49 protein-coding genes and 2 pseudogenes (2 of these 51 cut by a window edge) are annotated in these 57,671 nt (G+C 60.6%); 17 read left to right on the top strand and 34 right to left on the bottom strand.

Annotation, left to right across the window (positions count from 1 at the left end; genetic code table 11):
* From ATN84_RS20360 to ATN84_RS27570, 20 genes are all read right to left on the bottom strand, one after another.
* On the bottom strand, positions 1-926 hold the 5' portion of the coding sequence (locus ATN84_RS20360; RefSeq protein WP_068884096.1) for an ABC transporter permease. It extends 124 nt beyond the left edge of the window; 926 of the gene's 1,050 nt are visible here — the first part of the coding sequence; the start codon lies at positions 924-926; the stop codon falls past the left edge of the window.
* Complete coding sequence (locus ATN84_RS20355; RefSeq protein WP_068884095.1) at positions 916-2,436, bottom strand: ABC transporter ATP-binding protein; 1,521 nt, start codon at positions 2,434-2,436, stop codon at positions 916-918. The genes ATN84_RS20360 and ATN84_RS20355 overlap by 11 nt, the downstream gene beginning before the upstream one ends.
* On the bottom strand, positions 2,433-3,830 hold the full coding sequence (locus ATN84_RS20350) for an amidase (RefSeq protein ID WP_068884094.1): 1,398 nt from the start codon (positions 3,828-3,830) through the stop codon (positions 2,433-2,435). Before ATN84_RS20350 ends, ATN84_RS20355 begins: the two co-directional genes overlap by 4 nt.
* A gap of 10 nt (positions 3,831-3,840) precedes the next feature.
* Positions 3,841-4,830 carry a BMP family protein gene (locus tag ATN84_RS20345; RefSeq protein ID WP_068884092.1) on the bottom strand — a complete coding sequence of 330 codons (990 nt, stop codon included), beginning with the start codon at positions 4,828-4,830 and terminating at the stop codon, positions 3,841-3,843.
* 291 nt (positions 4,831-5,121) lie between these two features.
* A complete protein-coding gene (locus ATN84_RS20340) occupies positions 5,122-5,640 on the bottom strand; it encodes an OsmC family protein (protein ID WP_068884422.1) in 519 nt (172 codons plus the stop codon).
* Between the two features lie 133 nt (positions 5,641-5,773).
* Positions 5,774-6,037, bottom strand: a complete 264-nt coding sequence (locus ATN84_RS27040; protein ID WP_153020318.1) for a hypothetical protein — start codon at positions 6,035-6,037, stop codon at positions 5,774-5,776.
* Positions 6,038-6,120: 83 nt separating this feature from the next.
* Complete coding sequence (locus tag ATN84_RS20335) at positions 6,121-6,831, bottom strand: TfuA-like protein (protein ID WP_068884091.1); 711 nt, start codon at positions 6,829-6,831, stop codon at positions 6,121-6,123.
* Positions 6,828-8,045 carry a YcaO-like family protein gene (locus tag ATN84_RS20330; RefSeq protein WP_068884090.1) on the bottom strand — a complete coding sequence of 406 codons (1,218 nt, stop codon included), beginning with the start codon at positions 8,043-8,045 and terminating at the stop codon, positions 6,828-6,830. The genes ATN84_RS20335 and ATN84_RS20330 overlap by 4 nt, the downstream gene beginning before the upstream one ends.
* A 37-nt stretch (positions 8,046-8,082) precedes the next feature.
* Positions 8,083-8,298 (bottom strand): hypothetical protein, encoded by a 216-nt coding sequence (locus ATN84_RS20325; RefSeq protein ID WP_068884088.1) that lies wholly within the window; start codon positions 8,296-8,298, stop codon positions 8,083-8,085.
* A gap of 21 nt (positions 8,299-8,319) precedes the next feature.
* Positions 8,320-10,266, bottom strand: a complete 1,947-nt coding sequence (locus tag ATN84_RS20320) for an AfsR/SARP family transcriptional regulator (RefSeq protein ID WP_068884086.1) — start codon at positions 10,264-10,266, stop codon at positions 8,320-8,322.
* An 82-nt stretch (positions 10,267-10,348) separates the two neighbouring features.
* Complete coding sequence (locus ATN84_RS20315) at positions 10,349-10,813, bottom strand: helix-turn-helix domain-containing protein (protein WP_068884084.1); 465 nt, start codon at positions 10,811-10,813, stop codon at positions 10,349-10,351.
* A 260-nt stretch (positions 10,814-11,073) separates the two neighbouring features.
* Entirely contained in the window at positions 11,074-11,517 is a 444-nt protein-coding gene (locus ATN84_RS20310) for a DUF1801 domain-containing protein (protein ID WP_068884082.1), read from the bottom strand.
* A gap of 101 nt (positions 11,518-11,618) precedes the next feature.
* Entirely contained in the window at positions 11,619-12,086 is a 468-nt protein-coding gene (locus ATN84_RS20305; protein ID WP_082766404.1) for a DUF1801 domain-containing protein, read from the bottom strand.
* A 5-nt stretch (positions 12,087-12,091) separates the two neighbouring features.
* Entirely contained in the window at positions 12,092-12,307 is a 216-nt protein-coding gene (locus ATN84_RS20300; protein WP_068884081.1) for a hypothetical protein, read from the bottom strand.
* A 54-nt stretch (positions 12,308-12,361) separates the two neighbouring features.
* Positions 12,362-12,772 (bottom strand): SRPBCC family protein, encoded by a 411-nt coding sequence (locus tag ATN84_RS20295; RefSeq protein WP_068884079.1) that lies wholly within the window; start codon positions 12,770-12,772, stop codon positions 12,362-12,364.
* Positions 12,769-13,092 carry an ArsR/SmtB family transcription factor gene (locus ATN84_RS26355; protein WP_082766419.1) on the bottom strand — a complete coding sequence of 108 codons (324 nt, stop codon included), beginning with the start codon at positions 13,090-13,092 and terminating at the stop codon, positions 12,769-12,771. Before ATN84_RS26355 ends, ATN84_RS20295 begins: the two co-directional genes overlap by 4 nt.
* Before the next feature lie 463 nt (positions 13,093-13,555).
* Positions 13,556-14,338: a M20/M25/M40 family metallo-hydrolase gene (locus ATN84_RS20285; RefSeq protein ID WP_425287431.1), complete on the bottom strand. Its 783-nt coding sequence runs from the start codon at positions 14,336-14,338 to the stop codon at positions 13,556-13,558.
* 14 nt (positions 14,339-14,352) lie between these two features.
* Positions 14,353-14,712 carry a zinc-binding metallopeptidase family protein gene (locus ATN84_RS28170; RefSeq protein WP_425287430.1) on the bottom strand — a complete coding sequence of 120 codons (360 nt, stop codon included), beginning with the start codon at positions 14,710-14,712 and terminating at the stop codon, positions 14,353-14,355.
* 27 nt (positions 14,713-14,739) lie between these two features.
* A complete protein-coding gene (locus tag ATN84_RS20280; RefSeq protein ID WP_082766403.1) occupies positions 14,740-15,642 on the bottom strand; it encodes a LysR family transcriptional regulator in 903 nt (300 codons plus the stop codon).
* A 49-nt stretch (positions 15,643-15,691) separates the two neighbouring features.
* Positions 15,692-15,877: a hypothetical protein gene (locus tag ATN84_RS27570; protein WP_201026419.1), complete on the bottom strand. Its 186-nt coding sequence runs from the start codon at positions 15,875-15,877 to the stop codon at positions 15,692-15,694.
* On the opposite strand from ATN84_RS27570, the gene ATN84_RS20275 reads away from it, so the two are divergent.
* From ATN84_RS20275 to ATN84_RS20250, 6 genes are all read left to right on the top strand, one after another.
* Positions 15,867-17,342: an ABC transporter substrate-binding protein gene (locus ATN84_RS20275; RefSeq protein WP_244491148.1), complete on the top strand. Its 1,476-nt coding sequence runs from the start codon at positions 15,867-15,869 to the stop codon at positions 17,340-17,342. The two genes, ATN84_RS27570 and ATN84_RS20275, sit on opposite strands and share 11 nt — an antisense overlap.
* 73 nt (positions 17,343-17,415) lie before the next feature.
* Complete coding sequence (locus ATN84_RS20270) at positions 17,416-18,333, top strand: ABC transporter permease (protein ID WP_068884071.1); 918 nt, start codon at positions 17,416-17,418, stop codon at positions 18,331-18,333.
* 1 nt (position 18,334) lies between these two features.
* Complete coding sequence (locus ATN84_RS20265) at positions 18,335-19,228, top strand: ABC transporter permease (RefSeq protein WP_068884070.1); 894 nt, start codon at positions 18,335-18,337, stop codon at positions 19,226-19,228.
* Between the two features lie 2 nt (positions 19,229-19,230).
* Positions 19,231-20,199, top strand: a complete 969-nt coding sequence (locus ATN84_RS20260) for an ABC transporter ATP-binding protein (RefSeq protein WP_068884069.1) — start codon at positions 19,231-19,233, stop codon at positions 20,197-20,199.
* Positions 20,196-21,155, top strand: coding sequence for an ABC transporter ATP-binding protein (locus ATN84_RS20255; protein ID WP_068884068.1), 960 nt, complete (start codon positions 20,196-20,198; stop codon positions 21,153-21,155). Before ATN84_RS20260 ends, ATN84_RS20255 begins: the two co-directional genes overlap by 4 nt.
* 25 nt (positions 21,156-21,180) lie before the next feature.
* On the top strand, positions 21,181-22,569 hold the full coding sequence (locus ATN84_RS20250) for a M20 family metallopeptidase (RefSeq protein ID WP_068884067.1): 1,389 nt from the start codon (positions 21,181-21,183) through the stop codon (positions 22,567-22,569).
* A 49-nt stretch (positions 22,570-22,618) separates the two neighbouring features.
* Here ATN84_RS20250 and ATN84_RS20245 read toward each other — a convergent pair whose 3' ends face one another.
* Positions 22,619-23,512, bottom strand: coding sequence for a helix-turn-helix domain-containing protein (locus ATN84_RS20245; protein WP_153020316.1), 894 nt, complete (start codon positions 23,510-23,512; stop codon positions 22,619-22,621).
* An 86-nt stretch (positions 23,513-23,598) separates the two neighbouring features.
* Between ATN84_RS20245 and ATN84_RS20240 the strand changes: the two genes are divergently transcribed.
* The 6 genes from ATN84_RS20240 (at position 23,599) to ATN84_RS20215 (ending at position 30,781) form a co-directional block, all read left to right on the top strand.
* On the top strand, positions 23,599-24,873 hold the full coding sequence (locus ATN84_RS20240; protein ID WP_068884064.1) for an ABC transporter substrate-binding protein: 1,275 nt from the start codon (positions 23,599-23,601) through the stop codon (positions 24,871-24,873).
* A gap of 91 nt (positions 24,874-24,964) precedes the next feature.
* Positions 24,965-25,825, top strand: a complete 861-nt coding sequence (locus ATN84_RS20235) for a carbohydrate ABC transporter permease (RefSeq protein WP_068884063.1) — start codon at positions 24,965-24,967, stop codon at positions 25,823-25,825.
* Complete coding sequence (locus ATN84_RS20230) at positions 25,822-26,658, top strand: carbohydrate ABC transporter permease (RefSeq protein ID WP_068884062.1); 837 nt, start codon at positions 25,822-25,824, stop codon at positions 26,656-26,658. Before ATN84_RS20235 ends, ATN84_RS20230 begins: the two co-directional genes overlap by 4 nt.
* Positions 26,659-26,672: 14 nt before the next feature.
* On the top strand, positions 26,673-27,758 hold the full coding sequence (locus ATN84_RS20225) for an ABC transporter ATP-binding protein (RefSeq protein ID WP_068884061.1): 1,086 nt from the start codon (positions 26,673-26,675) through the stop codon (positions 27,756-27,758).
* A 43-nt stretch (positions 27,759-27,801) separates the two neighbouring features.
* Complete coding sequence (locus tag ATN84_RS20220) at positions 27,802-29,805, top strand: aldo/keto reductase (RefSeq protein WP_068884060.1); 2,004 nt, start codon at positions 27,802-27,804, stop codon at positions 29,803-29,805.
* 94 nt (positions 29,806-29,899) lie between these two features.
* Complete coding sequence (locus ATN84_RS20215; RefSeq protein ID WP_425287436.1) at positions 29,900-30,781, top strand: alpha/beta fold hydrolase; 882 nt, start codon at positions 29,900-29,902, stop codon at positions 30,779-30,781.
* A gap of 67 nt (positions 30,782-30,848) precedes the next feature.
* Here the strand turns inward: ATN84_RS20215 and ATN84_RS27035 are convergent.
* From ATN84_RS27035 to ATN84_RS20185, 9 genes and pseudogenes are all read right to left on the bottom strand, one after another.
* A pseudogene (locus ATN84_RS27035) lies at positions 30,849-31,037 on the bottom strand (sugar phosphate isomerase/epimerase); the annotation flags it as partial.
* Between the two features lie 3 nt (positions 31,038-31,040).
* A complete protein-coding gene (locus ATN84_RS27565) occupies positions 31,041-31,208 on the bottom strand; it encodes a type II toxin-antitoxin system RelE/ParE family toxin (protein WP_425287429.1) in 168 nt (55 codons plus the stop codon).
* A gap of 112 nt (positions 31,209-31,320) precedes the next feature.
* A pseudogene (locus ATN84_RS26345) lies at positions 31,321-31,574 on the bottom strand (CopG family ribbon-helix-helix protein).
* A 236-nt stretch (positions 31,575-31,810) separates the two neighbouring features.
* Entirely contained in the window at positions 31,811-32,707 is an 897-nt protein-coding gene (locus ATN84_RS20210) for a sugar phosphate isomerase/epimerase family protein (protein ID WP_068884058.1), read from the bottom strand.
* Positions 32,708-32,787: 80 nt separating this feature from the next.
* Entirely contained in the window at positions 32,788-33,726 is a 939-nt protein-coding gene (locus ATN84_RS20205; RefSeq protein WP_068884057.1) for an ABC transporter substrate-binding protein, read from the bottom strand.
* Positions 33,727-33,823: 97 nt separating this feature from the next.
* Positions 33,824-34,807 (bottom strand): ABC transporter permease subunit, encoded by a 984-nt coding sequence (locus ATN84_RS20200; RefSeq protein WP_068884055.1) that lies wholly within the window; start codon positions 34,805-34,807, stop codon positions 33,824-33,826.
* Positions 34,808-34,835: 28 nt separating this feature from the next.
* Complete coding sequence (locus tag ATN84_RS20195; protein WP_068884053.1) at positions 34,836-36,386, bottom strand: sugar ABC transporter ATP-binding protein; 1,551 nt, start codon at positions 36,384-36,386, stop codon at positions 34,836-34,838.
* Positions 36,383-37,810 carry an FGGY-family carbohydrate kinase gene (locus tag ATN84_RS20190; protein WP_244491147.1) on the bottom strand — a complete coding sequence of 476 codons (1,428 nt, stop codon included), beginning with the start codon at positions 37,808-37,810 and terminating at the stop codon, positions 36,383-36,385. Before ATN84_RS20190 ends, ATN84_RS20195 begins: the two co-directional genes overlap by 4 nt.
* Positions 37,807-38,589, bottom strand: coding sequence for a DeoR/GlpR family DNA-binding transcription regulator (locus tag ATN84_RS20185; protein ID WP_068884051.1), 783 nt, complete (start codon positions 38,587-38,589; stop codon positions 37,807-37,809). Before ATN84_RS20185 ends, ATN84_RS20190 begins: the two co-directional genes overlap by 4 nt.
* Before the next feature lie 197 nt (positions 38,590-38,786).
* Between ATN84_RS20185 and ATN84_RS20180 the strand changes: the two genes are divergently transcribed.
* From ATN84_RS20180 to ATN84_RS20160, 5 genes are all read left to right on the top strand, one after another.
* Positions 38,787-39,875: a class II aldolase/adducin family protein gene (locus ATN84_RS20180; RefSeq protein ID WP_244491146.1), complete on the top strand. Its 1,089-nt coding sequence runs from the start codon at positions 38,787-38,789 to the stop codon at positions 39,873-39,875.
* A gap of 4 nt (positions 39,876-39,879) precedes the next feature.
* Positions 39,880-41,145 (top strand): FGGY-family carbohydrate kinase, encoded by a 1,266-nt coding sequence (locus ATN84_RS20175; RefSeq protein WP_068884407.1) that lies wholly within the window; start codon positions 39,880-39,882, stop codon positions 41,143-41,145.
* Positions 41,142-41,987 carry a TIGR01459 family HAD-type hydrolase gene (locus tag ATN84_RS20170; RefSeq protein ID WP_244491145.1) on the top strand — a complete coding sequence of 282 codons (846 nt, stop codon included), beginning with the start codon at positions 41,142-41,144 and terminating at the stop codon, positions 41,985-41,987. Before ATN84_RS20175 ends, ATN84_RS20170 begins: the two co-directional genes overlap by 4 nt.
* A gap of 373 nt (positions 41,988-42,360) precedes the next feature.
* The gene (locus ATN84_RS20165) at positions 42,361-49,203 is read left to right on the top strand and encodes a DUF7507 domain-containing protein (protein ID WP_082766401.1); all 6,843 of its coding nucleotides are present in this window, start codon (positions 42,361-42,363) and stop codon (positions 49,201-49,203) included.
* Positions 49,200-52,946 (top strand): porin family protein, encoded by a 3,747-nt coding sequence (locus ATN84_RS20160; protein WP_068884047.1) that lies wholly within the window; start codon positions 49,200-49,202, stop codon positions 52,944-52,946. Before ATN84_RS20165 ends, ATN84_RS20160 begins: the two co-directional genes overlap by 4 nt.
* Before the next feature lie 64 nt (positions 52,947-53,010).
* On the opposite strand, the gene ATN84_RS20155 is transcribed toward ATN84_RS20160, so the two are convergent.
* The 4 genes from ATN84_RS20155 to ATN84_RS20140 all read right to left on the bottom strand — a co-directional run.
* Positions 53,011-53,685, bottom strand: coding sequence for an AraC family transcriptional regulator (locus ATN84_RS20155; protein WP_244491144.1), 675 nt, complete (start codon positions 53,683-53,685; stop codon positions 53,011-53,013).
* A gap of 458 nt (positions 53,686-54,143) precedes the next feature.
* Positions 54,144-56,378, bottom strand: coding sequence for a xanthine dehydrogenase family protein molybdopterin-binding subunit (locus tag ATN84_RS20150; protein ID WP_068884043.1), 2,235 nt, complete (start codon positions 56,376-56,378; stop codon positions 54,144-54,146).
* Positions 56,375-57,352 (bottom strand): FAD binding domain-containing protein, encoded by a 978-nt coding sequence (locus ATN84_RS20145; protein WP_068884042.1) that lies wholly within the window; start codon positions 57,350-57,352, stop codon positions 56,375-56,377. The genes ATN84_RS20150 and ATN84_RS20145 overlap by 4 nt, the downstream gene beginning before the upstream one ends.
* A 3-nt stretch (positions 57,353-57,355) precedes the next feature.
* Positions 57,356-57,671 carry the final stretch of a (2Fe-2S)-binding protein gene (locus tag ATN84_RS20140; RefSeq protein WP_153020314.1) on the bottom strand. It continues 332 nt past the right edge of the window, so only the last 316 of its 648 coding nucleotides appear in the window; the start codon falls outside the window, past its right edge; its stop codon occupies positions 57,356-57,358.

The raw sequence follows: 57,671 nt of genomic DNA, 5'->3' as shown, positions 1-57,671 counted from the left end.
ACGAACATGGTCGCCGCGAAAAGTGCTGCCAGCACCACGCCGAGCGGGTTGAGATTGGCAAGCATGGCGACGACAATTCCCGAATAGCCGTAGCCGGGGGACAGGTTCGTCGTCACATAACCCTGCACGCCCATCACTTCGATGGCCCCGGCAACGCCGGCAAGCCCGCCCGAGATGCAGGCAACCTTAACGAGCGTGATACCGAGTGGCACGCCGGCAAAAGCCGCCCCCGAGGGGTTGAGGCCAGCCGCGCGGGATTGCATGCCGAACGCCGTGCGCGATTGCACGAGGTGAACGAGGATCGCCAGAACGACAGCGATGATGATGCCGATATGCAAACGCGAGCGCGCAAGAAGCTTGGGCAGCATCGCGGCATCGGCGACGGATTCCGACTGCGGCCATCCGAAGGCCAGGGGGTCTTTCAGGACAGTATCGATCAGCAAAGAGACGAAAAGCAACGCGACGAAGTTCAACAGCAATGTCGTGACGACTTCGTCGACGGAGAAGCGAAGCCGCAGCCACAGAGGCACGAGCAGAAGCACCATTCCGGCCATGGCGCCGAGGACCAGCAGGAGCGGGATCTGCACCAGGGATGGCAGTCCGCCCAAAAGGTGGGCGCTGGCGCCAGCGACCGTAATCGCACCGAGATAAAACTGTCCCTCGCCGCCAATATTCCAGAGACGGGCCCGGAAGGCGACCGCCGCGGCCAGCCCCGTCAGTATCAGCGGCGCGGCGCGGGTCAGTGTCTCGGTCGCCGAAAGGCGAGAGCCGAAGGCGCCGGTCAGGATGTGCCAATAGGCTTCCGGCACCGGAGCGCCGGCAATGGCGATCAGAACACCGGCCAGCGCAAGCGCGATGAGAACCGCCAGCAAAGGCGCAGCCACAATAAGCGTTGGTGACCGATGTTCGCGTCGTTCAAAGCGCATTGACGGCCTCCGCCTTCCATTCTCCCGCCATCATCAGGCCGAGCGTGCGGGCGTCGGCTTCTTCGGCGGTGAGTGATGGCGACAATCGTCCTCCGACGATTGCCTGGACGCGATCGGCAAGTGCCATGACCTCGTCCAGATCCTCCGAGATCAGGAGAACGGCCGTCCCCTTGTTCCTGGCCTCCAGGATACGTTCGTGGACCGCGGCAACCGCTCCTTCGTCAAGGCCGCGCGCCGGTTGAGCGGCGACAAGTATGCGCGGCCGATTGATCAGGTTGCGACCCAGAATCAGCTTCTGCATGTTGCCGCCGGACAGCAGCCGGGTCCTGCTGGTGGGGGTTCCGCCGCGTACGTCGAACGCTTCGATCACTGAGCGGGCGAATTCCTGGCCGGCCTTGCGATCGACGAGCCCGTGCTTCGAAAAGGATGGCAATCGTTCCAGTATTGCGTTTTCCCAAATGGCCATTTCGCCGATTGCGCCTTCATGATTGCGGTCTTCGGGAATCCGGCCAATGCCTGCCGCGATCGCCTCGGCTACGGAGAGATCGCCGATCGCCTTGCCGAACAGCAACATTTCTCCCTCACTGCGGTGAACCGTCCCCGACAGGAGTTTAGCGAGCATGGTCTGACCGTTGCCTGAAACGCCGATGATGCCGAGCACCTCGCCGGCTCGCAGATGAAAGTTCACCGATTTCAGCCGATCGACACCGCCCGTGCGAACCGTCACGTCGATGGCCTCGAACACGACGTCGCCCGGTGCCGACGGCGTGCGGATCGGCCGTTTCACGCGATGGCCAACCATCAATTCAGCAAGTTCCGCCTTATTGGTTTCGCTGGCCTTGCGTTCGGCTACTTTCCTGCCGCCGCGCAGGACGACGATCCGGTCGGCCGCCGCCATGACCTCGTCCAGCTTGTGTGAGATGAAGATAAGCGAAAGGCCGTTTTGCGCCATTTCCTTCAAGGTGATGAAAAGGCGCTCGGCCTCGATATTGGTCAGCACCGCGGTCGGCTCGTCGAGAACGAGAATGCGGGCATCGTTATAAAGCGCCTTCAGTATCTCGACCCGCTGCTGCTCGCCGACCGTAAGATCGCCGACGCGTGCGTCCGGATCGATCCTCAATCCAAAACGCTCCGAGATCGCCGTGAGCTTGCCGCGTGCGGCGTTTACGCCTGATTTCAGTAACCATAGCGGCTCGGTACCGGTCATCACATTTTCCAGGACGGTGAGATTGGGCGCCAGGGAAAAGTGCTGGTGCACCATGCCGATGCCCGCACGGATCGCCTCGCGCGGCTTGCCCGGCGGCAATTCCTGCCCGTCGACAAGAACCTTGCCCGCGTCGGCAAGATAGTGGCCGAACAGGATATTCATCAGCGTGGTCTTGCCGGCACCGTTCTCGCCGAGGAGGGCCACGATCTCTCCCTTGGCGAGCGACATCGATATATCGTCATTGGCATGATTGGCGCCGAAGGTTTTGCTGACGCCGGAAATTTCCAGAATTGGAACCGTCATTGGAGGAGCCCTGCAACGGGGTAGCGGTGTCGCCAACGCTCTTCGCGTTCGAGACGTTCGGCGAGCTGCAGCAAAAGCCGGTCCTGTCCCATGGGGGCCATGATCTGTACCGGCAAGGGCATGCCATCGGCATCGGCGCCGAAGGCGAGCGTCAGGGCGGGGAACCCCGAGATATTGGCAAGCGAAGCAAGCGGCGCGAAGGCCGCCATGCGGTCCAGATGGAGATCGATGTCCGAATGATCGGTCGGAAACGAGCCGGTCGGCAGGGGCGCTGATGAAAGGATGGGCGTAAGAAGACAGTCGATCCCGTCGAAAATGCGCCAGAGGTCGCGGCTCACGAGAACCATTGCATTCAGGCTGGCCCAGATATCCGTGGCCGGCATTTGCCGGCCACGCTCCGCCGCGGCCTGCGTCACGCCCTCCAGCAAGCTGAGATCAAGGCCGAAGCTGGCTGCTGCTTCTACCAGGTTGACACAGATAATATCGCCAAAGACCTGCGCGCTGGCGGCTACAGGCCCGTCGAGCGCCTGCCATTCGATCGGCACGATCCGGTGGCCGTCACGCTCCAGCACGCGGCCGGCCGCTTCGACGACAGCGAGCCTCGTCGCATCGGTCGGATGCTTCGACCCGGTATCGAGAAGTACGCCAATACGCAGCTTGCGCTCTGGTGGAGGAGCCTGCTCCACTGGCGGAAACGGCCCTCGTGCCTCGCCGGACAGAGCGGTGAATGCTGCTGCCGCGTCCCGCGTGGAACGGCAGAGAACGAATTCACTCGCAATGCCGCCAAGATGATTGCCGAAATCGGGACCGGCGGGCATGGCACCGCGGCTCGGCTTCAGTCCGACAAGTCCGCAGCAGGCGGCAGGCACCCTGATCGAGCCTCCGGCGTCCGTGGCGTGCGCGATGGCGACGATACCCGCTGCCACCGCAGCGGCCGCACCGCCGGATGAGCCACCAGGGGTCAAGGCCGGGTTCAGCGGGTTACGGCAGACCGCGCCTGCCTTCGGCTCGCTTGCCAGTGAAAGACCGAATTCGGGTACGGTCGTCAGGCCGAAGACGCAAAAGCCGGATTTACGGAAACGGTGCGCCAGGTCTGAATCGACCTCGCCTCCCTGCCGGGGGAGGGCATGCGAGCCGGCGGTGGCAGGAAAACCTTGAAACGGTGCGCCGAGATCCTTGGCGAGCATCGGCACGCCGATAAACGACAATGCCGCTCGAAGCGGGTCTACATCGATGGCCTGCGCGGCCTGCATTCCTTTTTCCGCGTCGAGATAAGCGATCGCTCCGAGCGACGAGAACCGATTGCAGGCTTCGAGCGACGCCTGCATCGCCTGAACGCTGCTCAGCCGTCCGCGTCGGATCGCCTGAGCCAGCGCTGTTGCATCACCTTGCATGACAAGCGATTTACTTTGGCTCGTCCATGGTTCTCGGCACTTCGAACGCACCTGCCTTGATCTCGGCGCGCTTCGCCTCCATTGCTGCTTCGGCTTCAGCTGGAGCCACGCCCTTTACATAGACAATGTCGCTGCCACCTTCCTTCATCAATCCATAGGCGGTGTAGTCGCGCCCGGTGGGTTTTCCCGCCGCAACGTCCACCAACGCGGCATTCAAGATCGGCCGGAAGTTCCACAGGGCATTGGCGAACACGGTGTCGGGATAGCGCGGTGTGTAGTCGATCAGCGATCCCACGGATTTGATGCCGCGCTCCTTGGCGGCATCCGCCGTACCGATGCGTTCGCCGAAGAGGATATCGGCGCCGGCGTCGATCTGGGCAAGACCTGCTTCACGCGCCTTCGGCGGATCGAAGAAGGTGCCGATGAAGGTGACGAGGTGCTTTGCATCGGGGTTGACCGATTTCACGCCCGCCGCGAAGGCGTTGATCAGCATGTTGACTTCGGGGATGGGCATGGCGCCGACCGAACCGACGACATTCGATTTCGTCATCTTTCCGGCGAGCATGCCGGCCAGATAGGCGCCGTCGAAATTCCACGTGCCGAACACGCCGAAATTATCACCGGCTTCCTTGCCGCTGGAGCCCATGACGAAGGCAGTCTCGGGATAATCGGCAGCTACCTGCCGGGCCTGCTTTTCGACAGGGAACGTTTCTCCGATGACAAGCTTGGCGCCCTGTTCGGCATATTCGCTCATGGCGCGGGGGTAGTCCGTCCCCGAAACACCTTCGGAAAAGACATATTCGATCGCGCCCTCGGCCGCTGCTTCCTGCAGGGCCTTGTGGAGCACGGAGTTCCACGCATTCTCCACCGGGGAGCCGTGAATGCCCGCCACCTTTATCGGTGCGGCTGCACGTACGAAGGGTGCGAAACTGCTGCTCGCAGCCAGAGCGAGGCCGGATCCCAGGATCGCGCGCCGGGAGATCATCAAGCGATTTGTCATTTGGAAAGTTCCCCTTTTGGTTCGCTATTGTTTATGGGCCGCCCAAAAAAGTGTCAAGCAACCATTCGGGTTAAAAAGGAAGCATTTCAGATGTTCCGAAGATAGGGGTTTATCCCGTGGAGATGCGTCCGGACAGCGGCGGGCTCATACGGAAAAGGCGGGAGCCGGATAGACTTGCTTCCAGGAATTTTTCCATCTGGCATGGACCAGACTTCATACCGCGGCGCGGCTGGTTTCGCCTTTCAGAATTCTAGAAACGCGAAGATGGCTCGTGTGGTGAGCTTCGGGTCCTCAGCCTTCGATATCCCGGCGCAGCATCACTTCCACCGGTGGCCCGTTGCGGATGGTCTGGTAGACGACGCAATAGCGTTCCGTGAGCTTGAGGAGTTGATCGAGCTTCTCCTGCGGCGCATCCGTTTCCACTGCGAAGACAAGGCGGATCTGCGCGAAACCGACGGGTGCGTCCTTGGCGACGCCCAGCGTGCCGCGAAAGTCAAGGTCGCCTTCGGCCGAGACGGCGCCGGACCTGAGCGGGATCTCGAGTGCGGTTGCAACGGCTTTCAACGTAACTCCGGCGCAGGCCACGAGCGCTTCCAGAAGCATGTCGCCCGAACAGAGCTCCAGGCCAGTGCCGCCGGTTGCCGGATGCAGGCCCGCCACCGCGAGCGCGCGTCCGGTTTCCACCTTGCAGGCAATTCCTTCGCCATCGAGGGTACCATTAGCGCGAAGCGTGAAGCATGCCGCCTCGGGGTCGGACCGGTAGCGGTCCTTGATCGGCGCCTGTATGGCGCGTAACGTGGCGGCATCCATCGTCATGCTCTTCCTCGATGCGCGACTGTTCCGGGGCGGCACGTGCGCCAGGCCAACGGTGTTCGCGCCCCGACACATCTTACAATGTGCCGGGTGGGGAGGCGAGTCCTGGGCTTCTTGCGCGACGAGGATCTCAGTTGCGCAGCTTGAACTTGTCGTTGCTGTGCAGTTCCTCGAGAATGCCGCTCACGGCCATATCGAGACAATATTCGACGAAACCGGCGTTGAGGGTTTTTGCCGTACCTTGGGCAAATGTGAGAAGCCGGGCCAGGGCCATCAGCTCTCTCAATTCGTCTTCGCTCCGACCTGGGGCGAATGCCTTTGATGTATCCATTGTTTCTGTAATATCCATGTCGCGTTCCACCTTGTGAGCAGACTGGCTGATTTCGATCGCCATAAAAATAGCGCGAAGAGGCTCAATGTGCGCGTGACATGACCGTGACACACCTTGAAAGATAGGTGCTCCGGCAGATACTACCTTTAATTATCAAAGACCGTTTTCCACATGCTGGTCGAATTGAAGGACCAATCCGTCGGGGCAAATGCGCGAATATCCGGCGTCGAAGCCAGCCAGCGCATGAGTTCGAGCGCATCCAAGCGCTTCTGGTTGACCTCGCGGGCGAGGAGGAGATCGAGGATTTCCACCTTGCGCCGTGCGTCGGTCACGGCGGCACGGTCGGTGATCGCCTGATAGGTCCTGTCCTTGAAAAAGATCCGCCGCGCCGCGTTTTCGAGCGCATCCGCCTCTTCGCCGTCGATCATTCCCTCCGACGTCAGTTTTTCAAGTGTGGCGGTAACGTTCACCATCGGCACCGAAAGCGATAGGTAGCGCAGCTCGCGAGGCGCGTGCAGTTGCGCCACGTCGGCATCGTCGAGGATCTCGCCGCATTCATACCGACGGTAAATGCCGCCGATGCCCTCCATGCCGTAGGGTGAGCATTCGGCGGCGCGCAATGCGCCCATGCTGGCGGCACCGCAGATCCTCACGCCCTGGGATAGGGCATGGAGGATTTCCTTGTGCCAGACCGGCGAGACCTGCTCGAAATTGCCGTCGATGAGGCCGATGACGTTCGCTCCCTGGCGGACGATTTCGAGGATGTCGCCCTGGCAGGCCGGAGGCCGCACGATAATGTCTTCGCCCGCCAGATCGGCGGCATCGGGAAGCGTCGGTCCGACGAAGAGGATTTTCATTTGAAGCTCAAGCTTCTGGAGATGGCCCGTGGGCCGAAGCGTCGCCGCCGCTTGCCGTCGGGGTTTTCGAGTTCGGGAATGAAAATCTTGCAGACGGCGAAGGGATGTTCGCCACGCGTCAGTGGTAGGGCGATCGCGGAGGTGATGCCCGCGCTTTGCAGCCGCCCGAGCACATGGGCCAGAAGCTGTTCGAGTCCACCCGTTGCGGCTTCCCTTTTAACGTCCATGGGCTTTGGTTCGCCCTCCAGTAACCGGCGCGTCTCTTCGGGGAGCGGGCGGAGGAAGGTTTCGGGGAATATGTCGTCGCGCGCGCCGCTGATGAAGGTCAGTCGCGATTGCGCGGCTTCCGTGATGGCGCGGATGGCGGCGCGCACGGGGTGCGGATGGGCGCCATTGCCCTGGGCCACATCGACAAACCGGCATGGAGCCGCACCCGCCGCCGCCCGCGGGCCGACGATCGCCACGAAGCAGGGAATGCCGATATCGCTCGTGATATCGAAGAGCTGGATCAGAAGACCGGCGTCCTCGATCCGCGCGCAGAGATCATCGACGACCGGATCGGCGAGCGAACGCGGATCAATGCAGCAGGCAAGCCGTCCGGTGGGGGATGTGACCTTCCATAGCGTTTCGGCATCGCGCTCGATCCGCTCCAGAACCCCGTGGAAAATGGCTTCATCGAGGGTATTGCCCGATGCAAGCCCATCGGAAGACTGCCAGTAGCGGCAGTTTTCGACTGTGCGGTCGAGCAGGGCGGCGTCGAGGGGAACCCAGACCTCGCCGCCGGAGATGAGTTCCCTGCCTTGTACCCAGGACGTTTCTTCCCCGTCGCCCAAGTCCTGATGCCCTGCCGCGGTCAGGCAGATCAGCGGCTCGGCTCTCATTCCCGAAGCGAGGAGTTTTGCTCGTGTCGCGGTGACGGTATCGATCTCAGGAGCACAGGCGACAGACCGTTCCAGGGCCTCCATGGCGGCCGATACCTTGGCGTCGATATCCCTGATGCCCTTGCCCTGATTGATGACGATCGACCGCGAATTGGGAACGACGGCGTTCCATACCGGAATGCCGATGCGGTCAAGCCCGGTCACCCGGGCAAGACGCGTCACGCCCAGCGGGGCGAGATAGGGGCGGATGGTTTCGAACGTGGCTTCCGGGCTGTAGATCCTGTCCGAATAGCATCTTTCGATGGTGCCGGATGAGATGCCTTCAGCCGTCATGGAGTTGTATGCCGTCGTCTACGAAACTGGGCTTTTATCAATCCAAAATGCCGGATGCGATTGAAGAAGCAGAACTCGCCTTCACTGCAAAGTCGATGCCTTTGACAATCGTGGCTCCAGCATTTCGGAGATCAACGGCCTGTCCGAGCGAACTACCGCTCGAGGGCTGGACCGGCGTGACCGTGCCTGCATCGAAATCCACGAGCCAGAGATCAGCAGTTCCCGCCAACCCCAATACTACAACCTGCGCCATTTCGTTTTCCTTTCGTTGATTTCAAAAACCAGCCTTGAGCAAACCTTCGCGGTAATGCTCTTTCTGCCACTCATCCCTGAATGGAACGGCGGCAATCCATTTGTCGAGTGCGAAATCCGGTTGAGCCTCTCGAGTTTTGCGGACGAAGTACCGCGCTTTCTTCAGATCACCTAACATGGCCCAGCACGCGGCAGAAAGACGGTCTGCAAGCGAACGATCCTTCATCTGTGCTATATAGCTGAGCGCCTGTTCATATTGCTCTGTGGAATAACAGGCGCTGGCCGCGATCCACAGGTAATCATCGGGGCAAAGCGGGTTCAGCGAGATGCTTCGCCGTATCTTCTCCAGAGCATCCGCCGGCTGCGATGCTTGAGCAAGAGCGTCGGCGTAGCTCGCGATCACGTCGGCATAGTGCGGGCTGAGGCGTTCCGCCTGATCCAGCGTTTCGATGCTCTCCTCGAATTCATGCTGATAAAGCCGGATATTTCCCAGTTCGCGATAACCGGAGGCCAATCGTTCATCGGTGGCGATGGATTGTCTTGCAAACCGTTCCGCCATTGTCAAAAGCTCGCTGTCGCCTCGCGCCGTCAGCAGCCATTCCATGAAATACGTTCGTGCGATACCGCTCAGCGCCGGTGCGTAATCCGCTTTCACGGTTATGGCCTGGCGGAACAATTTACGCGCCCGGCGCACATTGGGCAGCTGTATCTGCTTGATATTCCGCTGGCCGAGCAGGAACAGCCGATAAGCCTGCGGGTCACTGATGAAATGTTCGCGCGCCATCCGGTTGTGCTCGACTTCCCGGGCTATGGCCTTGGCGATATGGATCGCGATTTCCCGGCGTCCAATCAGAAGCCCCTCCGGGGCAAGGCTGAAGCGATCGGCCCAGATGATCTCGTCATTGGCGAAATGGATAAGCTGCGTGTAGAGCGTCCCGCCGTAAGTTTCCGGCGAGACACGGCAGTCGAGTATGTAATCGATCGCGTGGCGCTCTATGGTGCTGGCTTTATCCGACTGGAGGCCGATCTGCGCGGCGGTATAAGGTGCTACCACCGAGACGGATCTTAGCGCGCAAAGCCCTATGGTGATGTCCTCTATGAGCGCGTGGGCGGAGGCCCTTGGATCGAGACTTCCGTCCGCGACCATCGGTGGAAGCAGGGCGAGCCTGGGGAGCGCGGCGGATATTTCCGCCCGCGTCTTCGCCAGCCTGCCAAATGAGCTGGAATATTCCGCGGGGCGGAGTCCGTCAGGGACGGCGCCGGCCTGGACGCGGGGCTGGATCGGTTGCGCTGGGACCAGCATCCTTGCGGTGGGCGTTGATGAAACTGCAGTGGTATCCTGCTGTTCCTCACCCACCTCCCTTTCCGCATCATGAGCGGTGAACAGGGCCTCGCGGGCCGGTTCGTCGAAAGGATTGTCGGCGAGAATGCGCAGCGCGACATTCCTGATCAGGCCAAATTCACGTTCTTGCCGAGCCTCGGGCAAAGCCTGGAAAAAGAGGCTGCGCAGTTCACCTGCCAACCGCTCTCGCTGTTGAATAATCCACTTTCTCGCGGGTGCGCTCTCTGGCTCCACGTTTTCGAGAAATTCGCCACCGGATAGTCGCTGGGCGATTGATCTGAGGCCGCCAAGCGAGGCATTCGGGTCCACATGCGACAAGGCCTGGAAATCACTTTCCAGCACTTTCGCATTTAATGTGATGGATTTGGGGCCGATCTCAAGGAAATGGGCGCCCAGCTCATCCTGCCTCTGCTTGATCCGGGAGAGGGATTTGCGGAGATTGACATAGGCGGTACTACGGTGCGTATCGCCCCAAAGAAATCTCGCCAGTTTCTCCCTCGGCAATTCGTGATCCGGGCTGTCGAACAAACAGCACATCGCAAGGAGGCCCTTTTGAGGGAAAGCAACCTCCTTGCCCGAAGCATCGATCAGGCGAAGTCCGCCAAATGTGACAAGTCTGAAATTCATGGGGTCTCCTGCGGGCATTTTGACAAGATGCGTCAAAAAAGGAATCCCCGAGATCAATGACTTCGTGAAAATCGAGACGTGACTATTGCCAGGACAATAGCGGATCCTTGTCGGAGTGGATCATGGTGCCGGCCGGCACGTCGGCTTCTTCGCGCTCCGCGATCGCTTTCACCAGCCCTAGGATATGGCGGCGCAATGCCGGATTCCGTATTCTCACAAAGGCTTTGTTGAGAGAAATGCCGTCTGTTGTCAGCAGACCCTTGAGGGTGTCCTGTCCGGTGCTCGGTCGGTCGCCATTTGCACCGCTCAAAAGCGAACTATCGTCCTTTTCGAAGAAGAAGCTCGGCTGCACTCCAAGTGCGTCCGAGATAGCCATGAGACGGCTCGCGCCGACCCTGTTCACGCCTCTTTCGTATTTCTGTACTTGCTGAAAGGTGATCCCCAGATGAGATGCAAGTTGCATCTGGCTCATACTGACCATCAGACGGCGTATCCGGATGCGCGACCCGACTTGGACATCGACCGGGTTGGCTTTCTTGGCACTCATTTATGGGTTCCCCTTATTTGCTTCCAGGATTCTCCTTTCAACGTAACATTCTAAATTTAGATTGTCTAAAAATCATATTTTTCTCAATATCTTCCACACCAGCCCGGGGCCGTCATCATTGGCGTCCCCGAACCCTGGGCCGAACGGCCGCTTATCGTCACCCGCGCGACAAACGCGATGGATGCCGAAAAGAGTACCCGCGGCAAAAAGCCAAGGCGATCCGCGTGCGATCGCCTTCGAGCCTGTTCTCGAAGAACAGGCTATTTCGCGGGTTTCAAGACAGGGCGTGTGGTCGCTCGTGTCGACATGTTCAGTGCCACGGCGGCATGAATGAGCGTCATTAGGGCGTCTTTATCGACCTTGTCGCCCTCATGGAAATCGATGGCGCGCCGCACATTGCCGTCGAGACTGGAATTGAAGAGGCTTGAAGGGTCCTCCAACGCGGCCCCCTTGGCGAAGGTCAGCTTCACCTTGTCCTTATATGTCTCGCCGGTGCAGATGATACCGGCATGCTCCCACACCGCAACCCCCAACGGGTTCGACGGCTTTCGCCATTTCACTTCCTCGATCACTTCGGGGTCGGCTTGTCTAATCAAGGCGCGGAGCCGGAAAAGCATCTCGCCCCGCCAGTCGTTCAGCTTGCCTATCTTCTCATCGATCAATTGGGACGGGGATTTTTCTTCGTGCACGCCGCTTTTTTCCATGATGCTCTCACTTTCCAGTGCTCAAGGCTGAATGTCGATTCAGCCTAGTTTGGCCAGTCAGACGGAAAGCAGCTTGTTTGTGAAGCTTTTTTTTACCGGCGCTACGGGATCCAGCCCGGCAGGGCGGCTGCCTGTCTGATCCAATTCGCCACCTGTTCTTCGTCGATTTGCTCGTTCTCGTAGATATGGAAATAGCGCGTGTTCTTGTCCTTGGAGTCCACGGGCGGGACAGGATTAAGCGATGCGCCGCGGAAGAAAGCGACCTTGATGTATTTCGCGAAGCAATGAAAGCTGAGGAACCAGCCCTGGCCTTCGATGCCATAGAAGGGTGAGTTCCATTTGACGGCCTTCTGCACGTCGGGGACGGTGCGCACGATAAGCGCGTCGAGGCGGCGCCCGGCCTCGCTTTTCCAGCTGGGCATCGCCGCGATATAGGCCTGCACGGGCGCGTCCCCGTCACCCTTGGCGATCTGGGGGTTGCCGCCGGAAAGGAGAACCGGCTTTGTCGGAGCCGACTGGCCGGCTTTCTTTTCGTCCTTCGCCGGTTTTCTGGGCGTGTTGGCAGCCATTATGCTCATGCCTCCTTGCTGATGCGCCACTCAGTGGCATATGGCAGCACGAACATATATAGGCCGGTGAACAGCAGCAGAAAGAGAGGGGGCAGCGGCGAGTAAACCACCCAGGCGGGAGGTTCCCCCAGTCCCATCGCAACGAAGTTGGCGATGACCGTCATCGTAAAAATAATCGACAGCCAGCGGTGAATTTGCCGTAACCATTTGTTCCAATTCATTGGATTACCCTGAAGTTTCCCAAGCTCTGCAGTTCTTTGACCGGGCCGCGCGCTTCAATCCGGCCGCGCCAACACCTGCTCAAGGGCCTCAAAGAACCTTGGCCAGCCGACCTTGGCGCCTTGATAGTAAGGTTGTTGATCCTGCCTGAAGCCTGACTGCTCCATGCGCAGGCGTGTCCCGGTGCTCGTAGGGGTGAGCGTCCACGTGACGACACTTCGGAGATCCTTGGTGTCCCACGTATAGGACAGCGTCTTGTTCGGCTCAGCCGTTTGGACTTGACAGTTAACGGAACCCCAGTCCGCGCTGAGATTGAAACGATGCTCCACGACTGGCTTGAAGTCGTTCTTCATGAGCCACGCCTCGATCAGGTGGGGTTGTGTGAGCGCACGCCAGATCTTCTCCGGTGGATGAGGCATCTCACGTTCGACGACGACGGAGAGCCTTTCGGCTGCGGTATCTGTCATTGGTCCATCCTTCTAAGCAGATCTTCGAGATCATCGAACCGGCTTTGCCAGAATCCGGCCATCTGGTTCGTCCAGTCGACCAGTGGGGCAAGCGCGTTGAGTTGGGCACTGTAATGCGTCTGACGACCTTCGTGGCGGTCGCGCACCAGCCCGGCCCGTTTCAGGACCGCCAAATGTTTTGAAACGGCGGGTTGTGAGACCCCCGCCTGGGCTGTCAAAGCCCCGACGGTCTGATCTCCATCACGACAAAGCCGTTCGAAAATGGCCCGTCGCGTCGGATCAGCGAGCGTACTGAAAAGAATATCGTGGGGCTGTGACATCATATAACTCGACAGTTATTGATTGGACTAATAACCGCCGAGATATATATGTGTCAAGTAGGAACGTGGAGCAGCGTTGCTGAATAGCCAGGAGCGACGCGAATCTACGATCAGCGGCAGACCTGACGAGGCGACAGACCATATTGGCGTTTGGCGTTTGGCGGCTTCGGACCGAACACCAATTATCTCCAATATTGGGATGGTCTGCGCCTGCAGGCGGTATCAGCTACAATGTGCCGACGGTCGATCCCTATCTTCTCGAATGCTCGACGTACGAGGGAAGCGGTTGCCGAGCCGCTTTCAACGACAGAGCTTCCGTGAAATTCGATATCGGAGAAGCCGACGACCATGCGCCAGTGGTCACCTCCTGCCTGTGCAATGTCTTGAGATTTGTGATGGAATGATCGAAGGTCATCGTCCACGGATCAGCCGCCGCAATTCGATTTCGGAAGTGACCAAGCGATCAGAGCAATTTGGGAATTGTCGCCGCAATGACGCGGGCCCGTTCGGAAAGCGACGGCACCTCTATATATTCCTCTGATGTGTGTGCTTTGCCACCCACCGGGCCGACGCCGCATATCGTCGGTGCGCCGACGCTTGCGGTAAATCCCGAATCGGCGCAACCGCCGGTGAATTCGCCTGATATCAGCAATCCGATTTCTCGTGCGGATGAAAGATATTGTTCTGTCAACGCGTCACTTTCTGCGGTCGGCACCAAGGGAAGGAATCCGCTTTTGCGCTCGGCCTTGATCGAGGTGCCGGGCGTGGTCGTGCTGCCCAGGATTGCTTCGATGCTCTCGATCAATGCGTCACGCTGCTCATTGGTCACGAAGCGGACGTCAACTTCGCCGCTCGCGTCGGGCGCGGTGGTATTGACCGATTGGCCGCCCTTGACGAGCCCGACATTGAGCGTAATACCGTCATCCACGCGTGTAAGTCCGTGCAGCGCGATGACCTTGTGAGCGAGCTCGCTGATGGCGCTGGCGCCTTCGGTAAAATTGACGCCGGAGTGTGCCGCCTTGCCTGTTATGTCGAACCGATAGGTGAAACCGCCCTTGCGGCCGGTGACGACATTGCCGGACGCCCGGCCCGGTTCCGAATTGAAAACGGCGATCGCCTGCTTCGCCTCTTTCTCGATGAAAGGGCGCGAGGTGCCAGATCCGATTTCCTCATCGCCTGTCATCAACGCAACCAGTGGCACCATTGGTGCGAAGCGGTTGAATGCCGCCATTATGAATGCGTTCATGACGAGACCGGCCTTCATGTCCGCAATGCCTGGGCATAGGCGCGCCCTGCCTCGACGGTGAAAGGTCGCCGCGAGGCTTCGCCTTTTGAAAAGACCGTATCGCGGTGGCCCATCAGGAGAATGTTATGCCGGCCGCGATCATCCCTCGCACTTTCCGTCGCTGCGCGCAGGATGTCGCCAAAATGCGCGTTTGGCGTGGTCGTCACGGCAAGTCCCTGCTTTGCGAGGAAACCCGCCAGCCTCGCGCCGACCGCATCCACTCCCGCCTTGTCATAGGAGCCGGAGTCGATGTTCACCAGTTCCGAAAGGAGTTTGACCATCGATCCCTGCTGTTCCGCAAGCCAGGTGGAGATCGCCGTGCTCTGTTCCTGCATGATAGATTGCCGCCCTTCATTTCGGGTTTAAATCTTCGTCCGTTCGCCGATTTGTTCGGCGAGGAAATGGGAAAAATCATTGACAAGAGGCGGCAGCCTGCGAGCCGCCATGGTCTGGATTTCCAGGCTCCTGTCGAAAGCGTTATCTTCCTTGAAGGGACGTGCGACCAGCAATCCATCGCTGATCCACGTCCGCGCCGATATGGGCGAAGCGAAAGCGATGCCGCCACCAAGCCGCGCAAAATGCATCAGGCCGGCACTGTGACTGGAAACCATCGCAACGCGGAGAGAAACCCCTTCGGCGGCGCAGCGCAGATCGACCACCTTGCGCAGAGTTGTATCCGGTGCCGAAAGCGCGACGGGATAAGGCGCGAGATCGCGCATCGCCAGCCGGTCATACGCGGTCAGGGGATGCGATGGATGCATCAACGCAACGGTCGCCACGCGAACGCGCCGCACCGCGTGGACAGGGGTCACCGCGCCGATGGCGAAGGCGATGCCGATATCGACTTCGCCTTCGCGTACCATCACCGCGATGTTGGGCGGGGTCACCACATGAACATCGAAGCGTATTTCCGGATATTTCTGGCGATAGAGGAATATCATTTCCGACATGAAGCTATTGGCAAGGCCTTCGCTGATGGCCAGACGTATCGTTCCTCTCGGCTGTTCTGCTTCTCCCTTAATTTCGATTGCCACATCTTCGGCATCGAGAAGTGCGCGACGGGTATAGTCGGCAAGTTTCTCGCCCGCCGGCGTCAGCACCATGCCGCGAGGTTTGCGCTCGAACAGCGGCGTTTCGAATTGCATTTCCAGCGCGGCAATCTGCCGGCTAATGGCTGATCCCGCTACGTGCAGCCGTTGTGACGCACCGTTGATCGATCCGGTGCGCGCTACCTCCAGAAAATATCTCAATGCGTTGGGCAACATAGGGGCAAGGGGCTCGATCAGTCTGTTGCATTGCTGAATTGGCAATGGATCATTCTAAACATTGATATTGCAGCATGGCAATGCCCGCCTCAATAATCAGCGACAGATATAACATGCACAAAAATGTGCAGCTTGGGCGGCTCTTCGCACCAACAAAGGGAACAATGGCAATGGGAAAATTCAATCCTGGGAAAGTTGCGGCTATCGGATGCATTGCACTTGCAATGTTCGGCACCGGCGTCGCCCTTGCGGGCAAAGCCGATAATGATATCCGCTTCGCGTATGATCAGGCGCCGGAAAGCGTCGATCCATATTTCAACAATGTCCGCATCGGCGTCATCATTGGCCAACATGTCTGGGACACACTGGTCTACCGTGATCCGGATACCGGCGAGTACAAGGGCCAGCTTGCTCAATCATGGCGGCGGATCGACGACCGTACGATCGAGTTTGAACTACGGCAGGGGATCAAATTCCACAATGGCGAGGAGTTCGATGCAGAGGATGCCGTCTATACGCTGAATTTCGTTGCCGATCCGGAAAATGCGGTAACGACGCAGCAGAACGTCTCCTGGATCGAGAAGGCGGAAAAGATCGACAAGTACAAGTTCCGCCTGATCTCCAAGGAGGTGTTCCCCGCGGCTATCGAATATCTCTCCGGGCCGGTCGTCATGCACCCTGATGAATATTATAAAGAGGTCGGCCCGGCGGGCATGAACGCCAAGCCGGTCGGCACCGGGCCGTTCCGTGTGACGGAATATGATGTCGGAAAATCCATAACGCTTGAGAAAAATCCGGATTATTTTGCCGATTCTCCGAAAAAGCAGGGGCCGATCGAAAAGATCGTGATCCGCTTCATCCCGGATCGGCAGACGCAAATGGCGGAAGTTCTGTCGGATGGCGTCGATTTCATCATGCATGTTCCGAAGGATCAGGCCGAGCAGCTTGAGGCGATGACGAACCTGCAGGTGGTCTCCGGCGAGACCATGCGCATCGCCTTCATGCAGATGAACTCGCAGGATGGGACGCCGTCGGAAGCGCTTAGGGACGAGCGCGTCCGCAAGGCAATCATCCACGCCATCGATCGCGAAACCATGGTCAAGGAGATCGTCGGCGCAGGCTCCCGCGTTCTCAACACGATCTGCTTTCCCGCGCAGTTCGGTTGCACCGACGAGGGGGCACCGGTCTACAAATACGATCCCGAAAAGGCCAAGGCCCTGCTCGCGGAGGCGGGTTTTGCAAATGGGCTCGATCTCGATCTGGTCGCCTATCGCGAGCGCAACCAGACAGAGGCGATCATCGGCTATCTCAAGGCTGTCGGCATCAACGCCAATCTGCAATTCCTGCAATATGCCGCGATGCGTGATCTGATCCGCTCCAACAAGGTGATGCTGACGCATCAGACCTGGGGTTCATTTTCGGTCAATGATGTGTCCGCTGCGACGCCGGTCTATTTCGGGTTCGAAAAAGACGACATCACGCGCGACCCGGAGGTCCGTGATTTCCTGAAGAAGGGCGATACGACCATTTCTCCGGAAGATCGCAAGGCAGCCTATCGCGATGCGCTGAAGCTTATCGCCGAGCGCGCCTATGCCGTGCCGCTCTATTCCCTGCCGGTCTACTACGTCGCGACCGCCGATCTGAACTTCAAAGCCTATCCGGACGAGATGCCGCGCTTTTGGGAAATGACCTGGAAATAGGTCTGCCTGATCGCATTCGTTTCCCCTCTTCCGGAGGGGAGACGTCCCCGGACATTTTGAAAGAGAGCAGAGCATGACTGTCTTCATTCTAAAGCGGCTTGGTCTTGCCTTCCTGGTAGCGCTGGCGGTCTCGGCGATCGCCTTCTTCCTGCTGCGCATGTCCGGAGACGTCGCCATCGCGATCGCCGGCGAGGGCGCGCGCGATGTCGATATTGAGGCTGCGCGCCGACTGCACGGCCTCGACCGGCCGCCGATCGTTCAATATGCCGCCTGGCTTATTGAGACGCTCCGGGGCGATTTCGGCCAATCCATCTTCTTTAAGACCGATGTCCTGTCACTGGTTTGGGCTAAAATGCCTGTGACGCTCTTGCTCGGCATCATGTCCCTTGGTTTTGCGCTTGCCGTCTCCATACCGCTCGGCGTGCTCGCCGCGGTTTTCGCCAATAGCTGGATCGATCGCCTTGCGCTGTCGCTCGCCGTGGTGGGGCAGGCATTGCCGAATTTCTTCTTCGCCCTGATCCTGGTGATGCTGTTCTCGATCATGTTACGCTGGTTGCCGGTCTCGGGCAGCTCGACGTGGTCGCACTACGTGATGCCGATGATCGCGCTCGGTTATTATGTCACGCCCGCCTTCATGCGCCTTGTCCGCGCCGGCATGATCGAAGTGCTCTCCTCGGACTATATCCGAACGGCTCGCGCCAAGGGCCTTCCCGCCCGCGTCGTCATCTTCAAGCATGCCCTGCGCAATGCCGTGATGCCCGTCGTGGCGCTTTCCGCCGTGCAACTCGGTTATCTCCTCGGGGGATCAGTGGTCATCGAGACCGTCTTCGCGCTCGATGGGCTCGGCTTCCTTGCGTACCAAAGCATTACCCACAAGGATTTTCCCGTCATTCAGGCCGTCGTGATGCTTCTGTCGGTGCTCTACGTGTTGCTGACGCTATTGGGCGATATTGCCAATGCCTGGCTCAACCCGCGCTTGAGGGTATCGTGATATGACCGACACCTCATTATCCCTCGACCTGGCGATGGAACCGACGGCAGGCGCGCGTATGCGCAAGCGCCTGTTCGGTCAGAAAAGTCTTGTTCTGGGCAGTGGGCTACTACTTCTGATCATGCTCGTCGCGCTCTTCGCACCGCTGCTCGCAACGCATGATCCCTATGCACAGGATCTGGCGCACCGCACGGTACCGCCCTTCTGGTACGCCAAAGGTTCGCTGGAACATATTCTGGGTACCGACAATCTGGGCCGCGATTACTTCTCACGCCTCCTCTATGGCGCCCGCATCTCATTGCTGATCGGTCTCTCAGTGATGGTGATCTCCGGTATCATCGGTACGACGCTTGGTCTCCTGGCGGGGTATTTCGGCGGCAAGGCCGATCTTCTCGTGACGTTTCTCGTCACCACCCGGCTGGCCATGCCAGTGATGCTGGTCGCCCTCGCGGTCGTTGCCATGGTCGGCGGGTCCCTGCCGGTGATCGTTCTCGTCCTTGGTTTCCTGAAATGGGACCGCTTCGCGGTCGTCATGCGCAGCGCGACCCAGCAGGCGAGGGCGCTCGACTATGTTGCCGCGGCCGAGGCCGTCGGCGCATCCACGCCGAGGATCATACTCGGCGAAATCCTGCCCAATGTGCTGCCGCAGCTCATAGTCGTGGCGACGCTCGAGGCCGCGAGCGCCATTCTTCTGGAGGCGTCCCTTTCCTTTCTCGGGCTTGGAGTCCAGCCACCTCTGCCATCCTGGGGGCTGATGATCTCGGAGGCCAAGAACTACATGTTTTTCTCGTTCTGGCTGATCGCCATCCCGGGTACCATGCTCGCTCTTCTGGTGCTTGCCATCAACCTGGCGGGCGACGGTTTGCGCGATATCTTCGCGCCGGAAGGACGCTGAACATGAGTGGTGCCTTGCTTCAGGTCGAGGGTCTGTCGGTCGATATCAAGACCGGTGCGGGAACGCTTCACGCCGTTCGCGATATTTCGTTTTCCGTCAAGCGGGGTGAAACGCTCTGCATCGTCGGCGAGTCTGGTTGCGGCAAGTCGATGACATCGCTCGCCATCATGGATCTCCTTCCCCCCGCGGCAAAGCGGAGCGCGCGACAACTGCTCTTCGCCGGCGAAGATTTGACCCGGAAAACCGCAGGCCAATTGAACACGCTGCGTGGCAATCGGATGGCGATGATTTTTCAGGAGCCGATGACCGCGCTGAACCCGGCCTATACGATCGGCGATCAATTGATGGAAGGCTATCGCCGTCACAAGCATGCAAGCGTTGCCGAAGCACGGGAACGGGCGGTTTTTCTCCTCAACAAGGTCGGTATCGCGGCGGCCGGCGATCGGCTTGGTCAATACCCCCATCAACTGTCCGGCGGTCTAAGACAGCGTGTCATGATAGCCATGGCGTTGATGTGTGGACCGGAGCTGGTCATCGCCGACGAACCAACCACGGCGCTAGATGTCACCATCCAGGCACAGATCCTGCGATTGTTGGCGGAACTGCGCGAGGAGCTCGGTATTGCTCTCATCCTCATCACGCATGATCTCGGCGTCGTGGCGCGCATCGCCGATCAGGTAGCGGTGATGTATGCGGGCGAAATTATCGAACAGGGAGGAGCAGCGGATATCTTCCGTGATCCGCGCCATCCCTATACGCGGGGCCTGATCGACTGCATTCCGCTGCCCGGCAAGACCAGGCCTGGGGAGAAGCTTGGCATCATTCCCGGCGTCGTGCCATCGCTCGTAGGCGAAATCAAAGGCTGTACGTTCCGTGACCGCTGTTCCCACGCTGAGATGAGATGCAGTGCAGCCGCACCTGCCAGACAGGTTCAAAATCATTCATGGCGCTGCATTCTGGAGGACGCATGACTGCTCTGATGCAAGCTGAAGGCGTTACCCGCTCGTTCAATGTCAATGCAGGGATGTTCCGCAGGAAGCGCACGCTGCATGCCGTTAACGGTGTCGATCTGGCATTGGAAAAAGGTGAAGTCCTCGGTATCGTGGGCGAGTCCGGCTGTGGCAAGTCGACATTGGCGAGAATTCTTCTGGGTCTGCTGCCGCCGTCCACCGGTACCATCCGCTTCGGCGGCGAGGACCTTCACCTGTTGAAGCGCCGCGACCTGGCGCGGCAGGTGCAGCCGGTTTTTCAAGATCCTTATTCGTCGCTTAATCCGCGCCGCACCATTGCTTCGATCGTTGCTTTTCCCCTTGAAGTTCACAAGATCGGCTCTCCCGCCGGTCGCCGTCGAAAAGCGCTGGAGATCATGGATCTTGTCGGGTTGCCGGCTCGTTTCGCGGATCGATATCCGGGGGAGCTTTCAGGCGGTCAGCGCCAGCGCGTCGCTATCGCCCGCGCGCTCGTCATGAAGCCCGACGTCATCGTCTGCGATGAACCGACCTCGGCGCTCGATGTCTCGGTTCAGTCGCAGATCCTCAATCTCCTGCTCGATCTGCGCAATGAACTGGGCCTTACCTATGTCTTCATCAGCCATAATCTTGGCGTCGTCGAGCATATCGCTACCCGGGTAGCGGTCATGTATCTCGGCCGTGTCGTGGAGCTTGCGGAAACACAAACGCTGTTCGCCAACCCGCGTCATCCCTATACGCGGGCCTTGTTGGATTCCATCCTGACGCCGGAACCAGGATTGGGCGTTCCGGAAACAGGGCTCGGTCTCGCTTTTCCCGATCCGCTGAACCCGCCGTCCGGCTGCGCTTTCCATCCGCGATGTCCTTTGGCTTTCGAAGCATGCAGGAGCGTTGCTCCCAAGCTTCTCGACACTGGAAAAGGTCGCGCGGCCTGCCATCTCGTCGATCCGTCATTTTGATACCAAGCATAAGGAAATGTCTTCCATGAGCCGTGAAGCCGCCATCGCCCGTGCAACCAATTATTTCGATACGGGCGCTTTCCGGGAAGATCTGGCGCGCCGGGTCGCCATGCCGACCGAAAGCCAGAATCCGGATCGTGCCGATGTGCTTCAGGCCTATCTCGATGACGAGATGCAACCGGCGTTGGAAGACCTCGGCTTCTCGACAGAGATTGTCCGCTATGACGGTGTCGACCTGCCGTTCCTCCTGGCCGAACGCATCGAAGGTGAGGCGCTACCCACGGTTCTGGGGTATGGCCATGGCGATGTCATCCGCGGCCTCGACGATGGCTGGCAGGCGAACCTGTCGCCATGGGCCATGACCGGGATTGACAACAGATGGTATGGTCGCGGAACCGCCGACAACAAGGGTCAGCATTCCATCAATATCGGCGGTTTGAAGGCTGTCCTGGAAACGCGTGGCAAGCTTGGCTTCAACGCGAAATATCTGATCGAGATGGGGGAGGAGCGGGGATCGCCCGGTCTGCGCGAAATCTGCGCGAAATACAAGGCGAGGCTTGCTGCCGATCTCCTCATCGCATCCGATGGACCGCGGCTCAATGCCGAGCGTCCGACCGTGTTTCTGGGCTCGCGTGGCGGGGTTACCTTCGACCTTTGGATCGATGCGCGCGAAGGCGGCCACCATTCCGGCAATTGGGGTGGGGCACTGTCCAATCCTGGCGTTCAGCTTGCCCATGCCATCGCCAGTCTCGTCGGGCCTACGGGACAGATCCGCGTGCCTGAACTGGTGCCTTCGGAAATCCCGCAATCCGTGCGTGACGCGCTTGCCGACTGCGAGATCGACGGTGGGCCGGATGGTCCGAAGATCGACGCCTGGTGGGGAGAACCCGGTCTTACCACCGCGGAGCGTGTTTTTGGCTGGTGTTCGCTGGAGGTGCTTGCCTACGAGACCGGCACTCCCAGGACACCGGTGAACGCCATTCCGCCGCGCGCCTGGGCGCGGTTGCAACTGCGCTTCGTTGTTGGTGTCGATCCGCACGCAGTGCTTCCCGCGGTTCGCCGCCATCTCGACAGACAGGGGCTATCCATGGTGCAGATCGCCCCTTCGCGCGAAGAGATTTTCCATGCGACCAGGCTTGATCCGGAAGATCCGTGGGTGAAGTGGGCGATCGCCTCGATCGCCCGAACGACCGGCAAGAAGCCCGCGCTTCTGCCCAATCTCGGCGGCTCCCTTCCAAACGATACCTTCTCCGATATTCTCGACATGCGCACGATCTGGGTTCCGCATTCCTATCCGGGTTGCTCGCAGCACGCGCCGGATGAACATCTGCCGGTCGACATCGCCCGCGAAGGGCTGGCCATCATGGCGGGCCTTTACTGGGATCTGGGAGAGGTGGATATCCCGGAACGGTGATCGGCAAGGACTTAAGTGGTCCAATCGGGAACCGGCCATATGTCACACATCAATTTGTTACACGAACGTCGCGACGGAAATCCGACGGTGACATGCCCGCGACCTGTCGGAATGCCTTGTTGAAGGCGCTGACGGAGCCGAAGCCGCTTTCCATCGCCACTTGAAGGATATTCACCGTGCAGTTCATCAGCATCGCCTGCGCACGGGAAAGCCGCAACAGGGTCAGATATTTGATCAGCGTCATGCCGGTCGATTTGCGAAACAGGTTCATGGCATATTTGGGATGAAGGTTGGCGGCGCGGGCAATATCGGCCGCATCGATGTCCTCAAGAAAATTCGCGGCGATATAGTCGCACATACGCACGACGCCGATTGACGGTGCCGTCACTTCGTCGTCTTCCATTCGTTTTCCTTCGGTGGCCGAAGACACGATCGAATAGGGTTCGAGAAACATGCGTTCGACACGCAAGAGCAACTCCTCCACGGCATTTTGCGCCTTTAAAGTGTCGCCGGATGTTGCATATCGAAACCAGCGTACGAAATTCTCGTCGTCCGCGTTGTCAGTCTGCGAGGTCAGCATGGTCGCGCCGCTCATCAGCATGTTCGATACGGCAGTCGGAAGACGCATTCGGAAAAAATAGACCAGCGGTAGATGTGCACCGGCATAGAGCGAGTCATCGGAGGATTCATCCATCTGATGCGGCTGTCCGCCCCAGAAGAGGCACATCTGTCCAGCGTTCAGCCGAAGGTCGTGATCGCCCATCCGGTAATGAACGGAGCCCGCAATCACGTAATTGACTTCCACCTGGGCGTGCCAGTGCGGCCTTGGCATGATCGGCGGGTGGGTGTGGAAAAGCTGCAGGGTTGTCGGCAAGCCTTCGATGCTGCTCGCTCCAGGCTGGTATATTGCTCCTTCGGCAATCTTACTTTTCGCCAAATCCATGTTCCCTTTTTACGAGACAGATTTCACCGCGTAGGTAATCTGCCCATGTTCGCTGAAGAACGGCAATTGAAAAAGGGAGGTTTTCAATGTGCTTTAAATTTCTGAGCGCCTCGGTATCGCTTGCTCTTTTGGCGGTTACGCCGGCATCGGCGCAGTCCGATACCGTCACGATCTGGAGCTGGAACGTTGCGGCTTCCGCGCTGAAATCGACACTTGAAGGTTTCAACAAGAAATATCCGGATATCAAGGTCACAGTGCACGACCTTGGGAACGACCAGGTATTCGACAAGACGCTTGCGGCTTGCGCAGCCGGTGGCGACGGTCTGCCGGATATCGTCACGGTCGAGAATTTCGAAGCCGAGCTGTTCTGGAGCCGATTTCCCGATTGTTTCACCGACCTCACGGCGTTGGGCTACACTTCTGAAAAACAGGCGCTTTTTCCCGATTTCAAGCGGACTGAGCTGGAAATGGACGGCATTGCCTATGCGGCTCCGTGGGATTCCGGCCCCGTCGCCGTATTCTATCGGCGCGATTTTTATGAAAAGGCCGGTGTCGATCCGGCAACCATCAAGAACTGGGACGATTTTATCGCCGCAGGCAAGAAGGTCATGGCGGCCAATCCCGGTACGGTGATGGCGCAGGCGGACTTTAACGGCGACAGCGAATGGTTTCGCATGATCGCTAACGAGCAGGGGTGTGGTTACTTTTCGACTGATGGTCAGAGCATCACCATAAACCAGCCAGCCTGCGTCGCGACCCTTGAAAAGATCAAGGAGATGAAGGATGCGGGCATCATAACCGCAGCGATCTGGGATGAAAAAATCCAGGCGAACACCGCAGGCAAGGCCGCAAGCCAGATGTACGGCGCCTGGTACGAAGGCACCATTCGCTCGGGATCTCCCGATCTCTCCGGCAAGTGGGGCGTCTACCCTATGCCCAGCCTGACGGAAGACGGCCCGCATGCCGCCAATCTGGGTGGCTCCTCGCTTGCCATCAGTTCCGTTTCCGAAAACAAGGAGGCCGCCTGGAAGTTCATCGATTATGCCCTGACCACCAATGAAGGGCAGGTCACCATGCTGAAGTCTTTCGGGCTAGTACCGTCTTTGCTGTCGGCGATCGACGATCCTTTCGTCAAGGAACCGCAGCCATATTGGGGCGGGCAGACCATCTGGTCGGATATTCTGGCTACCCTGCCGAAGATCGTGCCCAGCCGTGGCACGCCCTTCCAGTCCGATGCCGACGCCATATACATGGCTACCCAGACGAAATATTTCGCAGGCGGCTATCCCGATGCCAAGGCGGCGCTGGACGACGCGGCAAAACAGATAGAGACGGCCACCGGACTGCCATTGGCAGAGTGAGGGGCATAAGCCGGACGCCCCGCTGCGGTTATTCAAATCCGCGACCGGGCGTCCATGCCTTCTCAACAACCGTTGCCATCGGGAGGTCGTCATGCCGTCGAGGAACAGGGTCGCCTATGCGTTCCTTGCCCCCTATCTTCTGATCTTCGCCACATTCTGGGTCTGGCCGATCATCAGCTCGTTCCTGCTGTCTTTCCAGAATACCCGCGTCAACCCGTGGCGTTTCCAGCCTTCGCTCAATTGGGGGCGGCTTGTCGCCGATCCGGCGTTTTACAACGCGCTCTACAATACGCTCATCATCCTGGTCATTCAGGTGCCGGTGATGATCGCACTCGCCACTGTCATGGCCGTTCTGCTGAATTCCCCGCTTCTCAAAGCGAGGCCGCTCTATCGGTTCGCCTTTTTTGCCCCCGTCGTTGTTGGCGAGGTGGCTTATGCCGCCGTCTTCCGCCTTATGTTCAGTGCCGATTTCGGCATTATCAACAAGCTGATTACCTCCATCGGTTTTGCGCCCGTCTCATGGTTTGACAATGCAACGGCGGCGATGATCCTCATCATCATCGCCGTGACCTGGCGCTGGGCGGGTTATAACGCCATCATCATTCTGGCCGGGCTGCAGTCGATACCGGGTGACGTCTATGAGGCGGCAACGCTCGATCGGGTGAGCAAGCGCCAGCAATTTCTCCACATCACGCTGCCGCTTCTCAAACCCATCATTCTTTTCTGCGCCGTTCTTTCGGTGATCGGCACCATGCAGCTCTTTACCGAACCGTTCCTCATCACCAATCGCGGCGGTCCCGGCGGCGGCACCGAAACGCTCGGCCTTCTCCTTTACCGGCAAGGGTTCACTTCGCTGAATTTCGGCTACGCTTCGGCGATCGCATACACCATAGCCGCGCTTGCCATCGCCATTTCACTCCTCAACCTCTGGGTCGCGAGGGAGCCGAAATGAGATCCAAATCCAAAACGCTTCTCTGGCAGAAAATCACGCTTCACGCCGTTTTGACGCCGCTTGCGATCATCTGGCTGTTTCCCTTGTGGGTGATGTTCGTTTTCTCCACCATGCCGGATTACGGCATCTTCAGCCCGGATATCGTGCTGATCCCCTCCACCAACTTCATCGAGAACTTCAAAAACCTGCAGGCTGATACGGATTTCCTACGCGCGATGTTCATCTCGATTGCCGTCGCCGTGATCTATACGATCCTCTCGGTGTTTCTGACCTCCATGGCAGGCTGGGCGCTCGCGCGCTATCGCTTTGCGGGAAAGCCGTTCGTAATCGCCATCATTCTCGGCACGATCACACTGCCTTTCGCCGTGGTTGTCATTCCGCAGTTCATCATGGTGGCGCGCGAGTTCAAGCTGGCGAACACCTGGATCGCACTCATCGTGCCGCCGCTCTTCAACTCGCTGGGCGTGCTTTTCATGCGGCAATCCTTCTCGATGATGCCGGGTGAGCTCTTCGATGCGGCGCGAGTCGAGGGTGTGAAGGAATGGCAGATATTTCTGCGTGTCGCATTGCCCCTGGCACGACCGACGATGGCTGCCCTGGCGATCATTCTCTTTCTGGCGTCCTGGAACAATTATCTCTGGCCGCTGCTCATCAATTCGCGGCCGGGAATGATGACCGCGCCGGTCGCGCTCGGCACGCTGATCGGCCTCACCAAGGTTTCCTGGGGCGGCATCATGGCGGGAGCGGTTCTGCTTACCGCGCCGATCCTTGTCATCTTCGTGCTGTTACAGCGCCATTTCATCGCCGGCATCACCGCCGGCGCAGTCAAGTAATCCGGAGAGGCCGCATGGCGGGACTTTCGCTCAAAAATGTCACCAAACGTTACGGCATGCTGGAGGTCATACACGGTGCTAATCTTGAAATAGCGGATGGTGAGTTCGTCGTTTTCGTCGGCCCATCCGGCTGCGGCAAATCCACACTTCTTCGAATGATCGCCGGACTTGAGGATATTGTGGAAGGGGAGATCAGGATTGGTGGCAAGGTCGTCAACGACGCCGAGCCGTCCGACCGCGGCATTGCCATGGTGTTCCAGTCCTATGCGCTTTATCCGCATATGACAGTCGGGGAAAACCTGTCCTTCGGTCTCAGGATGAACGGAAACCCGAGGGTGGATACCGAAAGGCGCGTCAGGCGGGCTGCGGAAATCCTCCAGATCAACGAGTTGATGCAAAGGCGGCCGAAGCAGCTTTCGGGAGGCCAGAGGCAGCGTGTAGCGATCGGTCGTGCCATAGTGCGCGAGCCTCAGGTCTTCCTGTTCGACGAGCCATTATCAAATCTCGATGCGGAATTGCGTGTCCAGATGCGAGTCGAGATCTCGCGGCTTCATAAACAGCTCGGCACCACGATGGTCTATGTCACCCATGACCAGACGGAGGCCATGACACTGGCCGACAAGATCGTTGTGCTGCGGGCAGGGAAGATCGAGCAGGTCGGCGCTCCGCTCGATCTTTATGACGATCCTGCCAATCGTTTCGTTGCTGGCTTTGTCGGTTCGCCGAAGATGAATTTCCTTGAGACCAAGGTGACCAGCTCCGATGCCACGGGCGTGTCAGTCTCGCTCGACTGTGAGCCCGCGGTCCGTCTTTCGCTGCCGGTGAAGACGCCGATTGCTGAGGGTACTGCGGTGACGCTCGGTGTTCGCCCGGAGCATTTTCTGACTGCCGGATCCGGTGACGCCGATCTAACCGTGCACGTCGATGTGGCCGAGCATCTGGGCAATACAAGTTATGTCCATGCCAGCACGGCGGGCGGTGAACAGCTGATCATAGAACGGCCTGAATCGCGCACCGTCGCCAATCGTGACCAGCTCACTGTCGCGCTTTCCGCACGACGAACGTTCCTTTTCGACAGCCAGGGCAACCGTCTTCGCTGAACAGTTTCTCTTCAAGTCACCCGATCAAAAAAAGAGGTTTTTCATGATATCCGCGCAGCCGATCCGCTGGGGCATTATCGGCCCGGGGACCATCGCCCGTACGTTCGCCGATGGTATTGCCCATTCAAGAACCGGCGCCCTCGTGGCGATTGCCACACGCAATCCCGACAAACCCGGACTGTCCGAAGCGTTTCCCGGCTCGCGTATCGTAAACGGCTACGACAGGCTGTTGAGCGATTGCGAGGTTGACGCGATCTATATCGCGACGCCGCATACCGGCCACGCCGAATGGGCAATCAAGGCAGTGCGCGCCGGAAAACATGTGCTTGTCGAAAAGCCCATTGCACTGTCAGCCTATGATGCAGACGCGATCTATCACGAGGCGAAGAAGGCAGGCGTCTTTGCGGGCGAAGCCTATATGTATCGCCTTCATCCGCAGACGAAGAAGATCGTGGACCTGATAAAGGACGGCAGGATTGGTGATATCCGCATCATCCGCTCCAGTTTCGGGTTCAACATGGGCAAATTCCGCCCCGATCACCGCCTTTTCGCCAATGAAACCGCGGGCGGCGGTATTCTTGACGTCGGCGGATACCCTGTCTCGATGGCGCGGCTGATCGCGGGCGCTTCGCAGAACAAAGCATTCCTCGAGCCGGAAAAGGTTTTCGGCGTCGCGCATCTCGGCCGTTCGGGCGTCGACGAATGGGCTTCGGCGGTATTGAAATTTCCGAACGGGATTGTTGCCGAGGTCTCCTGCTCGATCATGGCGCAGCAGGATAATGTTCTTCGCATCATTGGCTCTGAGGGCAGGATCGAGGTCAAGGATTTCTGGTTCGCTTCCGGCCACAAGGGTGGCACCGGCGAGATCGAGATCTTCGGGGGTGAGGAACATGAGACGCTGGAGGTCCATGAGAGCGGCTGGCTCTACGCCTTCGAAGTCGATGCGGCGGGCGAGGCAATTCGAAACGGCAGAATGGAGTTCGAAACGCCGGGGATGAGCTGGGCGGATTCCGTCGGCAATCTCAGGGTTATGGACAAGTGGCGTGCCGCCATTGGCCTCGAATACGAGATTGAAACCGCAGCGAAACGCAGTTTGAACCTAGCTGGAGCGGTTGTCCGTCCCGGCAAGACGGTACCGAAGCGAGTGATACCCGGCTTGACCAAACCTGTTTCGGCGATCGCCCTGGGCTTCGAGTTCTTTCCGAACTTCGCATCGGCATCACTCACCCTGGACGCCTTTTACGAAGCAGGCGGCAATCTCTTCGACACCGCTTATGTTTATGGTGCTGGCAAGACAGAGGCGATCTTCGGGGACTGGCATCAGAGCCGAAACGTGCCACGTGATGATATCGTGCTGATCGGCAAGGGGGCGCATTCGCCGCTCTGTTATCCCGAAGTGATCGGCAAGCAGCTGGACCAATCACTCGATCGGCTGAAGACCGATTATATCGACATCTATTTCATGCATCGTGACAATCCGGATGTTCCGGTCAGTGAATTCGTCGATGCGATGGATGCGGAAGTAAAACGCGGACGCATTCGCGGCATTTTCGGCGGTTCCAACTGGACGCATGAACGGATGGACGAAGCGGTGGCCTATGCCCGGAAAACGGGAAAGCTGGCGCCGGCCGCCCTTTCGAATAATTTCTCGCTGGCCGAGATGCTCGACCCGATCTGGGCCGGGTGTGTGTCGGCATCAAGCGATGAATGGAAGGAATGGCTGAAATCCCGTCAGATTCCGAACTTCGCCTGGTCGAGCCAAGGACGCGGGTTCTTCACGGATAGGGCCGGACGTGACAAACGCGATGACGAAGAAATCGTGCGCGTGTGGTACTCCGATCGCAATTTCGAGCGCCGTGACAGAGCAATCGAGCTTGCAAGAAAACTCGGCCGCCATCCGATCCACATCGCTCTTGCCTATGTCGTTGCACAGCCGTTTCCTGTTCTTCCGTTGATCGGGCCGCGCACGATAGCTGAACTGGAAGACAGCCTGTCTGCGCTTGATATCGAACTCACGCCCGAGCAGGTCAGGTGGCTAGAGACCTGATGCTCTGGATAGGAAGCGCTTTGATCGGGAACGATAAACACGAAGTCGAAGTTTGGAGGTAGCACGGCGAGCAAAAGGAGGTTCAGTCATGGCGTTGCAGGTTTCTGACCGGCGGGTCCGCCATAAGCGGGTGAATGTGGCTGGCGTCGATACCTTCTATAGGGAAGCAGGCCCTGCGGGTGCTCCCGCAGTGCTTCTCCCCCATGGTTATCCATGCTCATCCTACGAGTTCCGGAACCTCATGCCAGCCCTTGCGGATCAATGGCGGCTGCTTGCGCCGGATTTCCCCGGTAGCGGATATACCCGTGAACCGCCCGAGTTCCAGCACGATTTCGACGGTTATTCAGACTTCCTGGAGAAGTTCACCGATGCGGTGCGTGCCCCGCGATTCGCGCTCTATCTCCATGATTTTGGCTCATGGATCGGGCTGCGGCTTGCAATGCGCCGGCCGGATAAGATCGCCGCGCTGATCATACAAAATGGCGATATCTATGAAGATGTGCTTGGGCCGAAATATGCTGGTCTCAGGGAAATCTGGAATATGGAGCGAGAGGACGGGCTTGCCAAATTGCGCGAGTTCGTCTCCCCGGATCATTTTAGAGATGAGTTCCTGAACGATGTTCGCTCTGATCTTGCCGAGCGCATCCCGCCCGACATGTGGGAACTGCACTGGCCGTTGATGACGGAGCAGCGGCGCGAAAATGCGGTGCGCATCATCTACGACCTCAAGGACAATCTCGAATGGTTCCCGCGCTACCAGGCCTACCTGCGGGAGCATCGGCCGCCGACGCTGATCCTATGGGGGCCGCAGGACGGTTATATGCCGGAGGAGTCCGCGAAAGCCTATCTTCGCGATCTGCCCGATGCCGAGCTGCATTTGCTCGACGGGGGCCATTGGCTCCTGGAGACCTGTCTGCAAGAGATGGCAGATCTCATGGAGAATTTCCTGCAGCGCGTTCACTCCCAAAGGCTGTAGTCGGGCCGGCGAGACATCGGCGGGCACCGGCAAAGAAGGTAGGTACCACGCCCGCAATTGTCGCTGGTTCCGCCTTACGGCGCGCGGTGTCGAGGCCAAGGGTGATAAATTGGTGAGCGTGCCTGGCAAGCTCGACATTATCCGTCCACAGATCGCGCCAGATCGCCGTCTTCAGCGAAAGGTCCTCGTCAACAATGGCGAAGGAGAAGGATTCGAACGTCACATAATCATACCAGCCGATTCCCACCAAGGCGTCCATTCAATACCCCGCCTCTTTCTGGTGTCGGAAGGCTAGAACATACACTGCGTCGTCATCCGGTTCATGACGATATAGCGCGACATAGCCAAAATCTCCGAACGCGATCACCAATTCGCGCAGTTCCGGCAATTCTGGAAACGGCCGGCCTATGTCTGGGGTCTTTTCCAAAAGCAGGAATTGCCGCTCTATAGCTAACCGGCTCGCTTTGCCGCTTCAGAGGCTTTGGCGGCAAGAAACCGGCGGCAACGCTCCAATCCTTCGGCGGCGCCTTCCGTGACGATTACTCGTGGCACTCCGGCACCGCCTCTTCGTCATCGGTACCCAACTGTTCAACCAGGCGCGAACTTCCTGGCCGGTGAAATGCCGGCCAGTTTCCTGATAGGCTGCCCAGGACGCCAAGGCTTCCTGCTTGAAGTTCTCGCGCGCTTCCTCGCGCTCCACATATTGCTGGATCGCTTCGAGCATGATCCAATGCGCTGAACGCCGGCGCTGGCTTGCGAGCTGCTGGACACGGCTTTTCAAGGCATCATCGATCTTAAGGGATTGTCGCCATAGCTGAGTCTCTTATCACTTAGTAATACCTAGTGATAATATAGCTTCTTTCTACCACCAGCGGCCGCGCAGGTCGTCAATGTACTAATGCGTTGCAGTGCAGGATTCGGCGGCGCATGCCGATTCGATATCGCTTGCCAGCACCCGTGACGCCCAGGTGTTGGAGGCCTTACTCGCAGCACACGAAGCGAGCCTATCGGCTGGAAAACCGAAGCGGTTCAGGCCGGCAGGTGCGCCTGCTGCACGAGTTCCGCCTTACGGCGCGCGGTGTCGAGGCCAAGGGTGATAAATTGGTGAGCGTGCCTGGCAAGCTCGACATTATCCGTCCACAGATCGCGCCAGATCGCAGTCTTCAGCGAAAGGTCCTCGTCAACAATGGCGGAGGAGAAGGATTCGAACGTCACATAATCATCCCAGCCGATCGCCACGAGCGCATCGAAGATCGCCGGAAAATCGATGCTGCCCGTGCCGAGATACCCCCGGTGGCTCTCGCCGATATGGACATAGCCGATCTTGTCCGCCGCGTGGCGGATGGCGAGACCGGCATCGGCCTCCTCGATGTTCATATGGAAGGTGTCGAGGTGCAGGAAGACGTTCGACGCGCCGGTGTCCCTGATATAGGCGAGCCCCTGTGCCGCCGTGTTGAGCATGTTGCTTTCGAAGCGGTTGACGATCTCCAGATTGAGCGTCACGCCAGCCGCCCTGGCGCGGTCGGCGACCTTTGAAAGCGCGCTGACGCTGGTATCCCATGCTCGCCGGGTGAGTGGCTCTTCCTGCTTGCCGTGGGCGGAACTCAATATCCCGCCGAGCTTCATGCCGCCGAGATCACGGGTCAGCGCAACGGCGGCATCAAGGATGGCCTGGCCGCGTTTGACAATCTCCGGATTGCTGCTGGAAATATCGCCTTCCGGCGGCAACCCCATGCTGATCGCCACATCTAGACCGAGTTCGCCTATCCGGCGGGCAAGCCATTTCACATCCACCTCGGCGGGATTGAGATAGGAAAACTCGATCAGGTTATAGCCGAGCTTGTGCGTATTCTGCAGCGCGGCTTCAAGCTCGGCTTGTGAGGAGCCGGCGCTCCAGACGAAGGAATGGACCCCGAGTTTCGACATAGATCACCATTTCATGCTTTGAGGATTGGCGCTGCAACAAAGCCCGCTCCAGCGTTGGCAGGAGCGGGCTTTCCCGATAGCTAGCGGGCGGCGGTCCAGCCCTTGTAATCGGCCACATTATCGGCCGTGATAAGCTGCGGATCCAGAAGAACGGTGGGCTCGGCCGGCTTTTCGCCGTTCAGCACCGCGACACCCATCTGCAAGGCCTTGCCCGCCATCACGTAAGGGTCTTGCGAAGCTGAAGCCTTGATCATCGAATTGCCGCTTGCCAGCGCCTTTTCGATATCCGGTGCGCCGTCAACCGCCGTGATGAAGAATTCGCTGCGGTTGAGCTGCTTGGCGGCAAGTTCGGCGCCGATGGCGGTCGGGTCATTGATCGCAAAGACGGCGTCGATCTTGTCAAAGCGGGTCAACAGCCCCTGCATCACGGCAAGCCCGCCCTCGCGAGAAGCCTGACCATTCTGGTCGTCGGAGAGAATCTTTATATCGGGATGCTTGCTGAAGACGTCCTTGCAGCCCTTGACGCGATCAATGATCGACGATGATTGCGGACCGTTGATGATGATGACATCGCCCTTGCCGTCGAGCTTGTCCACGATGTACTGGCAGGCTTCCGCGCCCGCTTTGACGTTGTTGGTCATGACGGTGACATCCGCACCGGGGGCAGAAACGTCGAAAGCGGCAACGACTATACCGGCATTCTGCGCCTTCTTCACCGCAGGCGCGATCGCGCTCGCATCGACGGCGTTGAGCATGATGATGTCGACGCCTGCAGCGATGAAGCTGTCGATCTGCGACACCTGCTTGTTGAGATCGTAATCGGCGGAAACCGACGTGACCTGTACGTTGGGATTGATCTCCTTGGCGCGGTCCTCGATACCCTTGATCGTGGCGACGAAGAACGGATTGCCAAGGAGACCGACCGAAATGCCGATCTTTTCGAGGTCCTTGGCAGCGGCTGGCATTGCCATGACGGCGGCGAGAGCCGTTCCCATCAGCAATCTGGTGAATTTCGACATTTCTTCCTCCTCATGATTGGCGCTCCTCACGCCATGTTGAATGACGCTTCCTCGCGTCATGCTTTCCCGGCAAGTTTCCGGTTCGTGCGGCCAACCATCACGTCCTGCTCAATCCCTTGAGCCTGTAACGGTCGAGAGCGACCGCCGCGATGATGACCAATCCCTTGATGATGTACTGCCAGATGTCCGAGACACCGACGAGAATGAGGCCGTTCGACAGGACCGCGATGATCAGCGCTCCGATCAGGGTGCCCCAGATCGAACCGACGCCGCCGACGAAGCTGGTGCCGCCGAGGATGACTGCCGCGATGGCGTCCAGTTCATAAGCCTGCCCGAGTTGCAGGCCGTTGGCGGCATAAAGACGGGCGGCGGACATGACGCCGCCCAGACCCGACAGAAGTCCGGACATGCCATAGACGAATAGAAGCACCAGTGGCACCTTGATGCCGGTCAGTCGCGCGGCCTCGGCATTGCCGCCGACGGCGTAGATCCAGGTGCCCAGCACCGTGCGGCGCAGGATGAACCAGGACATCGCCACGGTAGCCAATGCGATGATGGCCAGCCAGGGCACGCCGAAGAGCGTGCCGTTGCCGATGAATTCGAAAGGTAGATCCGGATTGAAGACCGTCGTATCGCCGCCGAGGAGGCGGGCGACGCCGCGCACCGCCGTAAGCGATCCCAAGGTGACGATGAATGGCGGCAGTTTCAGGAAAGCGATGAGGCTGCCATTGGCGATGCCGAAGGCGAGGCCGACTGCGATGGCGGCGGGAATGCCCAGCATGCCGTAATCCGGTACCAGCGAGATAATGACGGCGATCATCGCCGACGCGGCAAGGATGGAGCCGACCGAGAGGTCAATACCGCCAGTGAGGATGACGAATGTCATGCCTGCCGCCAGCACAATGTTGATCGAGGCCTGCTGCATGACGATCGACAGATTGTTGATGGTCATGAAGCGGCCGCTTAGAAGCTCGAAGCCGATCGCCAGGACCACGAGAACCGGCAACATGCCAAGCGCCGTCAGGGTTGCCCTGAGCTTCAGCTTTTCCTGTCTCGTCTGTTCTGTCTCAACTGCGGTCATCGCGCGGTTCCATCGCTCTTATTGTTGGTTATCCGTGATCTTCCGAAGCGCCTGTCGACAGCACCATGATGGCTTCCTGGGTGATTGGGCTTGCGGCACTGGCGGTAATTTCCCCGGCGATCCGCCCTTCGCGCATGACCAACACCCTGTCGGCAATGCCAACGACCTCCGGCAAATCGCTGGAGATCACCAGAATGGCGATGCCGTTCTGCGCGAGATCATCGATGATGCGATAAATTTCCGACTTGGCGCCGACATCGACGCCGCGCGTCGGTTCGTCAAGAATGACGACCCGTGGCCTGGTTTCGAGCAAACGGGCCAGAAGCACCTTCTGCTGATTGCCGCCCGATAGAGCCCCGACATTGATGCTGGTGCCCTTGGTTCTGATGGCGAGGCTGGCGACGGCCCTGTCGGCGCGCCTGCGGGCAGCCTTGAAATCAAGAAACGACCCGGCCTGTGCGTCCTGCCCGATGACGCCGATATTGATGTTCTCGGAAATCGACATGTCGAGAAACAGGCCAAGACCTTTGCGGTCCTCGGTCAGATAGGCGATGCCTGCCGCCATCGCATCGCGCGGATTGCGGATGTCGCAGTCCCGACCGTCGACAGAAATCGTTCCCGAGCGACGATGGTCGGCACCGAAGATCAGGCGAGCCAGCTCTGTCCTGCCGGCGCCGACAAGGCCGGCCATGGCGACAACCTCTCCCGCACGGATATCGAAAGAGCAGTCATGGACGCGAAAGCCATCCCCCATGTCGCGCACGGAAAGCACCACCTTGCGTTCGCCGGACGGAGGCCTGTGCTCCTTTTTATAGAAGGAGGAGAGATCACGCCCGACCATCATGGAAACAAGCCTGGATGCCGAAAGTTCGGAGCGATCGAGCGCGCCGACATAGGCGCTGTCGCGCAGTACGCTCACGCGGTCGGTAAGCTGATAAACTTCCTCCATGCGGTGACTGATATAGATCACCGCGATGCCGTGTGCCTTCAGGCTGGCGATCACTTCGAAAAGTCGGTCGGTTTCGCGCGTCGTCAATGATGTGGTCGGCTCGTCCATGACGATGATGCGCGCATTGGTCGTCAACGCACGGGCGATCTCGACCATCTGCCGCTCGCCGAGTGATAATTGGTTAACGGGTGTCGACGCGGAGAAGCTGACGCCGAGACGATCGAGGATCGGCTTCGCCTTTCCTTCATTGGCACGGCGGTCAACCAGCCCGAAACGCGAGGGCTCGGCGCCGAGGAACATGTTCTGGGCGACTGTCAGGTTCGGCGCGAGCGACAATTCCTGATAAATGACGGCGATCCCGCTCGCCTTGGCCTTGATCGGATTGCCGGTCTGCACCGGCTGTCCATCGATCAGGATCTCTCCGCCGGGATCGGCCCGATAAGCTCCGGAAAGGACTTTCATCAGCGTCGATTTACCGGCGCCGTTTTCTCCCATGAGCGCGTGGACCTCGCCCGCGCGAACGGAAAGTGACACGCCGGATAATGCCCTGATCGCGCCAAAGGTCTTGTTGATGTTGCGCATCTCCAGAAGAGGCGCCGCTTCCGCCTGATGTCTGGCCGGGGCTGTCATGATTGCGCCTCCCGGATATGCATGCCGGCCCATGCTTTGTGGCGACGCTGATCGACAAGGTCTCGCCAGCGGGCCCGATAGCTTTCGAGGTCGGCGATTTGTGTCGGTCGGACTTTTTCGCAGCTATTGGCAAAGGGCGTAATGCCGGCGGCCTCAAAGGCAAGCGCGGCTGCTCCGAACGCACTGCCTTCCGCGTTGGCGTTGGTCATAAAGGTTTGGGAAAGGCGCAACTGGGCGAGAAGCCCGGTATAAAGCCCCGTTTTCACCAGCCCGCCATCGATGATGATGGTATTGCGTGACCGGATGAGGTCGAGCGACAGATCCGTCATCAGCACCACATAGAGCAGGGCCGCGGCAGCCCTTTCCTCGCCATCCGGTTCGGGGCCGATGAATTGGCCCTGGAGGCCGGGGAGCGGTCCTCCCGGCGCAAAGGACGGCAGTGCAAAGACATTCTTTTCGATGATGCTTTTGATAGCGCGGAGCGAAATCGGCCGGTCCCAGCCTCCGCTCGCCACATCATATTCGCGCCCGCCCATGAAACGTATGGTGGCCGCCGGTTCACCATCTACCGTGACGTTGGCGAGCATGTCGCGCTCGCGATCGAGCGCGTCGAGCGGACAGGCCGTGTTGAAGATGATGACCCATGTGCCGGTGGAGACCAACGTGAAATCGGTGAAGCCGGCGGAGCGGTAGAAATAGAGCGCCGCATTGCTGTCGTGGACGCCGTTATGAACCTTGACCGGAACGGACGTGCCATCGGCAAGGGCAACCTTGTATTCGCCCACCACCGCGCCAGCGCGGGCAAAGCCGGGCATCTTTTCCCGCCAGCCCTGTGTGTCGACCAGTGAGCTGAAATCATGGCACAGCGGCGCCCAGAGATGGGAATGGCAGCCGAGATAGGAGACTTCGGAAAGCTTTGCGCCCGAGAATTTCCATGTCCAGAACTGCGGGTATCCCAGAATGGCATCGGCGTTTTCGAAGATGTCCGGCGCGCGCTCCTGGAGCCAAAGCATATGACGTCCGAAGTTGAAGCCGAGCGGCAATCGCGGCGAAAATGTCTCCTGGAAATCCGGTATCCGGCGTTCGATGCGCACGGCGGTATCGGCCGGCGGCTCCTGTTCGTAGTCGAGCACCGGATGCGCCAGGCGATCGCCTTCCGTCAAGGCGAAGGTGCAGCCGTGGCCCGAAAACATGACGCGGTTGACGCCGTGATCCGCAACGGCGGTTGCGAGCGCTCCGCGCATCCAGGCAAAAAGAGCGTCATCGTCGAGAACACGGATATCGCCATCCCCGCGCCACACCGGCTTCGTTCTCCGCTCATCCAGAAGCGCGCCATCGGCGCTGAAGACGAACAGCTTGGAATTGGTCTTGCCGAGATCGAAGACCGCAAGCACATCGGCATCTCCTGACGCGCGCGCGCTCAATTCCACTCTCCCGACGTGCTGGCTACAATGATGTTGACGCCCGCATCCTCGAGCATTTTGGCATTTGCGTCGGAAAGGCCGTCATCGGTGACGAGCGTGCCGATGCGCGAAAGCGGCAGAACGATGTTGCGCGGGCGGATGGCAAACTTACGGCTATCAGCAAGAACGACGATCTCGTCACTGCATTGGCTCAACTCGCTGATGGCCTTGACCAGTAGCGGATGCGATTCAAGCAGCCCTTCGGGACTTATGCCCTGGGTGCCGAGAAAGAATTTAGAGGCGAAGTAAGCGGGTTTGCCGCCCTGAACGGCGTGGACGATGCCCGGCTCGCGATAAAGATCGCCTCCCGCCAGGGTCACCTGGCATGTCCCGTGCTCGCCCAAATGCGCCGCCAGCGGCATCGAATTGGTGTAAATGCGGACATTCCGCCGCGCCAACCGGATGCCCAGATAGTAGCAGGTCGAGCCGGCATGGACGATCACGGAATCGCCGTCTCGCACCAGGGTTTCCGCGCATTCGGCGATCGCCCGCTTGGCCTCCACGGCAATATCGCGGTTTTCATCATAGGGGCGGGCGGAAAGCTGATGGGTCTCTAACCCTTGGGAAGAGGAGATGCCGCCATAGACTTTGCGCGCGACACCGATTTCATCAAGCTTGTCGATGTCGCGACGAATGGTGGCGGCGGAGACGCCCAGCAATTCCTGCAGATCGCGCACCGAAGCGAACGAACGCTCGCGCAGCAGATCGGTGATTATCTTGTGACGATCCAGATCGCTCACAATCGCTCCTCCGCAATGCCCCTCATGCATTGATGATTGACTATAATCATATGGAGTCCGGTTCTGCAAGTGCTATCGATTGAACATCTTCATGATTGACGTTTTTGCATCAAATGCATAGTTTGCGTGAACGAGATCGATCAGAGGTAGTGATCGTGGATGGCAGCCGGTGACAGCTATGGCAGAGGGAGGATATCTTGGCAGCTTCTAAGGGTATTGACCCGAACCGCGCGCCGGAAATGGCTCGCTTTCTCCAGCTTTCCGCCCGGCTCGGCCAAAATATCTTGCGCACCCAGGGTGCTGGCGGCAACACGTCAATCAAGCATGGCGGTGTCATGTGTGTGAAAGCTTCAGGTACGTGGCTGGCCCATGCGCTGGAGAGGCAGATCATGGTTCCTGTGGCGGTAGCGCCACTCGTGGAAGCATTGCGAAATGGTGATCCACGCGCGGAAAAGGCGACGGATTTCATCGTCGAGGATCTCAACGAAAGCAGGCTCAGGCCTTCCATCGAAACGAGTTTCCATGCGGTCTTGCCGCAGCCGGTTGTCGCGCATTTTCATTGTGTCAACAGCATCGCGCTTGCCGTGCTGGAACGCCGGGAGGCGCTGATCGCCGAACGCATGGCGCGCGGTGCGCCAGGTCTTTCCTGGCGGCTCGTTCCATACCGGCGGCCGGGTACGCCGCTGGCGCGGGAGATAGACAAGGTTGCAGCGGAAAAACCCGATGTGCTCATCCTTTGCAATCACGGCATCATCATTGTGGGCGAAACCGTCGATGAAGTTGCCGCACGCATTGAAACGGTAACAACAGCGCTGGGACTCCCTCGCAGGCGTGTTGGACCTGCCGATCTGCCGTGGCTGGAAGCGGCCACGGCCGAAACGGGCTACCGTGTTGCCGCGGATGCGGAAACACACGCCACGGCGCTTTGCCCGGTCGGGATGAAGATCGCGCTTGCCGGCTCGCTCTATCCAGATCATGTGATTTTCCTCGGTACGTCGATCGGCGTATTGCGGGACGGGCAATCAATTGCGGAACTGCTGGACGATTTTTCCGAAAGGCGCCTGCCCGCGCCCAAGATGCTGATCGCTTCAGGCCGGGGCGTGCTCGTCGCACGGGAACTGACGCCGGGCGGCGAAGCCATGGCGCGATGCCTTGCCGAGGTCGTCACACGTATTCCGGCGGACGAAGCGATCTGCTATCTCGATGCGGCGCAGGAACATGAGCTGACCCATTGGGAAGCCGAGCAATATCGCCAGGCGCTCGACCGGCGAGCCGCGGCACAATAGCATGATGACCGTAAATCCTGTCGCAATCGGCATCGATCTCGGAACATCTGGTGTCCGCGCCGCCGCCCTCGACGAGGATGGCAGACAGGTCGCCTTCGCCGCATCCGCCTTCGCCACGCCGGATGAAATCCGTGAGCCAGCCGCCTGGTGGCGGGGTACCGAGATATGCCTGAATATGTTGGCAGCGAAGGTTTCGCTTGCCGGCGTCCGCGGAATTGCCGTCGACGGCACGTCGGGAACAGTGTTGGCACTCGACCGGGACAAACAGCCGATCGGGGAGGCGCTTCTCTATAACGATCCGTGTCCCGACGCCTCGGTGATTGCAGCCATTGATGCGGCCGCTCCCGCCACCAGTCCGGCGCGCGGAACGAGCACGGCGCTCGGGCGCGCAATTCTTCTGTCACGTCGGGAGGGCGTCGCTCACGTGGTGCATCAGGCGGACTGGATCGCCATGCGTCTTGGTGAGGGCGAGCCCGTATCTGACGAAAACAATGCGCTCAAGACCGGCTACGATCTCTCCGGTGAAAGCTGGCCTGACTGGATCGAACGGACAGGTATGAAGCGCGGTCTGCTGCCGCATGTCGTTCGCGCCGGAACGAAAATCTGTTCCGTAGGGTCGCTGGCCCGGGAGTTGGGGTTGCCGCCTTCCTGCCTGCTTTTTGCCGGCACAACGGACGGCTGCGCATCGTTTCTCGCCACCGGGGCTTCCGAGAGAGGTGATGGCGTCACGGCGCTGGGATCGACGCTGGTGCTGAAACTCGCGTCCGATTGCCCGGTCAATGCGCCCGAATATGGCATCTATAGCCATCGGATCGGCGATTTTTGGCTGGTCGGCGGCGCGTCCAACAGCGGCGGCGCGGTGATCCGCCAACTGATCGGCGACGACCGTCTGGAAGAGCTGACCGCGCGGCTTGATCCGGGCCGACCGACCGGGCTCGATTATTATCCATTGCTCAAGCCGGGTGAACGTTTCCCGATCAGCGATCCGCATTATCCGCCGCGACTGGCGCCGAGGCCCGCCGATGATGCGGTTTTCTTCCAGGGCATCCTTGAAGGCATGGCGGAAATCGAACGGCTTGGCTTCGAGAGGCTTACGGTACTTGGCGCCCCCAGGCTTGCCTCCATGCGCACCGTCGGCGGCGGCGTACGCAATTCCGCCTGGCGGGAAATCCGCCATGGCAAGCTCGGCGTTCCCTTTCTGGAGCCGCGCTCGGTGGAGGCAGCGGCCGGTATCGCGGCCCTCGTGCTGCGGCAGGAGAACAAGCATTGAATCAGCTATTGGAAGCGGTCGATCTAGCGCGACTGATCGATCTTTACGACGTCTTCTTCATCGATCAGTTCGGTGTGCTGCGCGATGATGAACGTGCCTATGGGGGAGCCGCGGCCGGATTGCGCACCTTGAAGGACGCCGGCAAGACCGTGGTGATATTCTCCAATTCGGGCCGCAGCGGCGATTATAATGCGCGCCGGCTGGAGAGCCTCGGCTTTTCCCGCGGATCCTTTGATCACTTCGTTACCTCGGGTGATGTTGCCTATTCATTGCTTTCTTCCGGCGAGCTTCCGGTGGAGATCAGCGGCGAGACGCGCATATTCACCGTATCGAGCGGTGCCGATGTTAATCTCGCCGACCGGCTGCAAGCCACCAATGTCGCCGATCCCGCCAGCGCGGATATCGTGATCATTGCAGGCAGTGAGGCCGAGCGCATCCCGCTTTCGCGATATCGCGATCTTCTTGCCCCCGCTGCTTCGCGTGGTATCCCCTGCATTTGCACCAATCCTGATATCCACAAGCTCGCGGAAGGCGGACTTGTGCCTGCCGCCGGTGCAATCGCCAATGTTTATGAGGAGTTGGGCGGCAACGTTGTGCGCGTCGGCAAGCCATATCTGCCAATGTATCGATATGCCCAGATGCTGTGCGGAATGCCTGGCAAAAACGGAATCGTCTGTATCGGAGACAGTCTCGATCATGATATCCGCGGCGCAAACGATTTCGGCGCTGATGGGGTGCTGGTGCGCACGGGCATTCTGGCCACCCTCACAGAGCAGGAACTGACGCGGAAGATCAGGATGAAAAATGCCATGCCGCGCTTTCTGATGACCGCCTTCCGTTAATTGCTGTTGCGCCTCCCGTTCCGACGTTTCCCCGCCCATAGCCAAGTAACGCGACCCAACCGCAAATAACGCGCTTGCCGCGTCGGCGGGCGAAATAGCTTCCCTAGATGTCGTGAAGAAGCCGCGTTAACGGCCTGTTAAGGCATCGCATCATCCGAAGGTTATTTTCAGAGAGTGCTTAAGAAAACCGTAGGATGTTGAAATACGCCCGCGCGCGAATCTGTCTTTTCCTACCCCTTGATTGACCTATTCGGTGTTCGATTTGCCTCAATCGGCGTCGAAGCGGCAGCGGGCGGGGCTGCGCGGCTTTTGCGACGATACATGAAAGAGGCGAAGCGGGTCACTGGATGGTTTCGCATCGAGGGGACCGTTCATGATTCAGACTGTCTTGCTGCCGGCGGCAGCCCGCCCAATCCATCCTGTCACTGCAAAGCGAGCCTTCATACGCTCTTTGGCGGCTTCTCTGGCGATGCTGGTGGCGTACGGTTCCAGTGCGAAAGCCGATCCGGGCACGCCGGGTGTTCCGCAGGCGCCACTTGCTATCCATACGGAAAATCTCCAGAACCGACCGGGGCCGACGCCGATCGTCAGGCTCAATGGATACGCGGGGACGACAGGGCAGGCTTATACGGCCCACCCGAACTGGTTGACGGCCTGTAACGGCTGGATAGCCTCCGCGAACCAGCCGACAGACGCTGCGGCGCAGGTCGCCGATTGCGTTAATCAAAACAATTGGAACCGGGCACAGCAGCTTTCCTGGGCGCTGGGCCTCTACTCAGGCCAGAGCCAGACAGCTGCTCGCGATAACTACAGTGTTTCAGCCTACACGGCGGGCAATCCGGGTGTCGGAAACGTTGAGTTCCAAACCGCGACGAACATTTCGTTCCCGACAAGCAACCGGTTCCTTTCGTTCAGCGTCGATGTTGCCGCTATCAACTGCGGTGCCTCCGCTCCATTGCTTCAGTTTTCACTGGTGGATGAGGGTGGCAACGCGACACCGGCCGGTTCCCAGATCAATGCCTGTACGAGCGCGACGACCTTCAACATTCCTGCCTTGGGCAGTGTCGGCGCCACCACCGCTAGCGCCGGCACCTACGCGTCGAACGGAGCCGTCCTTATCAGTGGCGCCTCCTTCGGCGTCCGCATGGTCAACAACAACGGCAGCGGCGTAGGCAACGACCACGCCTTCGACAACATCACGGTCCTCGATGCAACACCACAGCTCGACAAGGAGTTCGGCCCGACCAACCTGGCCGTCGGCGGTGTGTCGGCTCTGACGTTCACGATTACCAACACCAGCGAGTTGGGGGCGAAGACCGGGTGGTCGTTCACCGATGCGCTTCCGGTCGGCCTCAGGGTGGCCTCCGACGAGATCAGCACGACCTGTCCCGCGGGTGTCGTTACGGCGCCCGTCGGCGGATCGACCATAGATGTCTCGGGAAATCTCACCGCCGGCATGGCTTCGTGCACGGCGACCGTGCCGGTAACCTCCAGCTCCGCCGGAACCTATACCAACGACGCATCGAACATCACGTCGGCCGTCGGCATCAACCCGCCCGGCGGCACCTCGGTCACGTTCGGCACCCAGCCGAACTTCGTGTGCGATTCGACCATGTATTTCGGCGTCAACGCGCCCACGCAGCTCCTTCGGACCAATACAAGCACCAACCCACTCACCTTCTCTGCCATCGGCGGAGTGAATAGCCCCGGCTATAATGCGATGGGTTACGACGTCGTCAGTAACTATATTTACGCGACGCGCTGGGACAGCACCACGAGCAGGTACCGTCTGTTGCGGATCGGCAGCAATGGCTCCGTCAGCGATCAGGGTCCTATCGTCGGGGGCGGCATCAATAACGGCTCGGGGCAGGTAGCCTCCGGCGTGGTGGGACCGGACGGCTACTACTACGTGAAGGAGAACGGCGCCTCGAACGTGATGTGGCGCGTTGATCTGACCACCAGGACGGCCACCAGCATTCCGCTCAACCGTACGATCCAGAACGCGGACCTAGCTTGGCACAACGGGCTCATCTACACGCAAAATCACGCCGACGGCAATCTATATACGATCGATCCGGACACCGGAGCCGTTAGTCTTGTAGGGAGCACGGGCATTGATACCTCTGGTGGCTTCGGATCGTTGATCAGCGCCTCTAACGGTATTTTTGGTCGTTACAATAGCGGCGGATTCTATCAATTCGACGTTGCGACGGGCGTGGCGACGCTCATCTCCGATGCGCCATCAGGCGGTGGCGACGGCGCCAAATGCCCCATTACGGCTGTAAATCTTCCTGCCGACACGCAGATTACCAAGACTGACGGCAGCGACACCTATACGCCGGGCACGAGCGTCACCTATACGATGGTGGTCTCGAACAGCGGGCCGTTCGGTGTCCAGAACGCGCTGGTGAACGATCCGCTGCCTTCAGGCATCACCGAGGCGACATGGACGTGCGGCAGCCCCACCAACGGCGCTACCTGCAGCGTACCGAGCGGTGCGGGAGCCATCGGGAATGTCGGCGTTAACCTGCCCACGGGCAGCTCCGTCACCTTCGAATTGACCTTGACGGTGCCGGCGGACTTCACCGGTGATCTGGTGAACGTCGCCACGGTAACCAACCCGTCCGGCACGTCTGATCCCAACACGAGCAATAACACTGCGACGGACACGGACGTCGTAGCGGCGCCTGCTTTGACGATCGAGAAGACTGGGACGCTGAACGACAATGACGGCGACGGTCTGATCGATCCCGGCGAGACGGTCTCCTATTCGTTCGTCGTCACCAACACGGGCAATGTGACGCTGACCGGCGTGACGGTGAACGATCCGCTCTTGACCAATGCCGGCATCTCGGTGTCCCCGGGTCCGCAGACGCTCGCGCCGGGGGGAACGGTGACGTTCACGGCGACCTACCAGCCCACACAGGCCGAGATCGACACGGGTCAGGTGGAGAACACGGCGACCGGCACCGGCACCCCTCCTGATGGCGGTGATCCGATCGAGAGCCCGCCGGACACGGTCGTGGTGCCGCCGGACCAGACGCCTGGGTTGACCATCGACAAGCAGGGGACGCTGAACGATCTCGACGGCGACGGGCTACTCGATCCGGGTGAGACGATCTCCTATGCCTTCGTGGTGCGCAACACCGGCGCAGTGACGCTGACTAATGTGACGGTCAACGATCCGAAGGTGTCGGTGGAGGAGGGTCCGCAGACGCTTGCGCCGGGCGGTTCCTTCACCTTCCATGCGACCTATATGCCTTCGCAGGCCGAGATCGACGCCGGGCAGGTGGAGAACACGGCGACGGGCACCGGTACGCCTCCGGGTGGCGGCGACCCGATCGAGAGCCCGCCGGACACGGTGGTGGTGCCGCCGGACCGGGCCTCGGGGCTGACGATTGAGAAGACGGGCACGCTCAACGACCAGGACGGCGATGGTCTTATCGATCCGGGCGAGACGGTCACCTATTCCTTCCTCGTCACCAACGCCGGCAATGTGACGCTGACGGGTGTGACGGTGAACGATCCGCTGCTGACCAATGCGGGGATCTCGATGACACCCGGCCCGCAGACGCTGGCGCCGGGTGCGAGTGCCACCTTCACGGCGACCTATACGCCGACACAGGCGGAGATCGACGCGGGTTCGGTCTCGAATACGGCGACGGGCACCGGCACGCCGCCTGATGGTGGTGATCCGATCGAGAGCCCGCCCGACACGGTCGTGGTGCCGCCGGACCAGACGCCGGGGCTGACGATCGACAAGACGGGCACGCTCAACGATCTCGACGGCGACGGGCTGCTCGATCCGGGCGAGACGATCACCTATGCGTTCCGGGTAGCGAACACCGGCGCGGTGACGCTGACCAATGTCACCGTCAACGATCCAAAGGTGACGGTCAACGAGGGTCCGCAGACGCTTGAACCGGGCGGCTCGTTCACCTTCCATGCGACCTATACGCCTTCGCAGGCCGAGATCGACGCGGGGCAGGTGGAGAACACGGCGACGGGCACCGGCACGACGCCCGGCGGCGATCCGATCGAGAGCCCACCCGACACAGTGAGGGTGCCCCCTGACCTGGCGCCTGCCATGACCATCGACAAGACGGGCAGGCTCAACGACCTTGACGGTGATGGCCTGCTCGATCCGGGCGAGACGATCACCTATGCCTTCCTGGTGCGCAACACCGGCAATGTGACGCTGACGGGTGTGACGGTGAACGATCCGCTGCTCGTCAATGCCGGAGTGACGCTCGATGAGGGTCCGCAGACGCTGGCACCGCGTGGTTCCTTCACCTTCCATGCGACCTATACACCGTCGCAGGCCGATATCGACGCGGGCCGTGTCGAGAACACGGCGACCGGCACCGGCACGCCGCCCGGCGGCGGTGACCCGATCGAGAGCCCGCCGGACACGGTGATGGTGCCGCCGGACCAGACGTCGGGCATGACGATCGAGAAGACCGGCACGTTGAACGATCTCGACGGCGACGGGCTGATCGATCTGGGCGAGACGATCAGCTATTCATTCCTCGTCATCAACACGGGCAATGTGACGCTGTCGAATGTGGCGGTCAACGATCCGCTGCTGGCCAATGCCGGCATCTCGGTGACACCGGGACCGCAGACGCTTGCGCCTGGCGGCAGCGTGACGTTCACGGCGACCTATACGCCTTCACAGGCCGATATCGACGCGGGCCGTGTCGAGAACACGGCGACCGGCACCGGCACGCCGCCCTCCGGTCCGCCGGTGGAAAGCCCGCCGGACACGGTCGTCGTGCCGCCCGACCAGGCGTCGGATCTCACCATCAGGAAGACCGGCCAGCTCAACGACCTCGACGGCGACGGATTGCTCGATCCGGGCGAGACGATCACCTATTCATTCCTCGTCACCAATACCGGCAACGTCACGATGGCGAACGTCACCGTCAACGATCCGCTGCTTGCCGGGGCGGGGATCCAGGTGACGCCGGGGCCGCAGACGCTGGCGCCGGGCGCCAGCGTCACCTTCACGGCGACCTATCAGCCGACGCAGGCGGAGATTGACGCCGGCCAGGTGGAGAATACGGCGACGGGCACCGGTACGCCTCCGGGCGGCGGCGATCCGATCGAGAGCCCGCCCGACACGGTGGTGGTGCCGCCCGACCAGGCGTCCGGATTGACGGTCGAGAAGTCGGGCACGCTCAACGATCTCGACGGCGACGGCTTCATCGATGCCGGCGAGACAGTCACCTATACCTTCCTAGTGCGCAACACCGGCAATGTGACGATGACCAACGTCACGGTCAACGATCCGCTCCTGGCCAATGCGGGCATATCGGTGACGCCCGGGCCGCAGACGCTGGCGCCGGGCGGCAGCGCCACCTTCACTGCGACCTATCAGCCTTCGCAGGCGGAGATCGACGCCGGCCGGGTGGAGAACACGGCGACCCCGACGGGCACACCGCCCTCCGGCCCGCCGGTTGAAGGCCCGCCCGACACGGTTACCGTGCCGCCGGACCAGAACTCCGGCATGACGATCGACAAGCAGGCGACGCTCAATGACGGGAACGGCAACAACCTGATCGATCTGGGCGAAACCATCAGCTATTCCTTGGTGGTCACCAATACGGGCGCCGTGACGCTGACCAATGTCACGGTCAACGACCCGCTGCTGACCAATGCGGGGATCTCGGTCTCTCCCGGGCCGCAGACGCTGGCGCCTGGGCAGAGCGTCACCTTCACGGCGGAATATGAGCCAACGCAGGCCGATATCGACGCGGGCTCCGTCACCAACACGGCGACCGGCACCGGCACGCCGCCATCCGGTCCGCCGGTGGAAAGCCCGCCTGACACGGTCGTCGTGCCGCCGGTCGAGCCTTCCACCCTCAGGATCGAGAAGCAGGGCACGTTCAACGATACCGACGGCAATGGCTATGCCAGCCTTGGCGACACGATCACCTACAGCTTCACCGTTACCAATACGGGCGGCCAGGTCGTCACCGATGTCATGCCCGTCGATGCCGGGCCGACCTTCAACGGCAAGCCGGCGACGGCGACGCTTTCGGCCTTCACGCCGGAAAGCGTGACGCTTCAGGCGCATGGCTCGCAGGTCTTCACCGCCACCTATACCCTGACGCAGGAGGATATCGACAATGCCGCCGGCATGCAGGACGGCATGGAGAACTCGGCCACCGCCAGGGGCAACGCCGGCGACAATCCGGTGCCCTCGACGACGTCGACCTCCAGGGTGACGATCCCGCCGGCGGAGCCCTCCGACATCTCGATCATCAAGCAGGCGGGGCTGCGCCAGATCAAGCGCGGCGAGAAAGCGCCGTTCACGATCAAGGTGACCAACCACTCCAGCCGCAATGCCGGCCAGGTGAGCGTCACCGACATCATCCCGTCCGGCTTCCGCTACATCGACGGATCGGCGACGATCGACGGCGTCGCCGTCACGCCTGATATCGCCGGCCAGCGGGTGCGCTTCGACATGATCGCGCTCGGGCCGAATGCCGAGGTGGTGATCCGGCTGCAGATGCTGGCCTTGAGCTCGGCCGGGCCGGGCAAGCACACCAACAAGGCGACCGTCAGCGGCCTCGACGGCAATCCGCTGGCGCCCGAGGCGCGCGCCGACATCGAGATCATGATCGAGCCGGTCTTCGACTGCGGCGACATCATCGGCAAGGTGTTCGACGATCTGAACCGCAACGGCTACCAGGACAAGGGCGAGCCGGGGCTGCCGGGCGTGCGGATCGCCACGGTGCGCGGTGCGCTGGTGACGACGGACAAGCACGGGCGCTTCCATGTGGCCTGCGCCGACTTGCCGGACAGCCGCATCGGTTCGAACTTCATCATGAAGGTCGATCCGCGCACCCTGCCGACCGGCTACCGGCTGACGACGGAGAACCCGCGCGTCATCCGGCTGACCGCCGGCAAGATGTCGACGCTGAACTTCGGGGCCTCGATCGGCCGCGTCGTCCGCGTCGATCTGGCGGACGCGGCCTTCGAGCCCGGCACCACCACCCTGAAGCAGCAATGGCAAAAAGGCATCGATCAGCTGATCACGGCGCTCGAGAGCGAACCGTCGACGCTGCGCATCGGCTATGGCGCGGCGGCTGACGCGACGCTCGCCCGCCAGCGCATCGACGCCCTCGGGGAGGACATCACGCAACGATGGAAATCGGTCAGGGGCCGATACGAGCTCAACATCGAAACCCGTGTGGAGGCAGGCCAATGAGAACCACGTCCTTGACTTCATCCGCCTTCCTCCACCTGGCCTCAAAGCGTAACCTGCTTCTCGCGGGCTGCGCCCTGGCCGTGGTCAATGCCACGGTCCCCGGCGCATCCGCCGAGGACCGGCTGCGCGGCAAGGTGCTCGACAACAGCGCCGTCAGCGACGTGGCGATCGCGCCCAATGTCGAAGAGGAGGCCCCGGGCGAGGGCGGCGACATCCCGTTCTCGATCAGCGTCGACGGCGAGACGCTGGCCGCGACCGGCAAGCCGGCGGGCCCGGGCAAGGCCCAGGCCGACCGGCAGCGCAGGACCGATGTCGGTTTGAGTGCCGTCGACATCCAGGTCAAGTTCGACGGGCTCGATGCCAGGCCGATCCTCAACGTCTCGACCACGCCGGTGCGCCGCGTCTACAAAATCGGCGAGCCGGTGCGCTTCCTCGCCACCTCGAACTACCCGGCCTTCATCGCGCGCTCGGAGATCCGCATCTTCGAAGCCGACAAATCACTGAAGGACGAGCCCGTGGCCGCCGTTCCCGTCGCCGTCAATGGCGAGGCGGAATGGGTGATGCCCGAGACCGAGAACGACAAGACCCGGTTCAAATATATCCTGCGCGTCTATGACGATCAGGGCCGCTATGACGAGACGTTGCCCAGAACGATCGCCCGCACCGACAAGGAGCTTCCCAGGGAGAGCGACAGGATCACCGACGCGCCGGCGCCGGGGATGGGCGAGGACAATACCGGTACGCGCAACATCCAGGTCAATGGCGGGGCGGTGACGGTCCATGGCCGCAACGTGCCGGAGGGCTATCAGGTCAGCGCGCTCGGCGACATCGTGCCGCTCGACCGCAATCAGGCCTTCGTCGTGCAGCGCATCCTGCCGCCGGGCGACCACAATGTCGATGTCGCGGTGCTCGGCTCGATGAAGGGCAGCGCCCTCGACTTCAGCCGCGACATCAACATTCCCGACAATGACTGGTTCTATGTCGGTCTCGCCGATCTGACGGTTGGCAAGCGCATGGGCGACGACAATATCGAGAGCGTGCGTCCCGGCGAATATGACGATGTCTACACCAGGGGCCGGCTGGCCTTCTATGTGAAGGGCAAGATCAAGGGCAAATACCTTTTGACGGCGGCCGCCGATACGCGCGAAAGCGCGATCAAGGACATGTTCCGCGGCCTCGACGACAGGGACCCGCGAAGCCTGCTCCGGCGCATCGATCCCGATGCCTATTATCCGGTCTATGGCGACGATTCCACGATGATCGAGGACGCGCCGACCAACGGCAAGTTCTATGTCAGGCTGGAGCGCGGCGACAGCCATGTGATGTGGGGCAATTACAAGGCCGTCATCAAGGGCACGGAGTTCATGCATTCCGAACGCGCGCTCTATGGCGCCAGCGGCGTTTACCGCTCGGAGGCCGTGACCGCGTTCGGCGAGCGCCAGACCGAGGTCAACGTCTACGCTGCCCAGCCCGACACGCTGCCGCAGCGCGACGAGTTCCTCGGCACCGGCGGCTCCGCCTACTTCCTCAAGCGCCAGGACATCACCACCGGCTCCGAGACGCTGACCGTCGAGGTGCGCGACCAGGTGACCGGTCAGGTCAAGGAGCGCAGGACGCTCCTTTATGGCGAGGATTATACCGTCGACTATCTGCAGGGGATGGTGATCCTCAGGCGGCCGCTGTCGTCGTCGACCGGCACCGGTTCGGCGGTGCGCGAGGGGGCGCTCGGCGGCGACAGGGTCTATCTCATCGTCCAGTACGAATACACGCCCGCGATCGGTGACGTGGACGGCTATGTCTATGGCGGCCGGGCGCAGCACTGGTTCGACGAGAAGGTGCGCGTCGGCGTCACCGGCATGAACGAGACCACCGGGGTCGCCGACCAGCAGGCGCTTGGCGCCGACATCGTCATCCGCCATTCGGAAAAGACCTTCCTGGAGGCGGAGGTCTCGCATTCCAAGGGACCGGGCTTCGGCACCTCGCGCTCCACCGATGGCGGCCTGACCTTGAGCGACGTCGCCACATCAGGCTCGCGCGACCGCGCGGCGACGGCCTGGCGCACCCGTGGCCAGGTCGATCTGGAGGACATCACCAGGAACGGTATGAAGGGCACCGTCGGCGGCTATTACGAGGAGAAGCAGGCCGGCTTCTCGACATTGTCCGACCAGATCGCCGTCGACCAGCGCATCTGGGGCGCCCATGCCGACGTCGAGCTCACCACCGATGTCGATCTGAAGCTCACCTATGACGACTACCATGAAGGGCGCGATTACGACGACTTCTATGGTCGCGAGACGGGCGGGCGCAGCAGGCGCAAGGGCGAGGCGACGATCAGCAAGCAGCTCGACGAGTACTGGAAGGCCTCCTTCGGCGTCTCCTATACCGACACACGCTCGCCGATCGCGGTCGCCTCGGGCAAGCGCGGCTATGACGGCGAGCGGCTCGATGCCGGCGTCAGGCTCGAATACGCGCCTGATGCCGACCATAAATACTACGCCTTCGGCCAGGGCACGCTGCGGCGCTCCGGCGATGTCAGGCGCAACGACCGCATCGGCGTCGGCTCGAAATACCAGCTGACCGAGAAGATCGGCCTGGAGGGGGAGGTGTCCTACGGCAATACCGGCCTTGGCGGGCTGGCGGCGATCACCTATTCGCCGACGGCGGAGGACAATTACTACTTCGGCTATCGGCTCGATCCCGACCGCGCCTTCGATCTCGACCGCTCCTATGATCTCGACGGCGCCGACAGGGGCACCATCGTGCTCGGCATGCGGCGCAAGCTCGACGACACGCTGTCGGCCTATGCGGAGAACAATTACGATCTCTTCGGTCGCCGCCATTCGCTGACCAAGACCTATGGCGTCGTCTATACGCCCGACAAGGTGTGGACCGTCGATGGCGGCCTGGAGATCGGCACGATCGAGGACGACACGATCAATCCCGATACCGGGCTGGAGCGCTCCGACTTCGACCGCAAGGCGGTCTCCCTGTCTGTCGGCTACAAGGACGAGGAGCGCGGCATCAATGCCCGTGTCCGCGGCGAGGCGCGCTTCGAGGATTCCGACGACGGCACGCGCGACCGCGACACCTATCTGTTCGCGGCCGGCGTCAGCTGGAAGACCAGCGAGGACTGGCGGCTCCTCGCCAATATCGATGCGGTGGTCTCCGATTCCTCCGGCGAAAGCTCCTTCCGCGACGGCGATTATGTCGAGGCGTCGATCGGCTATGCCTATCGCCCGGTAGACAACGACCGGCTCAACGCGCTGTTCAAATACAGCTGGGTCTACGACCTGCCCGGCGTCGACCAGGTCAGCGCCATCACCGGTGACGAATACGGCCCCGCCCAGCGCAGCCACATCCTGTCGGCCGACTTCACCTATGATCTGATGCCGTGGCTGTCCATCGGCGGCAAGTACGGCATGCGCTATGGCGAGGTCCGCGAAAGGGCGCTCGACGGTGACCGCGAGACGTTCTCCGAGTGGTATACCTCCACCGCCCATCTCGGCATCGTCAGGGCCGATCTGCACGTGGTCAAGAACTGGGACGCCCTCATCGAAGGCCGCGTCATGCGCATGCCCGAGGCCAAGACCACCGATTACGGTGCGCTCCTCGCCGTCTACCGCCATGTCGGCGACAACTTCAAGGTTGGCGCCGGCTATAACTTCGGCGTCTTCTCCGACGACCTCAGAGACCTCACCCTCGACGACAGGGGCGTCTTCATCAACGTCATCGGGAAGTTCTGATCAAGACAAACAAACCAACGCGGCCGGATCAACCTATCCGACCGCGTATGTTCTGAAATGCAGACTAGAATTGGCGCACCCGGCGCCACGCACCGGGTGTGACGCCCACTATCCTGAAAAAAGCGCGGGTGAAGTGACTTTGATCGGCGAAACCGCACTGATGCGCTATCTGATCGACGGGTAGCGGGGAATTCGTCAGCAGATCCTTCGCGCGTTCGATACGCTGAACGAGCAGCCACCGCATGGGAGACATTCCCGTCGTGGTCTTGAAGGCCCGCGCGAAATGGCTGCGCGACAGGCCGCATCCCCGTGCAAGTTCGTCGAGCCCGATTTTTCCGTCGATGCTGGCGAGCAGCATCTCCTTGGTGCGCCGCTCCTGCCAGGGCGCGAGCCCGCCGCTTGCCGGCCTTATCGTGACTTCACGCTCCCCGTAACTGGCGACCAGATGCGAGAGGAGTGCAAGCGCGACATGGTCCACGAAAAGCTGACTGGCGGTTTCCGGATGCTGGAAAGCGGGCAACAGGCAATTGCCGAGATTTTCAACGACGGTGTCGTTCAGCGCCTCACCCTGAATTGCGCGAAGCGAGGCAACCCTCGGCAGGCCGTGCTCATCGAGGAAGCGCTCGATTGCCCTGCGTGAAACATAAAATGAGATGCAGTCGACCGCCGTATGGACGATTGCGGTATGTTCCCGGTTGAGATCGGCGAGCAGCGACTGTCCGCGGATGACGTGCGGCATCACAACGCTCCGGCCATCGACCCAATGTGGATTTGCAGGAACGTCGATCCGCTGCAGACACATGAGATAGCCATCCTTGCGCTCGAACCGCGTCGGGCTCCCAGATCCGGGTTCCTTCCAGGCCATCCAGCTCAACGAGATTTCCGCCGACGGTATTGCACTGATCCTGAAATGAGGCTGATCATGTACTTTATCGAATGTGCCTGCATGACCGTCGATCCTCTCCGTCATCCCCTTCTCCATCGGTTTACGGAGCGTTGTGGTACCCGAGCCATCATATCCGAACCCGTTCGGGTTTGTTCCCCGATTCCTTGGTGCATATGGACACGCCTATTGGCGAAAGGCCTGTAGTCCGTGCAGCCGTGCATAAGGAACAGCCGAGCCTATCCCTGCGTGCCTGTGGCTTTCAGGTACGACGGGTCAAAATTGCCCTTCCGGTGTCCGATCCTAAAGTTGTTCTACGCGGTCAGCATGTCCTCGATCCGGATCGGCAGGGTCCGCACGCGCTTGCCCGTTGCGTGGAACACCGCATTTCCGATCGCCGGAGCGGTTCCCACAAGCGCGATCTCGCCCAGGCCCTTTACGCCCAAGGGGTTGACGTGCGGGTCGACCTCATCGACGAAATGCGCCTCCAGTTCCGGAATATCGAGGTTCACAGGCATGAGATAGTCGGCCATATGGGCGTTCACCGGACGGCCGTCGCGGGGATCAAGCGCGGTGCGCTCCATGAGCGCCATACCCATGCCGCCGATCATGCCGCCGGTGCATTGGCTGCGGGCAAGAAGAGGATTGACCACGCGGCCGATCCCGTATGCGCCGACAATCCGGCGAACCGCGATCGTGCCGACATCGGGATCGACGGCGACCTCGGCGAAGACCGCACCGAAGGCGTGCATCGAATATTGTTCCGCCACTTTCGGATCGCGTTGCGCGGACCCGCCGGCCTCGATCGGCACGCCGGCTCTGACGACGATGTCGTGATAGGATATGCCCGGTGACGTATCGCCCCGGCGTCGAAGAAGCCCTTCGCTCCATTCGAGATCGTCCACCGACGCTCCGGATAGCGGTGAGCCGGCGTCCGCCGCCGCGCGGCGCGCTGCTTGCGCCTGCACTTCCAGACAGGCCGCCCGGATTGCCGATCCCACCGATGCCATCGTCCACGAGCCGCCGTGAGAAGGGGTCTGCGGATAATCCGACCTGCCGAGCCTGAAACGAACCCGTTCCAGCGGCAGCCCAAGGAATTCCGCCGCCACCTGGCTCATGGAGGTATAGGTCCCTGGTCCCATGTCGCTTGCGGCCGCCTCGACTTCTGCCGTTCCGTCGGCGAGCAACCGGACCCTGGCGCTCGCCGGCGCATGGAAGGCCGGGTAAGTGGCCGTTGCCGTTCCCATGCCGATGAGAAGACGCCCGTCGCGCATGGAACGCGGCTCGGGTGTTCTTTGAGTCCAGCCGAAACGTTCGGCGCCGAGTTCGTAGCATTGCATGAGCGAGCGGCTGGAGAACGGCTTGTTCTCAGCTTCATCGAGCTGCGGTTCGTTGCGCCGTCTCAGCTCGATCGGATCGATCCCGAGCTTATAGGACAATTCGTCCATGGCGCTCTCGATTGCAAAGATGCCGCTGGCTTCACCAGGGCCTCGCATGTGATTGGGGGTGCTCGTGTCGAGAGGCGCCAGCCGATATTGCGTGCGCACATTGGGACAGGAATAGAGATAATCGGTGACGTTCGTCAGCGCCTCCATGAACTGCTCGTAGCGGCTCGTTTCGCCGGTGCCTTCGTGCACCATCCCCGCAAGCGCACCTTCCGGTGTCGCTCCAAGCGCGATCCTCTGAAGCGTGCGTGGCCGATGCCCGGTCGTGAAGAACATCTGCTTGCGGGTGAGCACGAGCTTGACGGGGCGCCTGATATGACGCGCCGCAAGTGCGGCCAGCGTGACATGCGGCCAGGTTCTGAGGCTTGTCCCGAAGGCGCCGCCGATGAAGGGGCAAACGACCTCGACATTCTCGAGGGGCAGTCCGAATATGGCGGCGATCTCCGCCTGCTCGTTGACCAGATACTGGCTCTTGCTCCACAAGGTGAGCCGTTCACCATTCCAGGAGGCGATCGTCGCATGCGGCTCCATTGGATTGTGGTTCTCGCGGGCGATGTCATAATTCTCGTCGACCTTTACCGCCGCGTTCGCCACGGCGGCATCCGCCTCGCCGCGCGACCGGTCCGCCAGCGTTCTGGCGCCGGGCCGTGTGGCCGCATCGGGCACGATCGCCTTCACTTCGTCGCCGGCATGATCGACGATTGGTCGCCGGGCATCATAGCTGATCCGCAGCGCCGCGGCCGCACGTTCGGCATCATCGAGCGTGTCGGCCACGACGACCGCGACGGGTTGTCCGTAAAACCGCACCTGATCGTCCTGCAGCACGTGCAGCCGCTCGCCCTCCGCCGGATCGATGACCGCCTTGTGGGGGAGATAGGGCAGCTTCTCGGCATTGTGGTGGGTAATGACCGCGACGACGCCCGGCATCCGCTCGATCGAGGCGCCGTCCATCTCCGTTATCCGGCCGAGCCCGACCGTGGCGCTCACGATGACGGCGTAGGCCTGGCCTGCCTGATTGAAGTCGGCCGCGTAGCGGGCATTCCCGGTCACCTTGCGGGGACCGTCGACACGGGTGTGGGGGCTACCGATAAACCGGACTGTCATGCGACGTCTCCCGCCATTTCGAGGGCACGGACGATGGTCCGAGGCAATAGCTCGGCCTTGTAATGGTTATGGCTCAGCGGGCGGACACCCTCCGTCGCCAGACGCGCGGCGGCCTCGAAGCTCGAGCGGTCCGCGGGTTTGCCGGCGAGAGCCGTCTCGCAGGCCCGCAGGCGCCAGGGCTTGGTGCCGACCCCGCCCACCGCGATGCGCGAGGAACGGATAAGACCCTCCTCGACATCGAGCGCCACCGCTGCCGAGACGAGGGCGAACTCGTATGACGCACGGTCGCGCACCTTGAGATAGCGCGCGCGGCGACCGTAGGGCCCGCCAGGTACACGGATATCCAGGATGAGCTCGCCCGGGGTCAGCGTATGTTCGAGATGCGGCGTATCGCCGGGCAGGCGAAAAAGATCCTCCACGGCGAAGCTGCGTTCGCCATCCGAGCCGCGGACGCGCATCGTCGCTCCCAAGGCCACGAGGGCGACGGCGACATCGGAAGGATGTGTGGCCACGCAATGATCGCTCGTACCGAGGATCGCGTTGCCGGCATTGAGGCCGTCGATCGCCGCGCAGCCGGAGCCCGGATCGCGCTTGTTGCAGGCTGCGTCGAGCATCCTGAAATAGGGGCAACGGCAACGCTGCAGCAGGTTGCCACCCATGGAGGCCATGTTGCGCAACTGCGGCGACGCGCCTTCGATCAGGCTTTCCGCGATTATCGGCTGCAGGCGCCCTACTTCTGGATGGGTGGCGACATCGGACATCCGGGCTAGCGCGCCGATGACCAGGTCTTCGCCATCCGCCCGGATGTCGCTCAGGGGAAGGGCGTTGATGTCCACGAGCCGCTCTGGACGCTCGACCTCGTCGCGCATGAGATCGACAAGCGTCGTGCCACCGGCGATGTAACGCGCTCCGGCGGCCGCGGCTGCTATCGCGGCTTCCGCGCTACCGGCTTTTTCCAGCACAAACGGAAACATGGGTCAGCTCCTCCCGGCCGCGTCGGCAACGGCTGCGACAATGCCCGGATAGGCGCCGCAGCGGCAGATATTGCCGCTCATCCAGAACCGGATCTCCTCCGGCGATCCCGCATGTCCCTCGGCGATGCAGCCCAGTCCGGACATGATCTGACCGGGGGTGCAAAAGCCGCACTGCAGGCCCTCATGCTCCACGAACGCCTGTTGGAGTGGGTGAAGCTCCCCATTCTTTTCCAGCCCCTCGATCGTTTCGATCTCGGCGCCGTCATGCATGGACGCCAGGGTCAGGCAGGAGACGATACGCCTGCCGTTGACGAGAATG

This window comes from Paramesorhizobium deserti, assembly GCF_001558695.1.
Taxonomy (GTDB): domain Bacteria; phylum Pseudomonadota; class Alphaproteobacteria; order Rhizobiales; family Rhizobiaceae; genus Paramesorhizobium; species Paramesorhizobium deserti.
Note: the sequence above shows the minus strand (reverse complement) of the source record. Positions and strands in the feature narration are given on the sequence as shown.

Coding starts and splice junctions, on each gene's coding strand:
- ATN84_RS26355 (WP_082766419.1), bottom strand. CDS start 13,092: ATGTCACAGCCCCACGATATTCTTTTCAGTACGCTCGCTGATCCGACG.
- ATN84_RS20320 (WP_068884086.1), bottom strand. CDS start 10,266: ATGAATTTCAGACTTGTCACATTTGGCGGACTTCGCCTGATCGATGCT.
- ATN84_RS20300 (WP_068884081.1), bottom strand. CDS start 12,307: ATGAATTGGAACAAATGGTTACGGCAAATTCACCGCTGGCTGTCGATT.
- ATN84_RS20270 (WP_068884071.1), top strand. CDS start 17,416: ATGACTGTCTTCATTCTAAAGCGGCTTGGTCTTGCCTTCCTGGTAGCG.
- ATN84_RS20160 (WP_068884047.1), top strand. CDS start 49,200: ATGAGAACCACGTCCTTGACTTCATCCGCCTTCCTCCACCTGGCCTCA.
- ATN84_RS20240 (WP_068884064.1), top strand. CDS start 23,599: ATGTGCTTTAAATTTCTGAGCGCCTCGGTATCGCTTGCTCTTTTGGCG.
- ATN84_RS20260 (WP_068884069.1), top strand. CDS start 19,231: ATGAGTGGTGCCTTGCTTCAGGTCGAGGGTCTGTCGGTCGATATCAAG.
- ATN84_RS20175 (WP_068884407.1), top strand. CDS start 39,880: ATGACCGTAAATCCTGTCGCAATCGGCATCGATCTCGGAACATCTGGT.
- ATN84_RS20315 (WP_068884084.1), bottom strand. CDS start 10,813: ATGAGTGCCAAGAAAGCCAACCCGGTCGATGTCCAAGTCGGGTCGCGC.
- ATN84_RS27040 (WP_153020318.1), bottom strand. CDS start 6,037: ATGGCGATCGAAATCAGCCAGTCTGCTCACAAGGTGGAACGCGACATG.
- ATN84_RS20310 (WP_068884082.1), bottom strand. CDS start 11,517: ATGGAAAAAAGCGGCGTGCACGAAGAAAAATCCCCGTCCCAATTGATC.
- ATN84_RS20205 (WP_068884057.1), bottom strand. CDS start 33,726: ATGTCGAAATTCACCAGATTGCTGATGGGAACGGCTCTCGCCGCCGTC.
- ATN84_RS20335 (WP_068884091.1), bottom strand. CDS start 6,831: ATGAAAATCCTCTTCGTCGGACCGACGCTTCCCGATGCCGCCGATCTG.
- ATN84_RS20195 (WP_068884053.1), bottom strand. CDS start 36,386: ATGACAGCCCCGGCCAGACATCAGGCGGAAGCGGCGCCTCTTCTGGAG.
- ATN84_RS20345 (WP_068884092.1), bottom strand. CDS start 4,830: ATGACAAATCGCTTGATGATCTCCCGGCGCGCGATCCTGGGATCCGGC.
- ATN84_RS20235 (WP_068884063.1), top strand. CDS start 24,965: ATGCCGTCGAGGAACAGGGTCGCCTATGCGTTCCTTGCCCCCTATCTT.
- ATN84_RS20340 (WP_068884422.1), bottom strand. CDS start 5,640: ATGGATGCCGCCACGTTACGCGCCATACAGGCGCCGATCAAGGACCGC.
- ATN84_RS20355 (WP_068884095.1), bottom strand. CDS start 2,436: ATGACGGTTCCAATTCTGGAAATTTCCGGCGTCAGCAAAACCTTCGGC.
- ATN84_RS20305 (WP_082766404.1), bottom strand. CDS start 12,086: ATGGCTGCCAACACGCCCAGAAAACCGGCGAAGGACGAAAAGAAAGCC.
- ATN84_RS20210 (WP_068884058.1), bottom strand. CDS start 32,707: ATGTCGAAACTCGGGGTCCATTCCTTCGTCTGGAGCGCCGGCTCCTCA.
- ATN84_RS20155 (WP_244491144.1), bottom strand. CDS start 53,685: ATGCCGCACGTCATCCGCGGACAGTCGCTGCTCGCCGATCTCAACCGG.
- ATN84_RS28170 (WP_425287430.1), bottom strand. CDS start 14,712: ATGCAGGAACAGAGCACGGCGATCTCCACCTGGCTTGCGGAACAGCAG.
- ATN84_RS20275 (WP_244491148.1), top strand. CDS start 15,867: ATGTTCGGCACCGGCGTCGCCCTTGCGGGCAAAGCCGATAATGATATC.
- ATN84_RS20265 (WP_068884070.1), top strand. CDS start 18,335: ATGACCGACACCTCATTATCCCTCGACCTGGCGATGGAACCGACGGCA.
- ATN84_RS20225 (WP_068884061.1), top strand. CDS start 26,673: ATGGCGGGACTTTCGCTCAAAAATGTCACCAAACGTTACGGCATGCTG.
- ATN84_RS20145 (WP_068884042.1), bottom strand. CDS start 57,352: ATGTTTCCGTTTGTGCTGGAAAAAGCCGGTAGCGCGGAAGCCGCGATA.
- ATN84_RS20150 (WP_068884043.1), bottom strand. CDS start 56,378: ATGACAGTCCGGTTTATCGGTAGCCCCCACACCCGTGTCGACGGTCCC.
- ATN84_RS20255 (WP_068884068.1), top strand. CDS start 20,196: ATGACTGCTCTGATGCAAGCTGAAGGCGTTACCCGCTCGTTCAATGTC.
- ATN84_RS20165 (WP_082766401.1), top strand. CDS start 42,361: ATGATTCAGACTGTCTTGCTGCCGGCGGCAGCCCGCCCAATCCATCCT.
- ATN84_RS20245 (WP_153020316.1), bottom strand. CDS start 23,512: ATGGATTTGGCGAAAAGTAAGATTGCCGAAGGAGCAATATACCAGCCT.
- ATN84_RS20330 (WP_068884090.1), bottom strand. CDS start 8,045: ATGACGGCTGAAGGCATCTCATCCGGCACCATCGAAAGATGCTATTCG.
- ATN84_RS20325 (WP_068884088.1), bottom strand. CDS start 8,298: ATGGCGCAGGTTGTAGTATTGGGGTTGGCGGGAACTGCTGATCTCTGG.
- ATN84_RS20280 (WP_082766403.1), bottom strand. CDS start 15,642: ATGTTGCCCAACGCATTGAGATATTTTCTGGAGGTAGCGCGCACCGGA.
- ATN84_RS20220 (WP_068884060.1), top strand. CDS start 27,802: ATGATATCCGCGCAGCCGATCCGCTGGGGCATTATCGGCCCGGGGACC.
- ATN84_RS20230 (WP_068884062.1), top strand. CDS start 25,822: ATGAGATCCAAATCCAAAACGCTTCTCTGGCAGAAAATCACGCTTCAC.
- ATN84_RS20250 (WP_068884067.1), top strand. CDS start 21,181: ATGAGCCGTGAAGCCGCCATCGCCCGTGCAACCAATTATTTCGATACG.
- ATN84_RS20295 (WP_068884079.1), bottom strand. CDS start 12,772: ATGACAGATACCGCAGCCGAAAGGCTCTCCGTCGTCGTCGAACGTGAG.
- ATN84_RS20285 (WP_425287431.1), bottom strand. CDS start 14,338: ATGAACGCATTCATAATGGCGGCATTCAACCGCTTCGCACCAATGGTG.
- ATN84_RS20350 (WP_068884094.1), bottom strand. CDS start 3,830: ATGCAAGGTGATGCAACAGCGCTGGCTCAGGCGATCCGACGCGGACGG.
- ATN84_RS20200 (WP_068884055.1), bottom strand. CDS start 34,807: ATGACCGCAGTTGAGACAGAACAGACGAGACAGGAAAAGCTGAAGCTC.